Origin of the sequence: Sphingosinicella terrae (assembly GCF_003347635.1) — a bacterium.
In the GTDB taxonomy this organism is placed as follows: domain Bacteria; phylum Pseudomonadota; class Alphaproteobacteria; order Sphingomonadales; family Sphingomonadaceae; genus Allosphingosinicella; species Allosphingosinicella terrae.
Window position 1 is genome coordinate 504,493 of sequence record NZ_QDFY01000002.1, and the last position, 55,617, is coordinate 560,109.

At 68.5% G+C, this 55,617-nt stretch carries 53 protein-coding genes and 1 pseudogene (2 of these 54 cut by a window edge); 33 read left to right on the forward strand and 21 right to left on the reverse strand.

Annotated elements, in window-relative coordinates; genetic code table 11:
* Nucleotides 1-272, reverse strand: the beginning of a protein-coding gene (locus DDE10_RS07795; RefSeq protein ID WP_114952159.1) for a hypothetical protein. It extends 463 nt beyond the left edge of the window; only the first 272 of its 735 coding nucleotides appear in the window; its start codon is at nt 270-272; its stop codon lies off the left edge, out of view.
* A 121-nt stretch (nt 273-393) separates the two neighbouring features.
* On the opposite strand from DDE10_RS07795, the gene DDE10_RS07800 reads away from it, so the two are divergent.
* Nucleotides 394-3,129, forward strand: coding sequence for a protein kinase domain-containing protein (locus DDE10_RS07800; RefSeq protein ID WP_114952160.1), 2,736 nt, complete (start codon nt 394-396; stop codon nt 3,127-3,129).
* 21 nt (nt 3,130-3,150) lie between these two features.
* Here DDE10_RS07800 and DDE10_RS07805 read toward each other — a convergent pair whose 3' ends face one another.
* Entirely contained in the window at nt 3,151-4,656 is a 1,506-nt protein-coding gene (locus DDE10_RS07805) for a LytTR family DNA-binding domain-containing protein (protein WP_162806460.1), read from the reverse strand.
* Nucleotides 4,657-4,790: 134 nt separating this feature from the next.
* Between DDE10_RS07805 and DDE10_RS07810 the strand changes: the two genes are divergently transcribed.
* Both DDE10_RS07810 and DDE10_RS07815 read left to right on the forward strand, forming a co-directional pair.
* Nucleotides 4,791-6,209, forward strand: coding sequence for an alpha/beta hydrolase (locus tag DDE10_RS07810; RefSeq protein WP_114952162.1), 1,419 nt, complete (start codon nt 4,791-4,793; stop codon nt 6,207-6,209).
* An 86-nt stretch (nt 6,210-6,295) separates the two neighbouring features.
* Nucleotides 6,296-6,493, forward strand: a complete 198-nt coding sequence (locus DDE10_RS07815) for a hypothetical protein (RefSeq protein WP_114952163.1) — start codon at nt 6,296-6,298, stop codon at nt 6,491-6,493.
* A gap of 46 nt (nt 6,494-6,539) precedes the next feature.
* Here the strand turns inward: DDE10_RS07815 and DDE10_RS07820 are convergent, their stop codons facing one another.
* Nucleotides 6,540-7,877 carry an MFS transporter gene (locus DDE10_RS07820; RefSeq protein ID WP_114952164.1) on the reverse strand — a complete coding sequence of 446 codons (1,338 nt, stop codon included), beginning with the start codon at nt 7,875-7,877 and terminating at the stop codon, nt 6,540-6,542.
* A 35-nt stretch (nt 7,878-7,912) separates the two neighbouring features.
* A complete protein-coding gene (locus tag DDE10_RS07825; RefSeq protein ID WP_114952165.1) occupies nt 7,913-9,469 on the reverse strand; it encodes a leucyl aminopeptidase in 1,557 nt (518 codons plus the stop codon).
* Nucleotides 9,470-9,639: 170 nt separating this feature from the next.
* Between DDE10_RS07825 and pgsA the strand changes: the two genes are divergently transcribed.
* The 3 genes from pgsA to DDE10_RS07840 are packed head-to-tail and all read left to right on the forward strand — an operon-like array spanning nt 9,640 to nt 10,905.
* Entirely contained in the window at nt 9,640-10,209 is a 570-nt protein-coding gene (gene pgsA / locus DDE10_RS07830; RefSeq protein WP_114952166.1) for a CDP-diacylglycerol--glycerol-3-phosphate 3-phosphatidyltransferase, read from the forward strand.
* A gap of 9 nt (nt 10,210-10,218) precedes the next feature.
* Nucleotides 10,219-10,479 carry a MoaD/ThiS family protein gene (locus DDE10_RS07835; RefSeq protein ID WP_114952167.1) on the forward strand — a complete coding sequence of 87 codons (261 nt, stop codon included), beginning with the start codon at nt 10,219-10,221 and terminating at the stop codon, nt 10,477-10,479.
* A gap of 6 nt (nt 10,480-10,485) precedes the next feature.
* Entirely contained in the window at nt 10,486-10,905 is a 420-nt protein-coding gene (locus tag DDE10_RS07840) for a molybdenum cofactor biosynthesis protein MoaE (protein ID WP_114952168.1), read from the forward strand.
* An 18-nt stretch (nt 10,906-10,923) separates the two neighbouring features.
* On the opposite strand, the gene DDE10_RS07845 is transcribed toward DDE10_RS07840, so the two are convergent.
* On the reverse strand, nt 10,924-11,826 hold the full coding sequence (locus DDE10_RS07845) for a hydrogen peroxide-inducible genes activator (RefSeq protein WP_114952169.1): 903 nt from the start codon (nt 11,824-11,826) through the stop codon (nt 10,924-10,926).
* Nucleotides 11,827-12,105: 279 nt separating this feature from the next.
* Here DDE10_RS07845 and DDE10_RS07850 point away from each other — a divergent pair, with 279 nt between their 5' ends.
* From DDE10_RS07850 to DDE10_RS07865, 4 genes are all read left to right on the forward strand, one after another.
* Nucleotides 12,106-12,648, forward strand: coding sequence for a peroxiredoxin (locus DDE10_RS07850; RefSeq protein ID WP_114952170.1), 543 nt, complete (start codon nt 12,106-12,108; stop codon nt 12,646-12,648).
* A gap of 134 nt (nt 12,649-12,782) precedes the next feature.
* A complete protein-coding gene (locus DDE10_RS07855; RefSeq protein ID WP_114952171.1) occupies nt 12,783-13,304 on the forward strand; it encodes a carboxymuconolactone decarboxylase family protein in 522 nt (173 codons plus the stop codon).
* A gap of 212 nt (nt 13,305-13,516) precedes the next feature.
* On the forward strand, nt 13,517-15,178 hold the full coding sequence (locus tag DDE10_RS07860) for an alpha-amylase family protein (protein ID WP_114952172.1): 1,662 nt from the start codon (nt 13,517-13,519) through the stop codon (nt 15,176-15,178).
* Nucleotides 15,179-15,242: 64 nt separating this feature from the next.
* Nucleotides 15,243-16,286, forward strand: a complete 1,044-nt coding sequence (locus tag DDE10_RS07865) for an aldo/keto reductase (protein ID WP_114952173.1) — start codon at nt 15,243-15,245, stop codon at nt 16,284-16,286.
* On the opposite strand, the gene DDE10_RS07870 is transcribed toward DDE10_RS07865, so the two are convergent.
* The 5 genes from DDE10_RS07870 to DDE10_RS07885 all read right to left on the reverse strand — a co-directional run bounded on the left by DDE10_RS07870 (nt 16,287) and on the right by DDE10_RS07885 (nt 19,622).
* Nucleotides 16,287-17,228 (reverse strand): transposase, encoded by a 942-nt coding sequence (locus DDE10_RS07870; RefSeq protein ID WP_162806461.1) that lies wholly within the window; start codon nt 17,226-17,228, stop codon nt 16,287-16,289.
* Nucleotide 17,229: 1 nt separating this feature from the next.
* Nucleotides 17,230-18,210 (reverse strand): HEAT repeat domain-containing protein, encoded by a 981-nt coding sequence (locus tag DDE10_RS07875; RefSeq protein WP_114952175.1) that lies wholly within the window; start codon nt 18,208-18,210, stop codon nt 17,230-17,232.
* Entirely contained in the window at nt 18,207-18,365 is a 159-nt protein-coding gene (locus tag DDE10_RS23390) for a hypothetical protein (protein WP_162806463.1), read from the reverse strand. The genes DDE10_RS07875 and DDE10_RS23390 overlap by 4 nt, the downstream gene beginning before the upstream one ends.
* A gap of 88 nt (nt 18,366-18,453) precedes the next feature.
* The gene (locus DDE10_RS07880; protein WP_114952176.1) at nt 18,454-19,056 is read right to left on the reverse strand and encodes a hypothetical protein; all 603 of its coding nucleotides are present in this window, start codon (nt 19,054-19,056) and stop codon (nt 18,454-18,456) included.
* Nucleotides 19,053-19,622, reverse strand: a complete 570-nt coding sequence (locus DDE10_RS07885; protein ID WP_284734505.1) for an RNA polymerase sigma factor — start codon at nt 19,620-19,622, stop codon at nt 19,053-19,055. The genes DDE10_RS07880 and DDE10_RS07885 overlap by 4 nt, the downstream gene beginning before the upstream one ends.
* Nucleotides 19,623-19,797: 175 nt before the next feature.
* On the opposite strand from DDE10_RS07885, the gene DDE10_RS07890 reads away from it, so the two are divergent.
* Complete coding sequence (locus tag DDE10_RS07890; RefSeq protein ID WP_162806465.1) at nt 19,798-20,583, forward strand: helix-turn-helix transcriptional regulator; 786 nt, start codon at nt 19,798-19,800, stop codon at nt 20,581-20,583.
* Here DDE10_RS07890 and DDE10_RS07895 read toward each other — a convergent pair.
* Nucleotides 20,522-21,910 (reverse strand): cytochrome P450, encoded by a 1,389-nt coding sequence (locus tag DDE10_RS07895; RefSeq protein WP_162806467.1) that lies wholly within the window; start codon nt 21,908-21,910, stop codon nt 20,522-20,524. The genes DDE10_RS07890 and DDE10_RS07895 overlap by 62 nt on opposite strands.
* Before the next feature lie 113 nt (nt 21,911-22,023).
* Between DDE10_RS07895 and DDE10_RS07900 the strand changes: the two genes are divergently transcribed.
* Genes DDE10_RS07900 through DDE10_RS07910 form a run of 3 tightly spaced genes read left to right on the forward strand, consistent with a single transcriptional unit; the run spans nt 22,024 to nt 24,153 of the window.
* Nucleotides 22,024-22,662: an acyl-homoserine-lactone synthase gene (locus DDE10_RS07900; protein ID WP_114952179.1), complete on the forward strand. Its 639-nt coding sequence runs from the start codon at nt 22,024-22,026 to the stop codon at nt 22,660-22,662.
* The gene (locus DDE10_RS07905) at nt 22,652-23,563 is read left to right on the forward strand and encodes a phytanoyl-CoA dioxygenase family protein (protein WP_114952180.1); all 912 of its coding nucleotides are present in this window, start codon (nt 22,652-22,654) and stop codon (nt 23,561-23,563) included. Before DDE10_RS07900 ends, DDE10_RS07905 begins: the two co-directional genes overlap by 11 nt.
* Before the next feature lie 2 nt (nt 23,564-23,565).
* Nucleotides 23,566-24,153, forward strand: coding sequence for a MarR family winged helix-turn-helix transcriptional regulator (locus DDE10_RS07910; RefSeq protein ID WP_114952181.1), 588 nt, complete (start codon nt 23,566-23,568; stop codon nt 24,151-24,153).
* A 150-nt stretch (nt 24,154-24,303) separates the two neighbouring features.
* Here DDE10_RS07910 and DDE10_RS07915 read toward each other — a convergent pair whose 3' ends face one another.
* Complete coding sequence (locus DDE10_RS07915) at nt 24,304-24,732, reverse strand: VOC family protein (RefSeq protein WP_114952182.1); 429 nt, start codon at nt 24,730-24,732, stop codon at nt 24,304-24,306.
* A gap of 116 nt (nt 24,733-24,848) precedes the next feature.
* On the opposite strand from DDE10_RS07915, the gene DDE10_RS07920 reads away from it, so the two are divergent.
* Both DDE10_RS07920 and DDE10_RS07925 read left to right on the forward strand, forming a co-directional pair.
* A complete protein-coding gene (locus DDE10_RS07920) occupies nt 24,849-25,643 on the forward strand; it encodes an acyl-CoA thioesterase (protein WP_114952183.1) in 795 nt (264 codons plus the stop codon).
* A 156-nt stretch (nt 25,644-25,799) separates the two neighbouring features.
* On the forward strand, nt 25,800-26,150 hold the full coding sequence (locus DDE10_RS07925; RefSeq protein ID WP_284734506.1) for an iron chaperone: 351 nt from the start codon (nt 25,800-25,802) through the stop codon (nt 26,148-26,150).
* 112 nt (nt 26,151-26,262) lie between these two features.
* Here the strand turns inward: DDE10_RS07925 and DDE10_RS07930 are convergent, their stop codons facing one another.
* Entirely contained in the window at nt 26,263-26,937 is a 675-nt protein-coding gene (locus DDE10_RS07930) for a M23 family metallopeptidase (RefSeq protein WP_284734507.1), read from the reverse strand.
* Between the two features lie 157 nt (nt 26,938-27,094).
* Between DDE10_RS07930 and DDE10_RS07935 the strand changes: the two genes are divergently transcribed.
* The 10 genes from DDE10_RS07935 to DDE10_RS07980 are packed head-to-tail and all read left to right on the forward strand — an operon-like array spanning nt 27,095 to nt 38,167.
* Nucleotides 27,095-27,907: an aldolase/citrate lyase family protein gene (locus DDE10_RS07935; protein ID WP_284734508.1), complete on the forward strand. Its 813-nt coding sequence runs from the start codon at nt 27,095-27,097 to the stop codon at nt 27,905-27,907.
* 5 nt (nt 27,908-27,912) lie between these two features.
* The gene (locus DDE10_RS07940) at nt 27,913-28,743 is read left to right on the forward strand and encodes an inositol monophosphatase family protein (RefSeq protein WP_114952317.1); all 831 of its coding nucleotides are present in this window, start codon (nt 27,913-27,915) and stop codon (nt 28,741-28,743) included.
* 2 nt (nt 28,744-28,745) lie between these two features.
* The gene (locus tag DDE10_RS07945) at nt 28,746-30,623 is read left to right on the forward strand and encodes an SLBB domain-containing protein (RefSeq protein ID WP_114952184.1); all 1,878 of its coding nucleotides are present in this window, start codon (nt 28,746-28,748) and stop codon (nt 30,621-30,623) included.
* Nucleotides 30,620-31,732, forward strand: a complete 1,113-nt coding sequence (locus DDE10_RS07950; protein ID WP_114952185.1) for a capsule biosynthesis protein — start codon at nt 30,620-30,622, stop codon at nt 31,730-31,732. The genes DDE10_RS07945 and DDE10_RS07950 overlap by 4 nt, the downstream gene beginning before the upstream one ends.
* Nucleotides 31,729-32,667: a glycosyltransferase family 2 protein gene (locus DDE10_RS07955; protein WP_114952186.1), complete on the forward strand. Its 939-nt coding sequence runs from the start codon at nt 31,729-31,731 to the stop codon at nt 32,665-32,667. The genes DDE10_RS07950 and DDE10_RS07955 overlap by 4 nt, the downstream gene beginning before the upstream one ends.
* Nucleotides 32,664-33,965, forward strand: coding sequence for a glycosyltransferase family protein (locus tag DDE10_RS07960; protein WP_114952187.1), 1,302 nt, complete (start codon nt 32,664-32,666; stop codon nt 33,963-33,965). Before DDE10_RS07955 ends, DDE10_RS07960 begins: the two co-directional genes overlap by 4 nt.
* On the forward strand, nt 33,962-34,984 hold the full coding sequence (locus tag DDE10_RS07965; protein WP_114952188.1) for an NAD-dependent epimerase/dehydratase family protein: 1,023 nt from the start codon (nt 33,962-33,964) through the stop codon (nt 34,982-34,984). The genes DDE10_RS07960 and DDE10_RS07965 overlap by 4 nt, the downstream gene beginning before the upstream one ends.
* On the forward strand, nt 34,972-36,795 hold the full coding sequence (locus tag DDE10_RS07970; RefSeq protein ID WP_114952189.1) for a thiamine pyrophosphate-binding protein: 1,824 nt from the start codon (nt 34,972-34,974) through the stop codon (nt 36,793-36,795). Before DDE10_RS07965 ends, DDE10_RS07970 begins: the two co-directional genes overlap by 13 nt.
* Before the next feature lie 14 nt (nt 36,796-36,809).
* Entirely contained in the window at nt 36,810-37,202 is a 393-nt protein-coding gene (locus tag DDE10_RS07975) for a GtrA family protein (protein ID WP_114952190.1), read from the forward strand.
* Nucleotides 37,199-38,167 (forward strand): class I SAM-dependent methyltransferase, encoded by a 969-nt coding sequence (locus tag DDE10_RS07980; protein WP_114952191.1) that lies wholly within the window; start codon nt 37,199-37,201, stop codon nt 38,165-38,167. Before DDE10_RS07975 ends, DDE10_RS07980 begins: the two co-directional genes overlap by 4 nt.
* Here the strand turns inward: DDE10_RS07980 and rfbG are convergent.
* Together rfbG and rfbF are read right to left on the reverse strand one after the other, a co-directional pair.
* Nucleotides 38,122-39,204: a CDP-glucose 4,6-dehydratase gene (gene rfbG, locus DDE10_RS07985; RefSeq protein WP_284734509.1), complete on the reverse strand. Its 1,083-nt coding sequence runs from the start codon at nt 39,202-39,204 to the stop codon at nt 38,122-38,124. The two genes, DDE10_RS07980 and rfbG, sit on opposite strands and share 46 nt — an antisense overlap.
* The gene (rfbF, locus tag DDE10_RS07990; protein ID WP_114952193.1) at nt 39,201-39,974 is read right to left on the reverse strand and encodes a glucose-1-phosphate cytidylyltransferase; all 774 of its coding nucleotides are present in this window, start codon (nt 39,972-39,974) and stop codon (nt 39,201-39,203) included. The genes rfbG and rfbF overlap by 4 nt, the downstream gene beginning before the upstream one ends.
* 29 nt (nt 39,975-40,003) lie before the next feature.
* Between rfbF and DDE10_RS07995 the strand changes: the two genes are divergently transcribed.
* From DDE10_RS07995 to DDE10_RS08010, 4 genes are all read left to right on the forward strand, one after another.
* A complete protein-coding gene (locus tag DDE10_RS07995) occupies nt 40,004-41,671 on the forward strand; it encodes an ArnT family glycosyltransferase (protein ID WP_114952194.1) in 1,668 nt (555 codons plus the stop codon).
* 189 nt (nt 41,672-41,860) lie between these two features.
* Entirely contained in the window at nt 41,861-42,304 is a 444-nt protein-coding gene (locus tag DDE10_RS08000; protein ID WP_114952318.1) for an SRPBCC family protein, read from the forward strand.
* Nucleotides 42,305-42,439: 135 nt separating this feature from the next.
* Nucleotides 42,440-42,646, forward strand: coding sequence for a hypothetical protein (locus tag DDE10_RS08005; protein WP_114952195.1), 207 nt, complete (start codon nt 42,440-42,442; stop codon nt 42,644-42,646).
* Between the two features lie 57 nt (nt 42,647-42,703).
* Nucleotides 42,704-44,989 carry a putative bifunctional diguanylate cyclase/phosphodiesterase gene (locus DDE10_RS08010; RefSeq protein WP_114952196.1) on the forward strand — a complete coding sequence of 762 codons (2,286 nt, stop codon included), beginning with the start codon at nt 42,704-42,706 and terminating at the stop codon, nt 44,987-44,989.
* Nucleotides 44,990-45,668: 679 nt separating this feature from the next.
* Here DDE10_RS08010 and DDE10_RS08015 read toward each other — a convergent pair.
* From DDE10_RS08015 to DDE10_RS08030, 4 genes are read right to left on the reverse strand one after another with little or no spacing between them, the layout of a single operon-like run.
* Nucleotides 45,669-46,934, reverse strand: a complete 1,266-nt coding sequence (locus DDE10_RS08015) for an arginine N-succinyltransferase (RefSeq protein WP_284734510.1) — start codon at nt 46,932-46,934, stop codon at nt 45,669-45,671.
* Nucleotides 46,882-47,877, reverse strand: coding sequence for an aspartate aminotransferase family protein (locus DDE10_RS08020; RefSeq protein ID WP_284734511.1), 996 nt, complete (start codon nt 47,875-47,877; stop codon nt 46,882-46,884). The genes DDE10_RS08015 and DDE10_RS08020 overlap by 53 nt, the downstream gene beginning before the upstream one ends.
* On the reverse strand, nt 47,874-49,289 hold the full coding sequence (locus DDE10_RS08025) for an FAD-binding oxidoreductase (protein WP_114952198.1): 1,416 nt from the start codon (nt 49,287-49,289) through the stop codon (nt 47,874-47,876). The genes DDE10_RS08020 and DDE10_RS08025 overlap by 4 nt, the downstream gene beginning before the upstream one ends.
* A complete protein-coding gene (locus DDE10_RS08030) occupies nt 49,286-50,305 on the reverse strand; it encodes a 2-oxoadipate dioxygenase/decarboxylase family protein (protein WP_114952199.1) in 1,020 nt (339 codons plus the stop codon). The genes DDE10_RS08025 and DDE10_RS08030 overlap by 4 nt, the downstream gene beginning before the upstream one ends.
* 98 nt (nt 50,306-50,403) lie before the next feature.
* Here DDE10_RS08030 and DDE10_RS23985 point away from each other — a divergent pair.
* A pseudogene (locus DDE10_RS23985) lies at nt 50,404-50,544 on the forward strand (LysR family transcriptional regulator); the annotation flags it as partial.
* A 179-nt stretch (nt 50,545-50,723) separates the two neighbouring features.
* The gene (locus DDE10_RS23990) at nt 50,724-51,296 is read left to right on the forward strand and encodes a LysR substrate-binding domain-containing protein (protein ID WP_349356533.1); all 573 of its coding nucleotides are present in this window, start codon (nt 50,724-50,726) and stop codon (nt 51,294-51,296) included.
* 66 nt (nt 51,297-51,362) lie between these two features.
* On the opposite strand, the gene DDE10_RS08040 is transcribed toward DDE10_RS23990, so the two are convergent.
* On the reverse strand, nt 51,363-52,973 hold the full coding sequence (locus DDE10_RS08040; RefSeq protein ID WP_114952200.1) for a phytoene desaturase family protein: 1,611 nt from the start codon (nt 52,971-52,973) through the stop codon (nt 51,363-51,365).
* 93 nt (nt 52,974-53,066) lie between these two features.
* Nucleotides 53,067-54,248 carry an aromatic ring-hydroxylating oxygenase subunit alpha gene (locus DDE10_RS08045; protein ID WP_114952319.1) on the reverse strand — a complete coding sequence of 394 codons (1,182 nt, stop codon included), beginning with the start codon at nt 54,246-54,248 and terminating at the stop codon, nt 53,067-53,069.
* Nucleotides 54,249-54,428: 180 nt separating this feature from the next.
* On the opposite strand from DDE10_RS08045, the gene DDE10_RS08050 reads away from it, so the two are divergent.
* On the forward strand, nt 54,429-55,617 hold the 5' portion of the coding sequence (locus DDE10_RS08050) for a Xaa-Pro dipeptidase (protein ID WP_114952201.1). It continues 107 nt past the right edge of the window; 1,189 of the gene's 1,296 nt are visible here — the first part of the coding sequence; the start codon lies at nt 54,429-54,431; the stop codon falls past the right edge of the window.

Sequence of the window (55,617 nt, forward strand, 5' to 3'; positions counted from 1 at the left end):
GAGCTCGTGAACAGCGCTCTTGCCTTGGCCACGGCCGGTGGTGGCGGCAGCAGCGTGCCCGGCGGCGCGGAGGAGTGGCGAGCCGGGGCCGGCCCGACCGCATAGATTTCCCGCGCGGCGCCGTCAGCCGTCTCGAAATCGACCTTCGCTCCCGCGGCCGGTCCCGCCCCGCTCTTCCAGTCGGCGCGGCTGAAGCGGTAGCGTGCGCCGTCGTCGGCCGAGATGGCGCCGGTACCTTCGCTCTCGTCATAGCCCAGGATCGTTCCCAACATGCCCGCCTCCCTCGCTGGCGCCCGGGCCGCTGCCGGTCGCACTCTGCCCCGGCTAAAGGGGCTTGCGACGGAAGTCCTGATCGGGGTCTAAAGGATTCCTCAAGGCGCGAGGGGGGACGGGATGGCGGACAAAACCGCATCGCGGCGGCGTCGCCGGCTGTGGCACTTTGCCGACGCCGTGTTCGACGAGGCCAGCTGGAACCTGCGCGTCCGCGGCGAGCCGGTCGCCCTCGAAGGAAAGCCGCTCGAGCTCCTCCACGAATTGCTGCTGCGGGCAGGCGAGGTCGTCACCAAGGACGAGCTGCTCGACGCGGTATGGCCCGGCGTGACCGTCGTCGACGGCTCCCTCGCGACCGCCGTGTCGAAGCTGCGCAAGGCCTTGGGGCCGCATTCGGAGACAGTGATCGCAACGGTCCCCCGGATCGGCTATCGGCTTGCCTCGCCGGTCCGGATCGAGCGGAACGATGCCCCGCTGGAGCCGCGGTTCGCGTTCGCCGCCGGCGAAGGCGTGCCGGGCCGCGCGCAATGGCGGCTGGCCGAGCCGCTCGGCGGCACCGGCGCCGACGATGTCTGGCTGGCGCGGCACATCAAGACCGGCGAGCCGCGCGTGTTCAAGTTCGCCGACACGCCGGCGCGGCTGCGGGCCCTGAAGCGGGAGGCGGCGCTGGCGCGCCTGCTCTCCGCCGGGCTGGGCAAGGCGGCGCCGCTGCCGGCCCTGCTCGAATGGAATTTCGAGCAATCGCCTTATTTCGTCGAATATGCCTATGGCGGCCGCGACCTGGTGACGTGGGCGGCGCAGGCGCACGGTCTGGACGCCATCCCGCTGCGCGAGCGTCTCCAGGTCGCGGCGCGGATCGCCCGTGCCGTCGAGGCGGTCCACGGCATGGGCGTGCTGCACAAGGATCTGAAGCCGGCCAACATCCTCGTCGACGAAGGCGAGGGCGCGGAAGGCCCGGTGGTGCGGCTGATCGATTTCGGCAGCGGGCAGCTGCTCGACGACGCCCTGCTCGACACTTTCGCGATCACCCGTATCGAGCCGCCGGCGGCCGAGGCCGGCAGCCATTCGCGGTCCGGCACCGTCGCCTATCGCGCTCCGGAGCTGACCGGCGAGGCGGTGCCGACCGTCAAGAGCGACGTGTTCGCGCTGGGCCTGGTCCTCTACCAGCTTGCCGCGGGGGACTTCGACCGGACGCTGGCGCCTGGGTGGGAAAGCGGGGTCGAGGATCCGCTGCTTCGCGAGGACATTGCGGCGGCCGCGGCGCTGGCCCCGGCGGACCGACTGCCGGGCGCCGGAGCGCTCGCCGACCGGCTGGAGGCGCTGGAACGCCGCCGCAGCGAGGCTGCCGCCGAAGCGGAGCGGATCGCCCGGCAGGCGGAGCGGCGACGCCTGCAGGAGCGGCGAGCGGCTCGGCGCCCCTGGGTCCGCGCCGCCGCGGCCAGCCTCGTCGCCGGCCTCGTCGGAACTTCGTCTTTGGCCGCCTACGCGATCCACCAGCGCAATCAGGCGGTCGAAGCGCGGCGCATGTCGGAGGCAAGCTATGGATTCCTCGCCGAGGACGTCCTCGCCAGCGTCGACCCGGCACGTGCCTCGGCCGCCGACGAGACGCTGGTCGAGGTGGTCGGGAGGGCCGGCGCCGGCATCGACCGGAGATTTGCGGACCAGCCAGTGGTTGCGGCCAATCTCCACGCGACTCTCGCCCGCGCGTTCGACTTGCGCTCGGATTACGGCGCGGCCTTCCGCCATTACGAGGCGGCGGAGCGCGCTTATTCTCGCGCAGGCGCCGCGCGAACGGCACCGGCGATCCATGCCCGGCTGCAGCATGCCGGTGCGTTGGCGCTGTCGACGCGGCCGGGCTCACTCGACCGAGCAGCTGCCCTTCTGACGGCGGCGCGGCAGGCATTGGCTGGCGGCGCGGAGCGTCGGCCCGAGACCGAAGTCTGGCTGGCAAGCGCCGAGGGCACGATCGCCCTGGCCGGGGAGGATGTCACGTCGGCACGCGCGGCTTATGGCCGAGCTCACGCGGCCGCCGACCGACTGCCCGAGCGTTTCACCGTCCGCCAGCGCCTGAATTTCGGTCAGCGCTACGCCTTCACCCTGCTGCGCCTGGGCGAGGGCGTCGAAGCCGAGCGCACGCTGCGCCCGCTGTTGATCGCCATGCGGCGCACGATGGGGCCGGAACATCCCGATACGCTGCTGCTGCGACTGAACCTCGCCCAGGCCCTCCTCGTCCAGCAGCGTTTCCCCGAAGTCGTCCGGGCACTCGATCCACTCTTGCCGATCATGGAGTCGCGACTGGGTGACGCGCATCGCCACACGCTCCTCCTGCTCTCGGTACGGCAGCAGGCGCTCGGCTCTCTCGGCCGCTATTCCGAGGCGGCGGCGGATGGCGAGCGGGTCTGGCGCGCGGCGTCGGCGCGGGACGGAGGGTCCTCCTTCACGGCGGTGGCGGCGCGGACGGACGTCGGGATCTCGCACTGCCGCGCCGGCAATCTCGCAGGCGGGACGGAGCACATACGTGCGGCGCTCGCCTCGCTGCGCACCGATCTGGCCGGACGGATGGCGCTCGAGGACGCGGTCGAGGCGGCGCTCGCCGACTGTCTGATACCCATGCGTCGCTTCGACGAGGCTGAAGCCCTCCTGCGCGACATCGACCGGGAGCCCGTCGCGCAGCTCGTCGGCGATCGTCATTGGGGCGCGCAGGTCGACCTGGCGTTGGCCGAGATTGCGCTCGCCAGGGGCCGGCCGGACGCGGCGCGGACGCTGCTCGACCGCGCGCGCGGTCCTCTCGCCGCAAACGAGGATCGCTATGTTCGCGGACGGATCGCGGCGCTCGGGCGGGCTCTCGGCACGAGCTGACGCGACGGGAACCGTCTCGCGCTACGGGAGCGCATCCGGGCCCGCCCGCCCGCGCGACGTCGTCTTCGACGCGGCTGCGGCTACCATTCCGGCCAGTCGCAAGGAATCGCGATAGCGGCGACCGACCGGGACCACTCTGCCGTCGGCGAGCTGCAGCTCCTGCCCGCCGCCCGGCCGCGAGGCGACGCGCGTGACATGGACCCGATTGACGGCGTAGCTCTTGTGGACGCGCAGGAAGCGATCGGAGAACTGGTCGAGCATCCGCGTCAAGTTCTGGGTGACGAGCAGGCGGCGGCCGTCGGCGAGCACGGCCTCGCAATAATCGTCGGCGGCCCTGACGTAGAGGATGTCGTGCTCCGGCGCGCGGTCGGTCCGCGCGCCGCTTCGGAGCTCGACGATATTCTCGCCCGCGGCCTGCGCTTCGGCGAGCCGGGAAGTCAGCGCCGCGGCGCGCGCCGCCGCGCCGTCGCGTTCCGTCCGCGCCCGCCGGAACGCAAGCACCTGCTCGGCGACGAGGGCGGCCAGGGTGGCGGCGATCCCGACATAATAGGCGCCGTCGAGGAAGCTCGCCTCGAGCCGGATCAGCAGCGCCGCGAGCAGGACGGCGCCGGCCATCGCCGCCCGCGCCCCGACGCGGCCGGACCTCCAGCCCCAGAAGCCCGCGACCAGTATGGCACCCAGGCCCGCCATCACGGCCGCAAGCGCCTTGAGGTCGTAGGCGCGCGGAAAGAGCAGGGCGGCGACGGCGGCCGCGGCGGTGACGAGGACCAGCGCCTTGGCGCGATTCGGAGCGAAGCGATGCGCGGCATAGCCGGAGGCGGCGACGGCGGTCGCCGCGGCGAGCAGGGCGATGGCGGCGACCCGCACCAGATGCCAGGGATAGGGATAAGGAATGAAGGCGCGTGCGACTTCGGCGCCGAGCTGCGCGGTCGCCAGCGCCGATGCCGCCGCCGCCCAGCGGGCCAGTCGGTCGGCTCGGTCGGTCATGGCCGCCGCACCGAAATAGAGGCCGGACGCAAGCAGCGCTCCAAGCGTGAGCAAAGCGGGGAGATAATAAGCGATCCCAGGCAAGCGGGGGGTCTCGTAGAGCGAGACGGCGACGAAATGGACCGGCTGCTGCACCGGCAGCCAGAGGTGATGCGACGTCATTCGCACCTGCAGGCGATTGGCCCCCGCCCGGACCAATGACGGCGGCACCGGAATGGCCGCGACGAACCGCCCCGGCCGCTCCCCGGCGGCGTCGGCGGCGGGGCGGCCGTTGAGGCCGATCAGCCGCCCGTTCCAGAAGATCTCGGCGCTCGCCATTGCGGTGATCCAGACCATCGGCGTGCGCTCGAGCGGCAGCGCCCGGGGGTCGACCTGGATGTCCTGCTCGATCCAGACTTCGCCCCGGTCGGGCCGCAGATCGGCGAAGTCGGTGGGGGTGCAGTCCCGGCCAGGCGCGGCGCAGGACAGGACAGGGCCCGACGCCAGCGGCGGCGCGGCCGCGATCAGGAGGAGCGCGAGGAGCGCGATCGCCAGTCTCATGGCGGAGTCATAAGCGCCCACCGACGACCTGTCTTTGTCGTTCACCGAGCCGGCCGGTCGTTCACCGATTGGCGGATGGACGCCGCGGCGGCCCGCCTCCAGCCGGTGCGAACCCGTCGAAAAGAGGATCGACCATGAAAACCTGGCTTCGCCTGCCCGCCGCCATCGGCCTGCTCCTGCTCTCGCCGCTGCCGGCCGCGGCGCAGTCCGATCTGCGGATGGAGCCGTACCGCTTCCGCCTGGCCGACGGGTCGGAGATCGACGCCGAGCGCGGCCGCTTCACGGTCCCGGAGGATCGCGCCGACCCGCGATCGCGGCGGATCGAGATCGGGTTCGTGCGCTTCCGCTCGACCAGCCCGGCGCCGGGGGCGCCGATCGTCTATCTCGCCGGCGGGCCGGGCGGGTCCGGCGCCGGCACCGCCCGCGGCCCGCGCCAGCCGATCTTCCTCGCCTTGCGTCAGGTGGCGGACGTCATCGCGCTCGACCAGCGCGGCGTCGGCCTGTCCGATGCCATCCCTCCCTGCGCCGCCGAGCGGCCGCTGGACCCGTCGCTGCCGCTCGGCGAGGCGACGCTGACCGCATATTATCGCGACACGCTGCGCAGCTGCCTCGAGCGCTGGCGCGCCGCCGGCGTCTCCCCGTCCGGCTATACGACCGAGCAGAGCGCCGAGGATATCGAGGATCTTCGGCGCGCGCTCGGCGCCGAGCGAATCGACCTGTGGGCCATCTCCTACGGCACCCATCTCGCGCTGGCGCTGATGCGGCGCCATCCCGGATCGGTCGGCCGCGCCGCCTTCGCGTCGGTGGAGGGGCTCGGCCAGACGGTGAAGCGCCCGGCGTCGGTCGACGCCGCCTTCACCCGGATCGAAGGAGCGGCCGCGCCCGGGCTCACCGCCTTGATGCGGCGCGTCCATGCGCGGTTCGATGCCGAGCCGCAGGCCTTCATCCTGCCCGCCGGCGAATCCGGTCCGGTGACGGTCCGCGCCGATTCCTTCGTTCTTCGCATGCTTGCCGGCTTCATGGCGAAGAATCCCGACGGGATCGACGGACTCGCCGCCGCCTATCGCGCGCTCGATGCGGGCAATCCCGATCCGCTGGCGCCGCTGATCCACCGCTTCGTCTATGCCGAGCCGCTGGAAATGAGCGGCATGGCCGAGCTGATGGACATCGCCTCGGGCATTTCGGACCCGCGGCTCGCCGAGTTTCGCGAGCAGGCCGGCACGGCTCTGCTCGGCTCGGCCCTGAACTTCCCGATGCCCCAGCTGCGCGGCGAGGTGACGGGGCTCGATCTCGGCGACGCCTTCCGGACCGAGCTGGCGGCGAGCCATCCGGTGTTGCTCTTCTCGGGCGATCTCGACGTCCGTACGCCGCTCGAGGACCAGGCCGAGGCGACGGCAGGACTGTCTGGCCTCCACCGGATCCTGGTTCGCAACGGCGGCCACGATCTGTTCGAGGCCCATCCCGACGTTCCCACCATCCTCGTCGACTTCTTCGCCGGACGGCCGGTGACGGTGACCGAGCTCAGCCTGCCCAGTCCCGCCGGCACGCCCTGAGCCGAGACTGTCCCGACGCGGCACGTCCGGCATGAAGCGTCGATCGGCGCTTGCAACCTTCTGGTAAATGAAATCTTAATGACGGCATGAACCGTCTGTCGCCCTGGATCGTGCGCCGCGATCCCGCTCCCCTCTCACCGCGCCGGGCCGCGCCGGCCGCCATGGCGCTCACCCGTTCGCAGCCCTTCGCTGGGTTCGAGGCCGGCTCGTCGCTCGAGGATCTCAAGCTCTTCGCGACCGGCTGGATCGGCGGCCTCATCTTCTTCGGCACCCTGTTCGGCTAGCGCCGCATTCCCGCCGACATAGATTCAAATATTTTAGTCGCACGGCTCACACCGTCGGCGGCAGACCTTCCGCATCGGCGCATTCATTGTCGCGGCAGGCCTTGTGGAGCTTCCAGGCCAGCCAGGCCGAGACCAGGCACATCGCTGCCGCGAGCAGCAGCTGGTCGGCGGTGGCGACGCCGGCCAAGGAGAGGCCGATGGCGAGCAGCGAGCCGACCACCATCGCGCCCGAATTGACGATGTTGTTGGCCGCGACCGTGCGCGCCGCCTCGGCCTTGCGCACCGTCGTCGTCAGGAAGGCGTAGAGGGGAACGACGAACATGCCGCCGGCGACGGCGATGCCGAGCAAGGAGGCGAGCAGCAGCCACACCCCGTCATGGGCCATGAACGCGCCGATATCGTAGAGCGTGTCGCCGGGCGCGCCGATCCAGCGCACTGCGCACAGGTGGAAGGCGACGACGAACAGGCCCATGAAGATCACCGAAGGTGCCGAATAGCGGGCGGAGACCTGGCCCTTGAGCAGTCGGTTGACCGCGACCGATCCGATCGCCACGCCGACCGAGAAGATGGCGAGGAACAGGCTGGCGACCGCGCGGTCGGCGGTCAGCACGTTCTTCACCAGCGGCGGGAACTGGATGAACAGCACCGAACCGATCGTCCAGAAGAAGCTGATCGAGACGATGGCCAGGAACAGGCGCGGGATATGCATCGTCGCGCCGACGAGCCGCACCGAGGAACGGATGACGTTGAGGTCGATCCGGTGCCCCTCCTCGAGCGCCGGCGCAGGCGGCACCTGTCGCCCCGCGACATAGCCGACCAGCGCGACCAGGATGACACCCACCGCCGAGGCCTCGACCGGGATGATGCCGGCGAGGATGGTGCCTCCGAGGATGGCGAGATAGGTGCCCGCCTCGACCAGGCCGGTGCCGCCGAGCACCTCGTCGGGTTTCAGATGCTGCGGCAGGATCGCATATTTGATCGGTCCGAAGAAGGTCGAGTGGATGCCCATCGCGAACAAGGCGAGCAGCATCAGCGGGATGGCGATCGTGCCGGTATCGATGCCCAGCCAGGCGAGGAACAATCCGGAGGCGCCGACGATCATGATCAGGATCTCGGCCAGCTTCACCAGCCGGATGATCTTCGCCTTGTCGCGCGCATCGGCAAGCTGCCCGGACAGCGCCGACAGCAGGAAGAAAGGGAGGATGAACAGGCCCGTCGCGATCGCGCTGAACCAGGTCTCCGACTTTTCGTCGTTATAGACCTGGTAGACGACGAACAGCACCATCGCGTTCTTGAACAGATTGTCGTTGAACGCGCCCAACAGCTGGGTGACGAACAGCGGCAGGAAGCGGCGCTGACCGAGCAGGTGAAGCGATGAAGTCATCGGAACGGCGAGCGCTGTCCGGTCGGCACGTCAGGTCAGCGGTCGCCGGCGGACGGCACGGCGCGGAAATCGCGCACGAAGCGGTCGAGCAGCCGGATGCCGAATCCCGCCATCCCCTCCGGCACGATCGGCGTGCCGCTGTTGCGCACGTCGACGCCGGCAATGTCGAGATGGGCCCAGGGCGTCCGATCGACGAAGCTGCCGATGAAATGGGCGCCAAGTCCCGCCCCCGGTCCGCCGCCCTCCACTACGTTCTGGATGTCGGCAACCCGCGATTCCATGTCCTCGGCATAATTGTCGTGGAGCGGCAGCCGCCAAAGCGGCTCGCCGGACGTACGGCCGGCCGCGATGAGCTGGTCGGCGAGCGCATCGCTGCGGCTGAACAGGCCGGCATATTCGTCGCCGAGCGCGGTGCTGACCGCGCCGGTCAGGGTGGCGACGTCGACGATCGCGGCGGGGCGGAATCGCTGCTCGGCGAGCGCGACCGCGTCGGCGAGGACCAGCCGCCCTTCCGCGTCGGTGTTGATGATCTCGATCGTCCGGCCGTTCATCGCGCGGACGACGTCGCCGGGGCGGGTGGCGCCGCCGCCCGGCATGTTCTCGGCCAAGGCGGCGATGGCGACGACGTTCACCGGCGCCCGCGAACGGGCGAGGCTGAGCACGGCGCCCACCACAGCGGCGGCGCCGCCCATGTCGCCCTTCATCGCCCACATGCCGTTGCCCGGCTTCAGCGAGATGCCGCCCGAATCGAAGGTGATGCCCTTGCCGGCCAGCACGACGGGCGCACCCTCGGCGCCGCGATACTCGACGATGAGCATGCGCGGCGGCCGCTCCGATCCGCGGCCGACCGCCAGGATCGCATTCATCCCCATCCGCTCCATCGCGGCGACGTCGAGCGCCTCGATGCGGACATTGGCGACGCCGCGAAAGGCTTCGCGCGTGCGGTCGACGAACGTTTCCGGATAGAGGATGTTGGCCGGCTCGGTGGCGAGGTCGCGCGCAAACAGGACGGCCTCGGCGAGCGCCGCGCCGCCGCGCTGCCATTCGGCCTCGGCCTCGCGGGCCTGCGGGGTCAGGATAGTCAGCGGCGCTTCCTCGCCGGCGCGGCGCGGCCGCTCGGGATCCGCCGATCGATAGCGATCGAAGCGATAGCCGCCGAGGTAGGCGCCGACGCCGATCTGGGCCGCGGCCGCCGGGCCGCCGATCCCGTCCGGCGCGACGATCGTCACAGGACCGTCCTCGCGCGCAGTCTCCTGCGCGGCGGTGCCGCCAATCTCCTGGAGCCGGACAGCGGGGTCGCCGTCGCCTTCGGTGCCGACGATCAGGATCTGCGACCAGGGGCCGAGGCCGCGCAGGCTGAGCTTGCTGTTCGCGCGGTAGCGGAAATCGGCCGCGGCGAGCGCCCGGGCGACCGCGTCCCGCGTCGCCGGGTCGAGCATCGATCCGCGCCGGGCAAGCTCGTCGGCGCTGCCGAGCGGGAGCACCAGCGCGCCCGCGTTCGGCGGGGTATCGGCGAAGCGTATCGGACGGGCGGCGTGGGCGGTCGAGAGGGCGGTGGCGGCGAGAAAGGCGAGGGCGATCAGGCGGCGCATAGATTCTCCAGGGCTGGCGACGAAACGGCGAACGCGGCCTGGCCGGGTGGCCTCGGACGCGCTCCTGCTGAGCCCAAGTGCTTCCTTGGCCGACCGTGGCGGACGGCACAAGCCGTCACGTCCGCGCGCCTCTCCCAATCCGGGAGCGAAGCCGCTAAGGCGGCGCACGGATGCTGACGCTGCCGAACCTGCTGACGCTCTCGCGAATCCTGGCTGTGCCGATTCTCGTCTTCCTGCTGTGGAAGCCGGGCTGGTACGATTATGCCGTCACCTTCGTGCTCTACTGCCTGGTCGGCATCACCGACTATTTCGACGGTTATCTGGCCCGGGCCCAGGGGACGGTCTCGCGGCTCGGCGTCTTCCTCGATCCCATTGCCGACAAGATCATGGTGGCGGCCGTGATTGTGATGCTGATCGCCCGGCCGCCGCTGCAGGGGGCAGCGCCGATCATCGCCGACTGGCATCTCATCCCCGCGCTCGTCATCCTGTTGCGGGAGATCATCGTCTCGGGCCTTCGCGAGTTCCTCGCGGGCCTGCGCATCTCGGTCCCGGTCAGCCAGCTCGCCAAATGGAAGACGACGCTCCAGCTCGTCGCGCTCGGCGCCCTGATCCTGTCCGGCGCGGTGCCGCATTGGGCCTGGGTCCATGTCGTCGGCCTAGCCAGCCTGTGGGCGGCGGCGGCGATCACCCTGTTGACCGGCTGGGACTATCTGCGCGTCGGCCTGCGGCATATGGACTGAAGGGGGGGCATGGCAGCGCTCGAAATCCTCTATTATGGCCGCTTCCGCGACGCCATCGGCCGCGACCGCGAGGAGGTCGACCTGCCCAGCCACGTGCTGACGGTCGACGACCTGATCGCCTGGCTGCGAGGCCGCGGCGATCCCCACAGCAGCGCGCTGCGTGAGGCCGAGGCGGTTCGTGCCGCGGTCGCCGGAGAATGGGCGGAGCGAAGCGACAGCGTCTTCGGTGCCGTCGAGGTCGCTCTCTTTCCCCCGGTCGGAGTTTTCTGAGCAGCCGTGATCGACATCAGGATCCAGTCGGCCGATTTCGACGCGGGCGCCCAGATAGAGCGCCTCGCGGAGCTGCGTCTTGCCGGCCTTGCCGCCTTCGTCGCCCGTCTCGAGGCGCGGGAGGATGTCGACGAGATCTGGATCGATCATCACGCCGTCCTCGCCCGCGCCGAGCTCGCCCGCATTGTCGAGGAAGCCGGGGCGAAATGGCGGCTGGGCGGGCTGGTCCTGATCCATCGCCACGGCCGGATCGCGCCTGGCGGACAGGCGCTGTTCGCCGGGGCGACGGGCTCTTCGGCGGGGGCGGCCCAGCAGGCCTGCGCCTGGATCGTCGACCAGGTCAGGGGCCGGGGCCCGTTCTGGCGCAAGGACGTGCTCGGCGACGGCGCGATCCGCTGGTGGGGTCCGCCGCCGGACGCCCGCTGAAGGGCATCCGCCGTCCGGTCAGGCGGCGGCCTCGAGCGCGTCCGCGAGCAGCCGGAATTCCTTTTCGCGTGGGCTGCCTCGGCGCCAGACCAACGCGATGAGCCGGCTGGGATGGTCGGCATCGAGCGGCCTCGCGACGACGCCCGTTCCCTCCAAGATCCCGGCCTTGAAGGCCATTTCCGGGATCAGGGTGATGCCCAGGCCATTGTCGACCATCTGCACCAAGGTGTGCAGCGACGTGCCGAGGATCGACGCCTCGGCGCGAAGCTCCGGCCGATTGCAGGCGGAAAGGGCATGGTCCTTGAGGCAGTGGCCGTCCTCGAGCAGCAGCAGCTTGTCCTCGTCGATCGCCGCAGGCGTGACGACGGAGGGGAGCTTTTCCGCCGCCGATCCCGGCGGGAAAGCGACCATCAGGCGGTCCTCGAACAGCTCGGCGGTCTCGACGTCGCCGCAGGCGAAGGGAAGGGCGAGCAGCACGCAGTCGAGCTGGCCCCGCCTCAGCGAATCGCAGGCGGCCTGGCTGGGCTCCTCGCGAAGGTAGAGCTTGAGGTCGGGCCATTGCCGGCGCAGCCGCGGCAGCATGGTCGGCAGCAGGAAGGGGGCTATGGTCGGAATCACTCCCATGCGCAGTTCGCCGGCGAGCGGCTTCCCGGATGCGCGCACCATGTCGGCGAGGTCCTCGGTCTCCCTGAGGATCCTCTGCGCCTTCTCCGCCACCCGCTCGCCCAGCGGAGTGAACCGCACGACGCGCCGCGTGCGCTCGACAAGAGTGACGCCGATCAAGGACTCGAGCTCCTTGATCCCGGCAGACAGGGTCGACTGGGTGACGAAGCAGGCATCGGCGGCGCGTCCGAAATGTCCGTGATTCCTGAGCGCGACCAAGTACTGGAGCTGCTTGAGCGTGGGGAGATAGGTGCTCATTCGGGGGCCTCCCGACGCGGGCCGTTACCCACAGCCGGGCGGGCGGCGCGCTCTTGAGGGGGAGGGCAGCGGCGGGGGTCCCGGCGGTGGCTCGACATTGGCGGCTCTTTCCCTAAATGCCCGAAGGTCCCTCTCGCGGGACGCTGCACGTATATCGGACGAATCGATCAATGAGTATCATCTAATCAATTTGTACGATTTGATCCACTCCCTATATTGCAGTGCAGCAAAGGTTCTCACCTATCCACAACCAAAGCAAAAACAGGAGCTAAAAGCACGATGCTTACCGTTGGCGACAAGATTCCCGGCCTGACCCTCCCGGTCCAGCAGGGCACCTCTGCCCTGCCCGCTGGCGAGGCGATCGACCTGGCCGAGACCAACGGCAAGTGGAAGATCCTCTTCTACTGGCCCAAGGACTTCACCTTCGTCTGCCCGACCGAGATCGTCGGCTATGGCGAGCTGAAGCAGGAGTTCGCGGACCGTGACGCCGTCCTGATCGGCGCGTCGACCGATACCGCCCACGTCCACTTCGCCTGGCGCCGCTCGGACGAGCAGCTCGCCAATGCGGACTTTCCGTGGATCGCGGACAACAAGAAGGAGCTGGCCGACGCGCTCGGCATCGTCGATCGCGGCGAGGGCGTCGCCTTCCGCGCCACCTTCATCATCGATCCGGACAATGTGATCCAGCATGTCACGGTCAACGGCCTCAATGTCGGCCGTAACCCGCAGGAGACGCTGCGCGTCCTCGACGCGCTGCAGACCGACGAGCTGTGCCCGTGCAACTGGACTGCCGGTGAAGAGGTCCTGAAGCCGGCCGCCTGAGCGGTTAGCCCCTGACGCTCAGGCTCGTCCCGAACCAGGCGTAAGGACCTCCAGGGAGGGGCGCGGCGACCCATGTTGCCGCGCCCCTTTTCTTTTCAGCCCCAATCCGACCCTTCCCTTCAAAAGGACAATTCATGACTTCCCTCAAGGAATTCGCCGACACCCTTCCCGATTATGCGAAGGACCTCCGGCTCAACGTCAGCTCGCTGCTCAACGACCAGATTCTCGGCGACAACCGCAAATACGGCCTGCTGCTCGCTTGCGCCCATGGCACCGGCTACCGGCCGCTCGTCGCCGCCGTCGAAGCCGAAGTCGAGGGCAAGATCGACAGCGCCTATGCCAATGCCGCCCGCGCGGCCGCCGCGATCATGGCGATGAACAACGTCTATTACCGCTTCGTCCATCTCGCCTCCAACCCCGTCTACGGCACGCTTCCGGCCAAGCTGCGCATGAATGTCATCGGCGCGCCGGGCATCGACAAGGCCGACTTCGAGCTGTTCAGCCTCGCCGTCAGCGCCCAGAATGGCTGCGGCATGTGCATCGACAGCCATGAGCGGATCCTGACCCAGCACAATGTCGGCTCCGAGGTCATCCAGGCCGCCGCCCGCGTCGCCGCGGTGCTGAAGGCCGTCGCGACGGTCCACGCCACGCTCTGAGCCGCCGGTCGGAACGTCGGCGCGCCCGGCGCCGTTAAGGCGCAGACAGGTCGCATCCACCGTAATCCCTCCCCCCGCGAGGGGGAGGGTAGGGTGGGAGCGTTCGGCGACGGCGGCTTCGCTCCGACGCCGAACCCTCTCTTCCCGGACCTCTCGAGCGTGAGAGGGAGAAGGGCGAGGCGGAAGCGATCGAGGCCGAGCGGAGTGGGCGGATGATCAGGAGCCTCTGGTACAAGAACAGCGTCATCTACTGCCTTGCCGTCGGCAGCTTCATGGACTCGAACGGCGACGGCATCGGCGATTTCCAGGGGCTCGCCCGCCGGCTCGACTATCTGCACGGCCTCGGCGTCACCGCCTTGTGGCTGATGCCGTTCCAGCCGTCGCCGCGGCAGGATCATGGCTACGACGTCACCGACCATTATTCGGTCGATCCGCGCTACGGCACGCTCGGCGACTTCGTCGAGTTCACCCATGGCTGCAAGGAACGCGGCATGCGGGTGATGATCGACCTCGTCATCAATCATACCTCCGATCGCCATCCGTGGTTCCGGTCCGCTCGCAGCGACCCCGCTTCGCCCTATCGCGACTGGTACATCTGGGCGAAGCGAAAGCCGAAAGATGCCCACAAGGGCATGGTCTTCCCCGGCGTCCAGCAGGCAACCTGGGATTATGACGACGTGGCGAAGGCCTGGTATTTCCACCGCTTCTTCAAGTTCCAGCCCGATCTCAACTACGCCAATGCCGAGCTGCGCGCCGAGATTTTCCGGATTCTCGGCTTCTGGATCGAGCTCGGCGTCTCCGGCTTCCGGCTGGACGCCGTGCCCTTCGTCATCGCCGCCGACGACGCCGAGGCGGGCGAGCCGAAGCTCGAATATGCGATGCTCCGCGACTTTCGCGAGTTCGCCCAGTGGCGCAGCGGCCAATGCGTCATGCTCGCCGAGGCGAACGTGCCGCCGAAGGAGAGCATCGAATATTTCGGGCGGGACGCCGACCGGCTGCACATGATGTTCAACTTCCCGGTCAACCGCACCCATTTCCATGCCCATGCCAGCGGCGACGTGCGTCCGCTCGAAAAGGCGCTGCGGGAGACGAGGGCACGTCCGGAGGCGGCGCAATGGTGCCATTTCCTGCGCAACCATGACGAGCTCGATCTCAGCCAGCTCGAGCCCGAGCAGATGGAGGCGACCTTCGCCGCCTTCGCACCGGACGAGGACATGCGCCTCTTCGGCCGCGGCATCCGTCGCCGGCTGGCGCCGATGTTCGGCGGAGACCGGCGGCGCATCGAGCTCGCCAACAGCCTGCTGCTGAGCCTGCCGGGTACGCCGGTGATCCGCTACGGCGACGAGATCGGCATGGGCGAGGACCTGTCGCTCGAGGGCCGCGATGCGGTCCGCACCGCGATGCAGTGGGACGATTCGCCGCACGGCGGTTTCACGACCAATGCGCGCAGCGACTGTCCGGTGATCGCCGACGGCCCGTATGGCTATCCCCATGTGAACGTCGCCGGGCAGCGCCGGGACCCGGGTTCGCTGCTCAACTGGACCGAGCGCCTGATCCGGCTTCGCCATGAGACGCCCGAGATCGGCTATGGCGCCTTCGATATCGTCAGGGCGCCGAAGGACATTCTTGCCTTGCGCCACGAATGGCGCGGCGCCGCAGTGCTCACCCTCCACAATTTCAGCGACGCGCCCCGCGAGATCGGCATCGGTCCCCCCGCCACCGGGGGTGCGCCGCGTCGGCTGGTCGATCTCCTGGACGGCGATCACAGCCTCCCCGACGAGAAGGGGCGCCACCGCATCCTGCTCCAGCCCTACGGTTATCGATGGTACCGAGTCGGCGGCCTCGATGAGGCGCTCGAGCGCGGCGAAGCCTGACCCGGCTTGCACCGGACCTTCATTTGCCGCTTTGGAAACGGCATCTCACGCGACGGAGATCTGCATGCGCTACAATCCTCTCGGCCGCACCGGCCTCTACGTCTCCGAGCTGTGCCTGGGGACGATGACCTTCGGCGGCGACGAAGGCGTCTGGGGCAGGATCGGCCGTGTGCAGCAGGAGGAGGCCGACGCCCTCATCCGCGCCTCGCTCGATGCCGGGATCAACTTCATCGATACCGCGAACGTCTATTCGGGCGGCCTTTCCGAGCGGATCCTCGGCCAGTCCCTCAAGAATCTCGGCGTCCCGCGCGACGAGGTGCTGATCGCGACCAAGGTCTACGGCCGGATGGGGCCAGGGCCGAACGGCGCCGGCGCCTCGCGCCACCACATCCTCGCCCAGATCGAGGCGAGCCTGGAACGGCTCCAGCTCGACCATGTCGATCTCTACCAGATCCACGGTTTCGACCCGACCACGCCGATCGAGGAGACTCTGGCGGCGCTCGACCAACTCGTCCGCCAGGGGCGGGTCCGTCATGTCGGCGTCTCCAACTGGGCGGCGTGGCAGGTGGCCAAGGCGGTCGGCATCGCCGAGCGGCGCGGGCTGGCGCCGGTCGCCTCGCTCCAGGCTTATTATGCGCTGGTCGGCCGCGACCTCGAGCGCGAGATCGTGCCGATGCTCCGGTCGGAAGGCGTCGGCCTGATGGTGTGGAGCCCGCTCGCCGGCGGCTTCCTGTCGGGCAAGTATCGCCGCGGCAGCGAGGGCGGCGCCGACGATCGCCGCACCGCCTTCGATTTCCCGCCGGTCGACCTCGAGCGCGGCTATGCGATCGTCGGGGCCCTCGACGGGATCGCCGCGGCCAAGGGCCGCAGCGTCGCGCAGATCGCGCTTGCCTGGTTGCTGCATCAGCCCACGGTCTCGACGGTCATCATCGGCGCCAAGCGCAAGGACCAGCTCGACGACAATCTGGCTTCGGTCGAGGTCGATCTGACCGCGGAGGAGATGACCCGGATCGACGAGGTCAGCCGCCTGTCTCCGGAATATCCGGGATGGATGCTCGACTTCCAACGCGGCTATCGCGGCATTCCGCCGCGCCGCGGAGAATCCTGATCACGCGCCGGCGCTGACCGGTCGCCCCTCGATCCAGTCGCGGCCGGCCTGCAGCCGGTTCATCTCCTGGCGGCTCATCTCGGCGACGAGGCGGACGGGGGAGCCGGTGCCGCGCGCCAAGATGTCGAGGCCGGTGTCGACGTCCGGGGCGGCGATCGCCATCTCGCGCAGCGCGGCGAACTGGATCCGGTCGCAGGGATGGTGCGCGGCGAAGCGCTCGAGGAGATCGCGGGCATTGCCGCCGCCCTGATGGGCGGCGAGCGCGAGCAGGGCCTCGGTCGCGCTGCGCGTGAGGATGCCGGCGATCTGGCAGCTCTTCACGTCGAAGCGGTACTGGCTGAGGAAGGGGAGGCGGTTGGAGGCCTCCATGATGTTGATCGAGACCGACAGCGAGTCCGCCGGCAGCTGGTTGTGGACATCGCGGTGGGCCCGGTAGAGCATCACCTTGCCCGGCTCGAGGCGCGACGTCTCGACATATCTGAGGCCGACCGGCTCGCCGGGGAAGCCGACGACCTTTTCATAATCATATTCGTAATATTCGCTCCAATAGCCAGGGCCGAGATAGCCGACGGTGAGGAACGAGAAATTGTGGTCGTGCGGCACGTGGTAGAAGAAGGGGGCGAGGCCACTGTTGCGCACGACGCTGTCCTGCGGCGAGGGCCAGAAGTTCGCCCTGATGAAATATTTCTCGCTGGCGCGGTGCAGCATGATCACCTGGGCACTGTAGCGATTCTCGAGACTCTGGCGCGCGCAGCGATCCTTGAGCTCGGCCACCGCCAGACCGGCGAGGAAATCGCGATTGCCCGCGAGGCGCCGCAGCAGCGGCGCCATCGCCGCGAAGCCCTCCTCGTCGCCGGGATCGAACGCGTCGTCGTTCAGCGCCTCGATCAGATCGGCGAGCTCGATCGGATCGCCGTCTTCGCAGGGGATCATACGGGCCATGTCAGGCTGCCGCCCGCGCCGGCGGCGGCGCCTGGAGCCGATCGAGCACATTGCGCGCCGCCCGCCGGGTCTCCGGATGGGGATCGTGCGCGGCCATCCGCTTGAGATGGGGCAACGATGCCTGAATATCGAGCCCGAGCAGCTCGCGCATCACGTGCCAGCGCACGAAGAAGCAATGATGGTCGAGGAACGGCACCATCGCCGGCACCGCCTCGGCCGTGCCGAGCGTTCGCAGCAGGCTGGTGATCATCTGGATCCGCGAGGCGCTGTCGTCGGCGGCGCTGCAGCCGAGATAGGATCGCGTCTCATGATCATATTCGACGCTGACCGGTGCCCGGTCCGGCTTGATGCTCGCCTGGAGCAGGAGGAGGCTCGAATGCGCCTGTTCGATCACGAAGCTCTCGCAGCGGCCGTCGATCTGCAGGATCTCGCCGTCGGCGATGTCCCGGGCTTCCCCCGGCTCGCACGAACCGGCCGTCGCGGCGCTGAAGCTCGGGCCGATCGGCGGGATCGACCAGAAGCGCAGGCGCGCCCGCCCAGCATCGAGGAATTTGAACAGCTCGACCTGTCCGGAAAAGTGGATCGAGGCCTTGCGGCCGCCGGCACTCCGCTTGGCGGCAAGCCCGCTTATGTCGACGGTTGCGCAGGCGAGCGAGACGAGATCGTCCTCGTAGACGAGGAGGCCGCTATTGACCTCGCCGGTGAGCTTGCGAAACGGCGGGACGAAATAGGGATCGACGAGGGCGGCCGCGGCCAGGGCGTCGATGACGTCGCCGATCCAGCCCGAATCGGCGAACAGACTTTGAATGGATCGCGCGACGGACGGCGCGCTCCGGTCCGGGAGATCCGCCATGGCGGATCGCAGGGCGCGGCTCACCGCGCCCTCGTTCCACGCTTCGGCAAAGGCGTCGGATGCGTCCCGGCTTCGCCGCTGGGCCTGCTTGTCGCCGGCCCAGCGGCGCAGTTCAGGGCCGACGATCATGCCGTGCCGTAATAGATCGCGATTCCGGCGGCGATGCCGATGCACACGGCGCTGCCGACTTCCTGCTGCTTGCTCGATCCGGAGACGGAGACCTGGGTGTCGAGCTCGGGGAGATCCTCGACCTTGAGCGGCTCATGTTCGCGAGTGGGGTACATGGTGCTGCCTTTCCTCGATGGTTACGCTTCGAGGGCCACGAGGCTCGCACCAAAGTATTTATACTTCCCTAAGGCCGATCTTCCGAAGTCAATCCAAAGTACTTGATTCGCTCTCGACGCGGTAAGCTTCGCGAAGGGCGAGCAACCGCTCGAGTTCCCGCTTCACCTGTCGGTAGCTCGCGGCGAGGGTCCAGGCGGTGGCCGCGAGCAGCGCAACGCCGCCGACCAGCAGGATCGTCCGCAGCTCGGGATCCGGCGCCGCCGCGGCAGCGAGGTTGGCGGTCCTCGCAAGCAGCCAGCCGACGAGCAAAGCAGGGCCGAGCGTGAGAGCCCCGTAACGGATACGCTTCAGCGACTGGCGCAGGCGCTCGATCGACTGGTCGAGCATTTCCTCGCTGGATCCGACAAGCCCCTCGAGCTCCGCCGCCCGAAGCTTGCGCTGCCGCATCTGGCTGAACAGGAGCAGCAGGATCGCTCCACTGCCGACGAGCATGGTGCTCGGCTCCGGATTGCGCAGCACGAACAGGAGAACCGCGCCGGCGATGAGGATGGCCGCGCTGACATCCGCCCGCTGCGCCCATCGCGCGCGGCGCCTGACCGTCTCAGCCGAGCGCTGCAGGTCCGCCATCTCGCTTGCACTGGGCTGCTGCCGCCAGACGTCGCCGAGCCGGTCGAGATCGAGATCGCTCATGACGCCGGCTCCAGCATCTTCTTCAGGGCAGCCTTCGCACGCGACAGCCGGAGCGCCAGCGCATTCGGCGCGATCTCCAGCATGTCCGCAATCTCGGAATAGCTAAATCCTTCAAGCACCAGGATGATCACCTGTCGCTGCGGCAAGGGCAAGCGACGAGTGGCGTCGAGCAGCCGCCGTCGTTCGCTGGCATCGATCGCCCTCTCCTCGGGGCTGGGCGCATCCGATTCCACTCGTTCCGGCATCTCCGCCAGGGGCGGCAGCCGCACCTGGCGGGCGACGAACGAGATCGCCCGGTTCTGCGCGATCCGGGCGATGAACGTCCGCAGCGAGGCGTCGCGACGATAGGTGGGCAGGGCCTGCCACACCGCCAGGAGGATCTGCTGGGTGAGGTCCTCGCGCAGCGCCGGATCGGCTTCGTAGGACATGGCGATGCGCGAGATGAGCGGGCCGTGCTCGGCCACGATCACCTCGAACGGGGGCGTCTCGCCGTTCAGGGTCTCAGCCGTCGCCGTCTTCAGCTCCCATCCCCGTGCGATCCCGAAAGGGTCGCATAGTCCCCGCACGAATCACAGGCCGACGACATGACTGTCCGGCCGATTCGCCTGCGCCTTCGCATCATAAAGGGGACGGGGTTAATGTCTCACCCGTGCCACGCCCGCCGCGCGCCGCCTTCCCCTGTCGCCGGGATTGACCTAAGCTTTTGCCGCGCAAAAAATTATTGTGGAAATGGGGGGCAGGATGCCGTCACGCCTCGAACGGGTACAGGCGTTCGCCGAAAGCGCGTCGACGATCGCTTCGGGTGCCGAGCTGCATCTGCTGTTGGACGAGACGGTCCGTGATTTCGGCGCCGACTATTTCCTGATGATCCATCATGCCGACTTCAGCACCGCTCCGGCCGGCCTCGTCCGAATCGGCAATTACCCGCTCGAGTTCATCAGCATCAGCCGGCAGGACGGGCGGCCGCTGCACGACCCGATCATGGACGCGTGCGAGCGGACGCTGGCAGGGTTCTTCTGGGACGAGGTCTGGTCGATCGTGACTCCGACCGAGCGCAATCGCCGTCGCGCCGCGGCGGTGGCGCAGTCCGGGCTCGGTGACGGTTTCGTGGTGCCGACCCACATTCCGGGCGAGCATCTCGGCTCCTGCCATTTCGCCGTCCGCGCCGGCCGGCACCTTCCGCGCGAGAACAGCGCCGCTCTCCAGGCGATCGCCGCCTTCGGATTCGAGGCGGCCCGGCGGCTCGCCGGCGAAGCCAAGGCGCCGCTCCGGCGCGGCGCGCCGCTCACCGATCGGCAGCGCGAGTGCATCATCCTGTGCGCGCAGGGGAAAAGCGACTCGGTGATCGCCCAATTGCTCGGCCTCAGCCACAAGACGGTGAACGCCTATGTCGAGGCGGCGAAGCGCCGCTACGGCGTGGCGACGCGTGGCCAGCTCATCGTCCGAGCCCTCTACGCCTCCGACATCACCTTTCACGACATCGTCGGTCCACCGTCAGCAGGAAGGGGCCCCGCGGCCTGCAATTAGGCCAATGGTACCAGCGCACCGGCGCCGCCTGTCCGGGGCGGGGATCGGCGCGGCGGAGCAGGGAGGCAAGGAAGACGCGCGCCTGCTGCCGCGCGAAATGGAGCCCCAGGCATTTGTGCACGCCGCCGCCGAACGGGGCGAAGGCGAAGCGGCCGCGGGCCTGCTCCCCGTCCGGCGAGAAGCGCAGCGGATCGAACCGCTCCGGTTCCGGCCACAGCTCCGGCAGGCGATGGGTGATCATCAGATTGGCGCCGGTCATCGTCCCGGCCGGGATCGCATGGCCGGCGATCGTGACGTCGCGCATCGCCCGGCGCCACACCACCGGCGCCGGTCCGTTGAGCCGCAGCGTCTCCTTGTAGAACATGTCGGTGAGCGGAAGCGCCGCGGTCGCCGCGGCTGCCGGATCGTCCGCAAAGGGCTCGAGCTCGGCGCGCAGCCGCTCCGCCCAGGCGGGCTCCACCGCGAGATAGTAGAGCAAGGAGGTTAGCGAGGAGGCGAGGGTGTCGTGGGCGGCGCTCAGCAGGAAGCTGAAGCTGTCGCAGATCCGGGATACTGGGAGCGGTCGGCCGGTCGCGTCGTCCAGTGCGGCCATTCGGGACAGGAAATCGGCGCCCGGAGCGGCCCGCTTCTCCGCGACCAACCGCGCAAGGATCGCATCGAGCCGGGCCTTGGCGGCGCGGCCGCGCGCACGGGCCAGGCTCGGCAGCGGGCTGGCGCCCATCGCCAGAAGGCTGCGGATCATCCGGCGCAGCGACTCGATCACCAGCTCGGCCTCGCCGTCGAGGGGGCGGTCGAGGAAGGTCGAAGCGGCGATCCGGAAGGTCAATCGTCTGATCTCGTCATACACGTCGATCCTCCGTCCGACCCAGCTTTCGACCGCCGCCTGGATGTCGCGCGTGAAGATCGCACGATAGCGGTCCAGCGCCGGCTGCCGGAACGCCTCGCCCATCAGCCGCCGGTCGGCGCGATGCTCGGGCCCGTCCAGGATCAGCAGCGCGCCCGGAAAGAGGGGCTCGATGAGCTGCGCCCAGCCTTGCGCAGCCGAGAAGGCGCCGGCCTCGTCGAACAGCAGCCGCTCGTTCGCTTCCGTGCCGGCAGCGTGGACATGCCAGTGGCCGAAGGCGCGGAAGCGGTAGACGGGGCCGTGCGCCGCCGTCATCCTCCGGGCGAAGCCGAGCGGATCGGCCAGCGCTTCCGGCATGACGCCGACGATCGGCAGGCCCGCCTTGCCGGGGATGCGCTCCAGGCTGGCGGTCTCCGGATGCGGCAGGTTGGCGGCGCCGAAGGGCCGCCAGCGGCGCGATCCGGCGGCGAGGGTTGCGGTCATGAAATGGCTCCCGCCCGTCTGATCGGGCGCCATGTGTCGGCAATCCATAGGGGTAGTTACCCGTATCGCGGCCGCTACGCGGCGCCGCCATCCTTCGCGGGAAGGGAAGCGCCATGCAGATCAAGCTCGTCGATGCGGGGGCGCGCCTCCGCTTCAGCAGGCACCTTGTCGAAATGCACCATGACCGCAAACGCGTGTTCGTCGACCGGCTCGGCTGGCAGTTGCCCACCTGCGGCAGCTGGCTCGAAGTCGATGCGTTCGACAACGACTATACCGTCTATCTGATCGCCTGCTCACCCGACGACGACCGCCATGTCGCCTCGGTGCGGCTGCTGCCGACGACGCGTCCGCACATGCTCGGCACGATCTTCTCGCACCTGCCCGACGGCGGACCGATCGTCGCCGACGATGTCTGGGAATCCTCGCGCTTCACCATCGCACCCACTGGAATGCGCGGCAGCGAGGTGATGCGACTCAGCCAGTATCTCGCGCTCGCCCACGTCGAGTTCGCCCTACTCAACGGCATCGGGCGCTACGTCATGATCGGCGAAAGCCACCGGGTCGCGACGGTGGTGGCGATGGGCTGGCGGGTGCGCCCGCTCTGCCTCCCGACCGACTGCGACGGCAGCAAGGTCGTCGCCATGGAAGTGTCGATCGACGAGAAGACGCTGCCGGCGATGCGCCGCCGCTTCGGCATCCATGCGCCGGTGCTGGAGGCCGTCCCGGGTCCGACGGGCCGCCATGCTTCCTGAGCGCTTTGCCCATCTCGATCCCGACGGGCTCCCACCTGCGGCCCGACATCTGCTGGAGCAGGGCTATTGCGTGCTTCCCGAGGCGATGCCGGCGGCGGAGATCGAGGCGATGAGCCGGAGCCTCGACGACCGGTTCCATCATACGCCCTTCTGCGTCGGCGACTTTCACGGCCGCCGGACCAAACGCTTCCACCGTCTGCTCGCCCGGCTCGCCGGCGCCGAGCGCCTGGTCATGCAGCCGGATCTGCTCGGCCTGGTGCGCCTGGCGCTCGGCCGCTGGTGCGACTTCCCGGAGATCAGCCTCACCCAGGGCCTCGAGGTGCATGCGGGCGCGCCCGCGCAGATCCCCCATGCCGATCAGAGCATGTGGCCGGCGGTGCCGAAGGGGATGATGGAGCTCAGCGTCAACGTCATCTGGCCGTTCGTCCCGTTCACCGCGGAGAATGGTGCCACCCGGGTGTGGCCCGCGAGCCACCTGCGCCCCCGCGCCGCCGACGCGTCAACGACGGAGCCGGCGGTTTGCGCGCTCGCGCCCGGAGACGCGCTCGTCCTGCTCGGCTCGACCGTCCATGCCGCCGGCGCGAACCGCTCGGCGGCGCCGCGGCGGGCGGTGATCGTCAGCTACTGCCTCGGCTGGCTCAAGGCCTACGAGAATCAGGCGCTGGCTTACCCGCCCGACGTCGCGCGGACCTTGTCTCCCGAGCTGGCGTCGATGCTCGGCTATCGCTGGCACCGGCCCAATCTCGGCACCTTTGACGGTCAGTGCCCGTCGGTGCTGCTCGCCGACGGCGAGGTGCCCGAATATCTTGCCACGATCGATGCGCTCGCGCCGGAGCACGAGGCGCTGGTCGCGGCGCATGCCGCGCGGCAGGCGGACAAGGAATCATGGGGGAGGGACTGAGGATGGCGACGAGAGTTCGAGCACGTCCGCAGCGTCGGTCGCTGGCGCGTCGGCGCGAGCGGCAGGCGGCGGCGGAATCCGGAAGCGAAGCCCCGGCGGGCAGCCTGGACGAGGCGCCGGTCGCCCTGCCGCGCCGCCAGTTCGAGCGGCTGCTCACGCTGGCGCGGGTGGCGGAACCCGGGCTCGAAATGGCGCCGGTCCCGCTTCGCTTCGTCCGCGAGGGCGATCTCGACCGGAATTCGATCCGTCTCGCCCGCGCCATCCACCAGCTTCGCCGTCGCCGCGAGCTCTATTTCGACGCCGGGCTCTTCTCCGATCCGGCCTGGGACCTGCTGCTTCATCTCCATGTGGCGAGCGGCGAGGAGAAATGGGTGCACGTCTCACGCGCCTGCCGCGCTGCCGCGGTGCCGACGACCACGGCCTTACGTTGGCTGGGGCGGCTCGAGGCACTCGGGCTCGTCCTCCGGGAAAGCGACCCGCGCGACCGGCGGCGGATGAAAGTGTGCCTGGCGCCGGAGGCGTCGCGGGCCATGCGCCGCCTGCTCCACGACATCAGGACCATGCTGGAGACCAATCCCGAGCCGCAATGAGCTTCGCCCTGAACGGCGGGGTCGGCGGGACGGGCCGGACGGTACGGACCGCCCGGCCCTCACCACTGGCCAAAAGTGGCTGGCGCCATAGTCTCGCGGCCGCCGGACGCCTGTCGGGAATGCTCGTCCGGCTGTGCTCCAGCGGCTGCCCTATCTCGCGAACAGCGAGTCGAAGCTGGCAAAGGCCTTGAATTCGAGCGCATTGCCGGCGGGATCGAGGAAGAACATCGTCGACTGCTCGCCCGGCTCGCCCTTGAAGCGCGTATAAGGCTCTATGACGAAGCCGATACCGTGCGCCTTCAGCCGTTCCGCGAGCTGCTGCCATTGCGGCGGGCGCAGGACGACTCCGAAATGCGGCACCGGCACCTGGTGACCGTCGACCGGATTCTCGCCGGCTCGCGGCGGTGCCGCGGCGCCCTCGACGCGATGGGCGACGATCTGATGGCCGAACAGATCGAAATCGATCCAATCGTCGCTGCTGCGGCCCTCAGGGCAGCCGAGCACCTCGCCGTAGAAATGGCGGGCCGCGTCGAGATCGTCGACCGGAAAGGCGATGTGGAAGGGGGTCAGCTCGGTCATGGTCTTCTTTCTCGGCCGCGCGCCGCAGGAGGCGCGATGGCCCGATAGTCGAGACGGCGCCGCCAGACCAGAGTGACGGCTGGCGCAACAGTCCGGCGTCCGACTACAGCAGCGCCATGAGCGATTCATCTCCTCCGGCCGAGACGCTGCCCGGCCTGATCGACGCACTCGGTGCTACCGCCGAGCCCTGCCGAATTGTGGTACCGGATCGCTGGATGCAGGGCCGCACCGTCTATGGCGGCCTTTCGGCGGCGCTCGCACTCGCGGCGACGCTGGGCCGTTGGGACGATCTGCCGCCGCTCCGCTCGGCGCAGATCGCCTTCGTCGGCCCCCTCGCCGGCGCGCTGGAGATCCGGACCGAGTTGCTGCGCCGCGGCCGCTCCGCGGCGTTCGTCCAGGCCGATGTGGCTTCGGCCGCCGGGCTCGGCGTGCGGGCGACCTTCCTGTTCGTCGCTGCGCGCGAATCCCATGTCGATCTTGCCGCGGATGCATCCGGTCCCGAGACTCCGCCGCCGATGACGGAGGCGTTCGAGCCGCCGCCGGGCGTCGCCTTCATCCGCAATTTCGAACTTCGCATGACCGCGGAGGAACGCGACGGGCAGGCCCACATCGCCCGCTGGGCGCGCCTCCTCGACCGCGACGGCCTTCATCCGATGGTCGAGCTGCTCGCCGTCGGCGACGTGCTTCCGCCGGCGGCGATGCGGCTCTTCACCCGGCCGGGGCCGATCAGCTCGATGAACTGGCATCTCAACCTGCTCGCGGATCCGCCTGCGACCACCGACGGCTGGTGGCTGCTGCGCAGCACCGCCGACCAGGCCCGCCACGGCTATAGCGGCCAGCAGATGAGCATCCGCGACGCCGCCGGCCGCCTCGTTGCCACCGCCACCCAGAGCGTCGCCTTGTTCGCTTGAGGCGAGGTTTCGCGCCGATATGGGCGGCGTCCTCCCCTGACTGAGGATCGATCCCAGAGCTTCCCCAGATCGGCTTGATCCAGTTATCCCGCTGCGTTTAGGCTGTGAGGGCGAGCATTGCCTCGCATGTCACGCCAGCGAAAGCCTGTCCTGACCATGAGCGCTGATCACGACGCCTACATAGCCGAGGCTCCCGAAGAGCTTCGCCCCGTGCTGGTTCGCTTGCGTGCCCAACTTGCGCGCGCTCTGCCCGACGCCGAGGAAGTCATCGCCTACAAGATGCCCGGCTTCAGGATCGGACGATCCATCGTCGCGGGCTATGCCGCGTTCAGCAGGCAATGCGGCCTTTATCTGTCGCCCTCCGCCATTGCGTCGCATGCCGAAGACATCGCGGCGGCCGGGCTCAAGTCCACCAAGACCGGCGTCACCTTCTCGCCGAGCCAGCCGATCCCCGACGCGCTCGTCGAGAAGCTCGCTCTGGCTTCCAGACGGAATCCATCTCTCTGAGAGGGTTAAGGGCGTGATCCGTTTGTCGTTGTTCGAATCGGTTCGGCAGCCATTTCCCCCGGGCAACGTCGTGGCCGCCCGTCATGCTACGCCCCATCGCCTCCAGCCGAGCTCAGTATCCGGCGCCTGAACTGGCCCCGGCCGCACCCCGGCCGCGCGCGAAAGCAGAAATATGGGGACGTCCGGCATCGAGCGGCGCTGTCTCGCCATGGAAACGCGCGCGTGATGGCCCGAGGTAATCGAGTGGATCGAGGATCGTCCCGCCCCGGCGAACCTCGAAATGGAGATGACTTCCGGTCGAACGACCGGTCGATCCCATAAGGCCGATCGTCTGGCCCTCGGCCACGCGCTCGCCAGGTCTCACGCCGATGCGGGACAGGTGCGCGTATCGGGTGCGGAAGCCGTTGCCATGATCGATCTCGATCATCCGGCCATAGTCCCCTGCATTGCCGGCACGGCGGACTTCGCCCGCTTGTGCCGCCCGCACCGGCGTGCCGAGCGGGCCGGGTATATCGATCCCCGCATGAAGCCTCGTCCTGCCGCCCAGCGGATCGCGGCGCAGTCCGAAGCGCGAGCTCAGCCGCGGCAGCGCTTCGGTGCGCACAATGTCCTGGCTCTGCGTCGTTGCGCGCTCGGCCGAAACGTCCCTCTGGGCCGACCATTCGAGCATTCGCGACCCGAACTCGAGCGCGGTCGGAAGCTCCGCCGGACCTTGTGCCCAAACCCCGTTCGCCTGCGAGCACAGGAGAATGGCGGACAGGTGCGGCAGGCCGAACCGAACAGGCATTACGCTTCAGACGAAGCCGGGCGGCCAATCCCGCAGCCCGAATGGCCGGAATTCCGCACGGCGCATGAGATTTTTCTCGCGCCCACATTTTTGCTGCGGGCCTGCGGCGGCTGCGCCGTCTCCCTTGGCGATACACCACCGGACCGGGAGGCCGACGATGAATGCAACCGAACGCAACATGCTCGACATGCTCAGGAAGGGCCGGGACGAATATGGTGTGGTGGCGGTCAAGGCCGAGTTCGAGGCCGAGGGCACGCGGCCCGACGAATTGCTCCGTCTGCTCGAACTGGCGCATCGTGCCGATCTGGGCGTCGCGCTCAAGATCGGCGGCTGCGAGGCGATCAGCGATCTGCTGTCCGCGAAGCTTTATGGCGCGGACTATCTGATCGCGCCGATGATCGAGACCACCTACGCGCTCACCAAATATGTCGAAGCGCGAAGCAAGGCGTGGGGCGAAGAGGCCGCGGACGCGAAGTTCCTCTACAACCTGGAGACGGTGACCGGGCTGGCCAACCTGCCCGAGATGCTGCCCATCGCAGCGGAGCATCTGGACGGCATCGTCTTCGGCCGCGTGGACTTCACGCTTTCGAGCGGTCTGTCGCGGGCCGAGATCGATTCGCGCCAGGTCTGCGACGCGGTGCTGCGCGTGGCCGAGGCTTGCGCCGATCAGGATCTCGAACTGGTGGTCGGCGGCGGCGTCTCCCCCGAAGCCGGCTTTGCCTTGCGCGAATTCCGCGCGATCCGACTGGACCGGTTCGAGACGCGCAAGGTCGTCTTCGACGGCTCTGCGGCGGAGAGCCGGGATTTCGAGCAGGGCATCGCGGTTGCCGTGGCGTTCGAGCTCGCCTGGCTGGAAAACAAGCGCGACTATTACGGCGCCATCGCCGGGGAAGACGCGAAGCGGATCGCCATGATCCGCGATCGCAGCGCATCGGCCGCTGCCAGGCGCGTCGCAAGCATGGCCGCGTGATCGCCATGGCGCTCTACGACGGCGTTTCGGCCCTGATGTACGACGTCGCGGCCAACGTCCTGATGCCGCGCTACCGCCGCCTCGCGCAAGGCGACATCGCCGAGAAGAGCCCGGGCGAGATCGTCACCAGCGTCGACCTGGCCGCGGAGCGCAGGCTCGCCTCCGGCCTTGCGGCGCTGCTGCCCCAGGCCCGCATCGTCGGCGAGGAGGCCACGGCGGCGAATCCCGAATTGCTCGACGCGGCGGGGCACGGCCTCGTCTGGCTGGTCGACCCGCTCGATGGAACCGCCAATTACGCCAGCGGGCGCGGACCCTTCGGAATCATGGTCGCCCTGGTCGAAGATGGCGTGCCGCACATGGGCTGGATCCTCGACGGGCTCGAAGGCCGGATGTGCTTCGCGGAGCGTGGAAAGGGCGCGTGGCGGGGCCATGAGCGGGTCAGGTGCAGCCCGACATCACTCCGCCGGCCGATCGCGGCGCTCGGCACGCACTTCCTCTCGCCCGCCCGCCGCGAACGCGTGCACGCCGCCGCGGCTCGCCATCTGGATCGCGTGCCCGTGCCGATGTGCGCCGCAGCGAGCTATGCGCGCCTGCTGCTGGGGCAGGACGACATGGCCCTGTTTCAACGGTCGCTGCCTTGGGATCATGCCGCCGGAGCGCTGATCGTGGAAGAGGCGGGGGGCCGCGTCACGCACTGGGATCGCTCGGACTACCGGGTCGGCGGACATGGGAGCGGCATACTCGCCGCGGCCAGCCCCGCACTTTGGGAGCGGGCGGCCGGCATCCTGCTCGGTCCCGCGGCGGGGCTTGCCCCCGCTCTGGTCCAGGCGGCCTGACGATGCGCCTTCGGGTCCTCACGGCCAGCCTTGCCGCTGGCACCGCCCTGACATTCGCTGCGCCCGGTTCGGCGCAGCTTTCCTTTCCCGTCTCTCCCGCCCAGCAGCAGGCGGGGGAAGCCGGCAGGAACATCGACACGGCCACCACCGCCCAGGTCCCGGCGCCGGCCCCGGTCTCGCCGTTCGAGCCCGTGAGCATCGATGCCCCGACCCAGGGCTCGGCGGACGGTGCAGCGAACCGAATGGGCGCGGGGGAAACGAGGCTCACGCAAGCCGCGCCTCCCGGCGAGTTCGAGAGCTTCGTCTCCACCATCGCGGGCAAGCCCTTGCGGCGCTTCGGCAGCGAATTGCTGGTGCCGGGCGGACGCGACTTCTCCGCCCCGCCGACAGCGGCGATTCCGCCCGACTATCGGCTCAATCCCGGCGACCGGATCAGGCTGGCCCTGACGGGAGCGGTCCAGGCGACCGACCTCGAGCGCACGATCGATTCCGAAGGGCGAATATTCATCCCGCGCATCGGCCCGGTCATGGTCGGCGGCGTGCGCTATGCCGATCTGCGGGAAGTGATCGGCCGGGAAGTCTCGCGACAATATAGCAGCTTCGAGCTGCAGGTGACGGTGGCCCGGCTTGGCGGCGTCACCGTCTATGTCACGGGTTTCGTCGCTTCGCCCGGCTCGTTCACGGTGGGCAGCCTGTCGACGCTGGTGAACGCCGTTCTGGCGGCGGGCGGGCCGGCGCCCGGAGGCAGCTTCCGTTCGATCCAGCTGCGGCGGGGCGGGGAGCTCGTCTCCGATTTCGACCTCTACGACCTGTTGCTCAGAGGCGACCGCAGCGGGGACGCCGTGCTGCAGAACGGCGACGTGATCTTCGTCGCGCCCGCCGGCGAGCAGGTGGCGGTGACGGGAAGCGTCAATCGGGAGGCGATCTACGAGCTCGCGCCCGGCGAGACGCTGGCCGACGCGCTGCTCTACGCCGGCGGCGTGAGCACGCTCGCCGACCGCGGCCGGCTGATGGTGCTCGACTCGCTCGGCGAAGACGGTGCCGGCTGGGCGGAGATCTCCGCCGCCGAGGCGCGCACGCGGCCGGTACGCCGGGGCGACATCATCCGCGTGCTGAGCAACGCCGGCATCGCTCGGCCGCTGCAGCAGCAATCCCTGCTCGTCACGATCAGCGGCGAAGTGGCGCGGCCGGGGCGATATTTCTTCGAGCCCGGCACGCGCCTCGCCGACGTGCTGGCGCGGGCAGGGGGGCTCACCGACCAGGCCTTTCCCTATGCGAGCGTCATCACGCGCGAGAGCGTGCGCGAACAGCAGCAGGCCAGCTTCGAGCGCGCGATAGAGGATGCGGAGTTGCTGCTCACCGCGCAGCCCCTCATCTCGGCGGAGCGATCGCAAATGGTCCAGCCCGCCAATATCGAGCTGATCCGATCGGTGGTCGCGCAGATGGGGCAGCGCGAGCCGACGGGGCGGCTGGTCTTCGATCTGCCCGTCGACGCGGTCGACCTGCCGAGCGAACTCGTGCTCGAGAATAACGACATGATCCACGTTCCCCCTCGCCCGGTGACGGTGGGGGTGTTCGGCGCGGTCCCCACGCCCGCCTCTTTCGCCTATCAGGAGGGGCGGCGCATCCGCGACTTCGTCGAGCTCGCCGGCGGTGTTCAGGACATGGGCGACGACGGCGAGATCTTCGTCGTGCGCGCGAACGGCACGGTGCTGGCTGACGGCGCGCGGACCCTGCGCGCTCCGGCGCTGCCCGGCGACCTCGTCTTCATCCCCATCGACGCCAATCGCGGCGAGTTCTGGGCACGACTGCGCGACATCATGGGCACCTTGTTCGGCGGCGTGGTGGGCGCCGCGTCGATCAAGTCGCTCGCCGAATGAGCCTGCGCAGGCGCATCGAGGCCACGCTGGGCCACCCGGGCAGGCGGCGCATTCTGTATGGGGTGCTCGCGACGCTTCTGGCGGTGCTGTGCCTGTTCCCGCAACCCTTCGTGGCGCGGTCCAAGGTTCTCCCGCAGGACCCCGGCAGCCTGGGACTCTCGACGATGGGAGGGATGGGCGGCGGTCTTCAGGGCTTTGCCGCCCTGCTGGGCGGGGCCAGGCAGCCGATCGACATGTACTTGGCGATCGCGCGGAGCGCCGAGGTGAGCGATGCGGTGATCGAGCGGCTCGAACTCGCCCGTCCCGAAGCCTATGGCAGCCCGCGCAATGCTCGCCTCGCTTTGTCGCGCCGGGTGGACGTCCATTCGCTTACCGGCGGGCTGATCGAGGTCGAGGTGCGCAGCCACGATCCCGAGGAGGCGGAGGCCCTCACCCGGGCCTATGGCCAAGCGATCAGCGACCGCATCGTGCTGCTTGGACAGCAAAGGACGGCGCGCAAGCGCGGCATCGTCGAGCAACGGTTGGCCGAGGCCGCAAGGCGCGTCGCGCGAACGGAAGCGGCACTGGACACCTTCCGGCGACAGAACAATCTTGCCGCGCCCGAGGCGCAGCTCGGCACCGAGATATCGCTCCGCGCAGGGCTGCAGGCGCAATTGCAGGCCAAGCGCGTCGAGCTTCGCACGCTGAGCGGCTTCCTCGGGCCGGAGAATCCGCGCCTCCTCGCCGTCCAGTCCGAGATCGTCTCGCTCCAGTCTCAAATCGCGCGGGCTTCCATCCCCGGTCGCGAGGCGTCCGGGCCGAACGTCGCCGGCCTGTCCGGCATTTCGAGCGACTATCTCAATCTCTATCGCGACTACCGCTTCGCCCAGGCGCTCTACGAGGTCTATGCCCGCGCGAACGAGGAGGTCGCCGTCGAGGCGCTCGCGGGAGAGACGGCCTCGGACGTGCAGGTGATCGAGGCCGCGCGGCTCGATACCGACCGCAAGGTCAACATCCCCGCCGTCGGCGCGCTCGCCTTCCTCCTGCTCCTCGCCGCCTTCACCGAAATCTACGCGCCTGCGACGGGCGTCCGCCTGCGGCTCCTGTCCCGGGGAGAGGGACCGGCATGACGCGTCCCGAACTTTCCATCGTCATCCCCTGCTACAACGAAGCGGAGAATGTCCGCCGCATCTGCGCGGCGGTGACCGCGGAGGCCGCGAAAGCGGCATCCTCTCACGAGATCGTCCTGATCGACAATTGCTCCACCGACGGAACACGCGAGCTCATCCGCGAACTGTGCCGCGAGGATCCTCGCATTCGGGCGATCTTCAACAATCGCAATTACGGCCAGATGCGCTCGCCCACCCACGGCGTCTACCAGTCGGGCGGCGCGGCGGTGATCGGGATGGGCGCCGACTTCCAGGACCCGCCGGAGATGATCGCCACGTTCGTGGAGCAATGGCGTTCCGGCGCGCAGGTCGTGCTCGGCCAGCGCCGCCGCGAGCGGGCGCCGCTGCTGCTGCGTGCGGTACGCAGGCTCGGCTATGCCGTTCTTTCGCGGGTGGCGGACTATCCGATCATCCCGGGCGCCACCGGCTTCGGCCTGTTCGACCGGAAGGTGGTGGAGGCGCTGGCACGCTGGAACGAGCCCGAGCCCTTCTTTCGCGGCATGCTGGTGGAATCCGGTTTCCGCATCGCGGTGGTGCCGTTCGACCGCCCCCAGCGCAGCGCCGGCGAGAGCAAGAATGGCGTGCGCAGCCTTTTCGCCTTTGCCATGTCCGCGCTGTCGGGATCCGCGCGTTCGCTGCTGCGGCTGCCGCTGCTCGTCGCGGCGCTGGTCGGGAGCGTCGCCGGAGGACTATCTCTGGCGGCGGTCATCGCCGTCTTTCTCGATGGCCCCGCCGCCGTCCTGGCCTGGCTCGCCCTTGCCGCCGCTTCGCTGGCCTTGATCCTGCTTTCCATCGGGCTGGTGGCCGAGCAGGTCCGCCTGCTGGTCGAGCGCAGCCGCAACGTGCCGCTGGTGATCGAGGAAGAGCGGATCAATTTCCCGTTGAGCCTCCGATGACGCGCGCTTCGCGCCGTATGGCGCTTTGTCTCGAGCTGGTCCTGGCGCTCGGCGTGATCGTGAGCCTCGCCGCGACCATCTTGTTCTTCCGCGCGCGCGGCTACCTGCCGCAGCCCTTCGTGTTCGACACGAACGACACCTTCATGGATTGGTTCAACACAGCCTATTGGGCGAACAATCGCGGCATCTACGACGTCTGGCGCAGCATCTATCCGCCGCTTTCCTTCCTGTTCCTCGACCTGTTCAGCCTGCCCGGCTGCTACCTCCAATCCTCCTTCCACGCGCGCGAATGCGACTGGCTGGGGCGGGCGGCGATGACCGGCTTTTACCTGGTGGACGTGGCCTTGCTGTGGCTGAGCTTCCGCCGTGCCGATCCGGCGACCGCCCCCATGCGGACGATCGCCATGGCGCTCGGCCTGCCGCTGTTGTTCACGCTCGAGCGCGGCAATCTGATCCTCGTCTGCCTGGCCGCCTTCATCCTGGCCCATGGCCCGCTGCTGCAATCGCGTCTTTGGCGGGGGATCGCGACCGCGATCACGATCAATTTCAAGCCCTATCTGGTGCTGCCGGTGCTTCACCTCGCGATCCGCCGCGAGTGGCGGATGCTGGAATTGGCCGGGATCGCGACGCTCGCGCTCTATTGCCTCACCTTGATCCTGGTGGGTTCGGGCACGCCGGCGGAGATCCTCTCCAACATGGCCAATTGGGTGGAATTCCAGAGCGGCCAGGTCTGGAACGAGATCAATTATTCGACCAGCTATGCGCCTTTCCTCAACATGCGCGAAGCCCAGGTGCCGCTGCTCGAATTCGTGTCCTCGCGCACGATCGAGAATGTCGAATTCGCCGTCCCCCTGGCGATCGGAACGACGCAGGCGCTGGCGCTGGCAGCCTTGCTCGCCGCCTGGTTGCAGCCGCACGCGCTCTCCGCGCCGCGCATCGCCGCGATCCTGCTGGGGACCTATCTCGTCACGCAATCGCCCGGCGGATATACCCAGACCTTCCTGCTGTTCCTCGTCTTCCTCGAGCCGCTCCGCAGGCTCGGTCCGGCCGTGGCGGTCATCTGCGCCTATTCGCTCTGCCTGGTCGGCGACGTTCCGCTGGCGACGGTGCTGGAGATCACGAGCGCGAGCTGGCTGGGCGAACGGACGGTGAGCCCGGCATTCGGGCTGACCTGGGGCCATTTCGTTCGGCCGGGCCTCATCATCCTCATGGTCTGGGCCTTGTCGCTCGACGCCATCGCCGAATCCGCCCGGGCGCATATGCGGCACCGGCCGAGGCTGGGGCTCGCGACGGCATGATCGTCGAGCGGGATATCGAGGCGGCCGTGGCCGCCCTCGCACCGGTCTGGCCGAGGCTCGATGGTGCGCGGATCTTCATGACCGGCGGCACCGGCTTCATCGGTCGATGGATGCTGGAAGTGGTCGCTCGCGCGCCTGCCGATGTGGAGATGGTGCTGCTGAGTCGCGATCCGCGCGCCTTCGAACGGCGCGCGCCGCACCTGGCGCGGCGCTTCACGCTCGTCGCAGGCGACATCGCCGATCTCGCCTCCTCCGGTGAGCGCTTCACCGGCGTGATCCACGGTGCCACCGACGCGAGCGCCGCTTTGACCGCAAGCGACCCGCGGCTCATGTTCGACACGATCACCACCGGAACCCGCCGGGCGCTCGATTTCGCGCTCGGCTGCGGCGCCCGGCGCTTCCTCTTCATGAGTTCGGGCGCGGTCTACGGCGTGCAGCCCGAAAGCCTTTCGCACGTCGACGAGGATTGGATGGGCGGCCCCGATCTGCGCGATCCCAAATCCGCTTATGCGGAAGGGAAGCGCGCCGCCGAGACGCTTTGCGCGATCTATGGGCACCAGTTCGGCCTCGACGTCGTGACCGCGCGCATTTTCGCGCTGCTCGGCCCCATGCTGCCGCTCGACACGCACTTTGCGGCAGGGAACTTCATCCGCGATGCGATGGCGGGCCGCCGCATCCGTATCGAGAGCAGCGGCCGCGCGGTGCGCTCCTACCTCTATGCCGCCGACCTCGCCGTCTGGCTGTGGACCATGCTCGCCGCCGCAGCCCCGGGCGCGGTGTACAATTGCGGCTCGGAGGAGGCCGTGTCGCTGGTCGCCTTGGCCGAGCGCATCTCGGCGCTTCTCGGCGGGCCCGGTGTCGACGTGATGGGCGGCGTCGATCCCGGTTGGAATCCCGGCCGGTTCGTCCCGTCGACCGAAGCGATCCGCCGAGAGCTCGGCGTCGTCCTCACCGTGCCGCTGGACGAGGCGATCCGGCGCACCGCTTTTGCCAGTGGAGAAAACAGATGCCCCGCGTGAAGCTTTCCGACTGGGTCGCCGATCAGCTCGTGGCGCACGGCATCCGCGACGTCTTCATGCTGACGGGCGGCGGGGCGATGCACCTCAACCACTCGCTCGGCACGCATGCGGCGCTCAAGACCACTTTCACGCACCATGAGCAGGCGCTCGCCATCGCGGCGGAGGCCTATTACCGGCTGACCAATCGCCTTGCCGTGGTCAATGTCACGTCGGGACCGGGCGGCACCAATGCGATCACCGGCGTCTATGGCGCGTTCGTCGATTCGATCGGCATGCTGGTCATCTCGGGCCAGGTGAAGCGCGAGACCACCGTGCGCAGCACCGGCCTTCCGCTGCGCCAATATGGCGACCAGGAGCTCGACATAGAGCCCATCGTGCGGCCGATCACTAAATATGCGGCCATGGTGAACGACCCGCTTTCGATCGGCTACCACCTCGGCAAGGCCCTCTATCTGGCGAAGAGCGGGCGCCCCGGGCCGGTCTGGCTCGACATCCCGCTCGACGTGCAGGCGGCGATGATCGACCCCGAGGACCTCCTGCCCGGATTCGATCCCGCCGAGCTCGCCGAGCCCTGGCGCCAGACCGATCTTGCGGGCACAGCACGCGCGATCGTGGCCAGGATCGCCGCCGCCCGGCGACCCGTCATCTTCGCCGGCAGCGGTGTCCGCCTCAGCGGGGCTCATGATGCCTTCCTCCGCCTCATTGCCAGGCTGGGCGTGCCCGTGGTCACCGGCTGGAACGCGCATGACGCACTGTGGACCGACCATCCGCTCAATTGCGGCAAGCCCGGCACCGTCGGCGATCGCGGCGGAAACATGGTGACCCAGAGCGCGGACCTGCTGCTCGTGCTCGGCAGCCGTCTCAACATCCGGCAGGTCAGCTACAATTGGAGCAGCTTCGCGCGAGCCGCCTACAAGATCTGGGTCGATATCGATCCGATGGAGCTGTCGAAGCCGAATGTCCGGCCGGAAATGCCCGTCCTTGCCGATCTTGCCGGGCTGATCCCCGCGCTGCTCGAGGCGCCCTATGATGGGCCCACGCCGCAGCACGGGGAATGGCTCGCATGGTCGCGCGAGCGTTCGCGGCACTTCCCGACGGTCTTGCCGGAATATGGCGACCACGGCCCGTTGGTTCATCCTTATGTCGCCATGGACGCGCTGTTCCGCAGCCTCGTGCCGGACGACGTCGTGGTGACGGGCAATGGCAGCGCCTGCGTGGTCGGCTTCCAGGCCGCACGCATCCGGCGGGGGCAGCGTCTCTGGACCAATTCGGGCTGCGCGACGATGGGCTACGACCTGCCGGCCGCAATCGGCGTCTGTGCGGCCCTGGGACCCGGCAAGCGCGTCATCTGCATCACGGGCGACGGCAGCATCATGATGAACCTGCAGGAATTGCAGACCATCGCCGGCAATCGCTTGCCGGTGAAGATCTTCCTCATCAACAATTCCGGCTATGCCTCGATCTTCCAGACGCACCGGAACTTCTTCGGCGGTGTGGAGGTCGGCGGAGGGCCGAAGAGCAACGTCACCTTCCCTGAATTTCGTCGCGTCGCCGCCGCCTTCGGCCTGGCCTATTCGGCGGCCCGTTCGCATGCCGAGCTGCCCGACGCGATAGCCGCGGCGATCGATGCCGACGGTCCGGCGATCTGCGAGATCTTCGTCGACGAGAATGTGTCGTTCGCCCCCAAGCTGGGGGCCAAGGCGCATCCCGACGGGCGGATCACCTCCCCCGCACTCGAAGATCTCTCGCCCTTCCTTCCGCGCGAGGTGCTGCAGGCGAATATGCGCATCCCGCTGATGGACGAGCCGTGACGGGCGGAAGGGTCATGGTCCGCCCGATCCGCTTCCTCGCCGCCGGTATGGTGAACACGGCCTTCGGTCTCGCCTTCTACCCGCTGCTGGTCTGGAACGTTCCCTTCCTGCACCGTCACTATCTGATGGCGCTGGCGATCGCCCAGGCCGTGTGCCTGGTCTTTGCCTATCTCACCCACAAGCTGGGCGTGTTCCGCACGCGCGGTCGCGTTGCGCAGGAATTCGGCGCCTTTTCGGCCTTCTACATCGTCAATTACGCCGCCAACTGGCTGACGTTGCCCGTGCTGGTCGAAGTCGCGGGCATCCAGCCGGTCGTCGCGCAGACGGCGTTCACCTGCGTGCTGATTGTCGGAAGCTGGTTCTGGCACAGCCGCGTGACCTTCCGCGTGGCGGGGGAGCGGCCATGACCGGCGCAGCCATCGACCATCGCAGTTGCCCCGCTTGCGGCGACGAGCGCGGGCGCACCGCGATAGCCAGCGATCCTGCGGCGGAGACCCTCGCGGCGGGTCAGCTCCACCCGTTCTGGTCGGGCCTCAAAAGGAACAAGGTCTTCTTTTCCTATCGCCGCTGCGATGGCTGCGGACTGCTTTACAATCCGCTCTATTTCTCCACTGCCATGCTTGCCGGGCTCTACGCCGATCTCGAGCCGAACATGGACATGGTGCCGCGCGCCATGGTGCAAGCGACGCAGCGCGGCTATTTCGAGGCCGCCGCCGCGGCGGGAGAGCTTTCGGGCGGCTATCTCGAGATCGGACCGGATGTCGGCCATGTGGTCGCAGAGGCTGCCGCGCGCGGCGACTTCGAGCATTTCTGGCTCTATGAGCCCAACCGAGGCGTGCACCACCTGCTGGCCGAGGCCGTAGGGGGCAGGCCCGCGACGATCACCTGCGAGATGCAGGATCTGTCCGGCGTCCCCGACGGATCGGTCGGGCTGGCGATGATGATCCATGTGCTGGATCACATGATCGATCCGCTCGCCACGGCCCGGCAGATCGTCCGCAAGCTTCGTCCCGGCGGGATGCTGGTGATCGTGACCCACAACGAGGCATCGTTCCTGCGCCGGTTGCTGGGGAAACGATGGCCGCCTTTCTGCCTGCAGCACCCTCAGCTCTTCAATCCTCGGACCATGCGCAGCCTGCTCGGCTGGGCGGGCTATGAGAGGATCGAGGTCGCCGCGTGCCGGAATGTCTTTCCGAGCGACTTCCTGATTCGCCAGGCGGCCCAGGCGGCGGGGCTGAGGCTCGACGCCCTGCCGCTTCCTTCGATCCCGCTGCGTCTGCGCCTCGGCAACATGCTGACGCTGGCCCGCTCGCCCCTCGTCTCGAGCTACGCTGCGATCGAAGCGCGGGAGCGCGCGCTGGAGCGCGCCTGATATTCGCCGATCTGCCCAAGCGTCACCGCCCGCGCATCCTGTCCGGCGGCGACCGCCTTGTGCCAGGCGACGATCCAGTCGAGCGCTTCAGCGAGCGGCACGACCGGGCGCCAGCGAAGCGCCGTCCGGGCCTTGGAGCAATCGAGCCGCAGCAGCCCTGCCTCGTGCGGTTGTGGTGCGTTGTCGCCGACCGCCTCGGGCGCGCCGCCCCAGGCCGCGCGCATGCGCTCCAGGATCCACGAAACCGGGCGGGCGTCTTCGTCCGAGGGACCGAAATTCCAGCCGTCGGCAAAGCCGCGCTCCCCCGCCAGCAGCCGCTCGGCGAGCAACACATAGCCGCCCAGTGCCTCGAGCACGTGCTGCCAGGGGCGCACCGAAGCGGGCGAGCGGATGAGCGGCGACTCGCCCTGTTCGAAGGCCCGGACGAGATCGGGCACGAGACGGTCCGTCGCCCAGTCGCCGCCGCCGATCACATTGCCGGCACGCACCGACGCGAGCAGCGGTCCGGCCTCGGCGAAATAGGACCGGCGCCAGGCCGCAATGACGAGCTCGGCGCAGCCCTTGCTGCTCGAATAGGGATCGTGCCCGCCCATCGGATCGATCTCGCGATAGGGCCAGTCCCATTCGCGATTTTCGTAGCATTTGTCGCTGGTGACCGCGACGATCGCCTTGATGCCGGGCACGCGGCGCGCGGCTTCCAGCACATGCACCGTCCCCAGCACGTTCGTGGCGTAGGTCTCCACCGGCTCGCTGTAGGAGTGGCGCACCAGCGGTTGCGCGGCCAGATGGAAGACGATGTCCGGGCGGGCCTGTTCGAAGGCCGCAACAACCGCGTCGAGATCGCGCACATCGCCTTCGATATGATGGAGTCCTTGTTCGACGCGCGCCGCCTCGAACAGGCTCGGCTGCGTCGGCGGGGGGAGCGCGAAGCCGGTCACCCTTGCGCCCCTCGAGGCCAGCCACAGGGACAGCCAGCTACCCTTGAAGCCGGTATGGCCGGTGATGAGGACGCGGCGGTCCGCCCAGGACGCGATCACCAGCACTTCCACGGCGCATTGCCGGAGTTCCACAGATCCTCGAGATGCTGCTTGTCGCGCAGCGTATCCATGGGCTGCCAGAAGCCGTCATGCCGATAGGCCCTGAGGTCGCCGCTGCTGGCGAGGTGTTCGAGCGGCTGCGCTTCCCACGGCGTCTCGGGGCCATCGACCAGGTCGAGCACCGAAGGATCGGCGACGAAGAAGCCGCCATTGATCCGGCCGCCGTCCTGATCGGGCTTTTCGCGAAACCCCGTCACCCGGTCGTTCTGCGTGGTGAGCGCGCCGAACCGCCCCGGCGGCGAAACGGAAGTGATCGTGGCGCGCGCGCCATGGGTCCTGTGGAAGGCGACCAGATCGGCGACGTCGATGTCGGCGACGCCGTCGCCATAGGTGAAGCAGAAGGGCTCGTCCGGATCCAGATAGGGCCTTACCGCGGCCAGCCTTCCGCCGGTCATGGTAAGCGCCCCGGTTTCCACCAGCGTAATCCGCCATGGCTCGCTGCGCGCCCGATGAATTTCCATGCCGTTGCCATTGCGAAGGTCGATCGTGACGTCGGAGGTCTGAAGATAGTAGTTCGCGAAGAACTCCTTGATGACATAGCCCTTGTAACCGAGGCAGATGACGAAGTCATTGTATCCGCTGGCGGAATAGATCTTCATGATGTGCCAGAGGATCGGCATCCCGCCGATCTCCACCATCGGCTTCGGGCGCAGGGCGGTTTCCTCGCCGATTCGCGTGCCGAGCCCGCCCGCCAGGATTACGGTTTTCATGGATCCTCCACGTCTAGGCATTCAAGCCCATGACGAAACCGTCCGACCGATCCCGTAAGCCGATTTCGTCATTTTTCGGCGAGCATGGCCCGATCCTGGGCCTGCTGTGCCTCGCCGCTTTGCTGCGGCTCGACGGAATCGCGTTCGGCCTGCCCGCGCTCAACGACCCGGACGAGCCGCTCTTCATGATGCTGGCTTATGGGATGCTCGAAAGAGGGTCGCCGGACCCGCAATGGTTCGGTCATCCCGGGACGGTCACGCTCTATTGCCTGGCGCTGATCATGGGCGCCGTGGCCGTCCTTGGGATCGCCAGCGGACGCTTCAGCGGAATCGAGGATTTCGCGCAGGCCGTCTATCTGGATCCAGCTATCGTCATCCTGCCGGCGCGGCTGTTCGTCGCCGCCAACGGCGTCGCCTGCGTCTTCCTGACCTATCTCGTCGCCAGGCGATTATGGGGCAGAGGGGCAGGCCTGGTTGCCGCTTCGGTGCTGGCCGTGAATGCGGTTCATATCGGCTGGTCGCAGGTGATCCGCACCGATGTCCAGGCGAGCCTGTTCATGCAATTGTGCGTGCTCGCGGCGATCCGGATTCATGGCAGTGGGGGCGTGCGCAGCCATGTCCTGGCGGGAATCTTCGCCGGGCTCGCCTGCGCGACCAAGTGGCCGGCGGCGATCATCTTTCTGAACCCGCTTGCCGCCTCTCTCGACCGCCTGAGACAGGGCCGCGGCGAACGGAAGGGCCTGGTGCTCCTGCTGCTCATGCCGGGAGTGTCGCTGCTTGCCGCATCTCCCTTCCTGCTGATCAGCTACGATGTCGTGCTCGGCGATCTCGCGGGGGAAGCGCGGCCCGTTCACCCCGGCTCGACCGGGTTCGGTCTCGTCGGCAATCTCGGCTGGTATCTGGCTGGCCCCCTGTTGCTGTCCTTCGGTTGGCTCGGACTGCCCCTGGCCCTTGCGGGCGCTCTGGGCGCGGCGGTCAGGTCGAGGCCGTTCCTAGTTGCCGTCTGCCCCGCCTTCCTCGCCTTCCTGCTGTCGATTTCGATGCAGAGCCTGGTCTGGGAGCGGTGGCTCGTGCCCTTGCTTCCCTTCCTGGCGCTTGGCTTCGCGTGGGCGGCGGTCACGATCGTGGGGCTCACGGTCGCGCGATGGCGATTGATCGTCTCGCTCGGCCTTGCCGCGGCGCTGGCACTTCCCATGCTCCAGGCCACCCACGCGCGAAGCATCGAGCGCCGCAACGACACTCGTCAGATCGCCAGCGCGTGGATCCGCGCGAACGTGCCTCCCGGATCGACGATCCTCGTCGAGCATGCCGCCCTCGATCTGCTGCAGGGGCCGTGGAAGATCATCTTCCCCCTCGGCTCGGCCGGTTGCGTCGACGCACGGGAAATGCTCGGCAGCCAGATCTCCGCGGGCGATGTCCAGGAACGTCGACGGGGGACACCGATCGTCGATCTCGCCCATGTCGATTCCGAGAAGCTCGCGACCTGCCGCGCCGACTTCGCCGTCCTGACGCGCTTCGATCGCTATCAGGCCGAACGACGGCGCTTCCCGACGGAACATGCCCGCTACGTGTCGTTGACGCAGGCGGGGCGGTTGCTGTGGATGGCCGCAGCGCGAGAAGGCGTCGCCGGCGGGCCCGAGGTGAGGATCCTGGCGCTTGGCCCGAGGGCGACCGGCCCGTCTCGCTCCAGCCGCTAGCACCGGCAACGGTGCGCGAGCGCGATCGCGACGGCGCACGACGTCGTCGCGCGATGCCGCTCGGCAACGGCTGCACAACGCTTGGCGACAACGGACGCGACGCATGCGGGAAAGCCGTCTCTGGCTCGTCCTTCCAGTGAGGAATGCGCCGCGCCGCCGCGGCGACATTCCCGAAAGGAGGAGATGATCATGCCAGGCATCGTCAAGCTGCACCGCGTTATCGCCGCCGCCCCGGAGAAGGTCTTCCGGGCCTTCGTCGAAGCGGACGCCGTTGCGAGCTGGCTCCCGCCCAACGGGTTCACCTGCACCGTCCACGAGCTCGACGCCAAGGCAGGTGGCATGCACCGCATGTCGTTCCGCAACTTCACGACCGGCGGCAGCCACGGTTTCGGCGGCACCTACACGGAATTCGTTCCGGGCGAGCGGCTGGTTTACACCGACCGGTTCGACGGCGACGGATTGCCCGGCGAGATGACGACGGCGGTGAGCCTCAAGGCGGTGTCGGTCGGCACGGAAATGACGATCGAGCAGCAGGGGATACCGGACGCGATCCCTCCGGAAGCCTGCTATCTCGGCTGGCAGGATTCCCTTCGCAAGCTCGCCAAGCTCGTGGAGCCGGACATCGATCAATAAGGTCTCGCGTCGGCAATAGGCAGGAGGCGCCGGATCGATCGCAGGGGCGTGGCCGCTCGTCGTGCGTGGGTCCGTCGCCGACTGCGCGCGCACATCCGCGGCCCGCCGGGAGTCGGCGAGGCTGCCTCTGCGCCGATGTGCGGGCGAAGCCGGGCTGCCGGTCTGCGCCGGGAGCGGATCACCCTGTGGCTGCTGCTCGCCGATCGTGCCCGTCTCACGCACGTGGCGCCGGTGGGGACCGAGCAGGCGCCGGAGTCGCCGGACGTCGGGACGCACGTGCTCCGCGAGAAGGTAGTGCGGCTCGATCCGGGCAGCCGGACTTGTCCGGAGGCGCTCCGGTGAATTCCTGAGGCGGCGGGTGACCTCTCATTAGGCAATCCCCGCCTAGGGGCTTCGAAGATGGGCGTGGAGCATGTCAGAAGGGGCGGGCGCGAGGCGGCCGCAGCCGGCGGGCGGTTTTCGGGCGCGGTCGCGCGCACCGTCGCCGCGATCGTGCTCGGCGCGCTCGTGATTGCCGGCCTCGCGCTTCACTGGGCGACGCGCGAGAGCGACCGGGTCTCGGTCGAGCGCCAGGCCCAGGGCGCCCTCCACGCCATCCACACCAGCATCGACGAGCTCGCCCTGCAGCAGGAGACGGTCGCGGTGTGGGACGACGCGGCCAGCTATCTCCTCGCCGAGCGGCGGGACATGCAGTGGATCCATGACAATATGGGCAGCTGGCTGCACCGCATCTTCAGGCACGACGCCGCCTATATCCTCGATGGGGAGGATCGCCTGATCTACGCGACCGCCGGCGGCGAGCGCGTGCCCCTGGCGCGGCTCGAAACGGCCGCTCGCTCGCTCGCCCCCCTGGTCCGCCTCGTCCGCGACCCGAGGGGTGTCGCGGCCGGCCGTCATGACCGGCTCGCTGGCCCGCTGAGGCCGGGCAGCACGGTGCGGACCACCGGGCGCACGGTCCACGCCTCCCGGATTGCCCTCCTTGGCGGCAGGCCTGCCGCGGTGAGCGTGATCCAGGTCAAGGAATCCACCGAGGGCTATGTTTCTCGGCGGGGGCGTTGGCCGGTGCTGGTCAGCATCCGCTATCTCGACCGTGACTTCCTCGCCGATCTCAGCGAGCGCCAGCTCATCGCCTCCCCGCGATTCTCGCGGGTCGAGGATGTCCGTGGCGGCGAGGCCGCGACTCCGCTGGACGACGAGCGGGGACAGCGTCTCGGCTTCCTGATCTGGCGGCCCGAGCTCCCGGGCACGCGCATCCTGTGGAAGCTGCTTCCGGCGATCCTGCTGGTGGTGTCGATTCTCGCGGCGCTGGCGACCCTGCTGGGTCGCCGCCTCAGCCACAGCGTCGCGCAGGTCGAAAGCGCCGAGGCGGAGGCCAAGCGCCTGGCTTATCACGATCCCCTCACCGGATTGCCCAACCGCACGCTGTTCCAGCAGTGGCTCGTCGCGCTCGCCGCCGAGCGGCAGCGCTCGCCCGGCGGCTTCGCTGTGCTCCTGCTCGACCTCGACGAGTTCAAGCTGGTGAACGACACGCTCGGCCACGCCGCCGGCGATGCCTTGCTCGTCGAGGTCGCCCGGCGGCTCGAGGCGGCGATGGACGGCGCCGGCCGGGTCGCTCGCCTGGGCGGAGACGAGTTCGCCCTGCTCCTGGAGGACGCTTGCTCTGCCGTCGAGGTTGACCGCCATGCCGGTCGCCTGATCCGGCTGCTCGACGCGCCGTTCGCGTATGACGGCAAATGGCTTGAATGCCGCGCCAGCCTGGGCGCCTGCCTCGATCTCGGCGACACGTCCGCGCCCGACATCCTCAAGTGCGCCGACATGGCCATGTATGCCGCCAAGGCGGAGGGGCGTGGCACCTACCGGCTTTATGCGCCGGAAATGAGCGCCAGCCTCGAGGAGCGCAGCGCGATGCTGGCCGTGGCCAAGCGCGCGCTGGCGGATGAGCTGGTCACGCCCTTCTATCAGCCGAAGGTCGACCTCAGGACCGGCAACATCGTCGGATTCGAGGCGCTGCTTCGATGCTGTCCGCCGGGGGAGGCGCCGTTCGGGCCGGACCGGCTGGCGGCGGCATTCGACCATTCCGCGCTCGCGGCCGAGCTGAGCGACAGGATGATCGCGGCGGTGGTCGACGATGTTGCCGGCTGGCGCGCGCTCGGTCTTGCCTTCGGCCATGTCGCGATCAACGCTTCGGCCGCCGAGCTGCGCGACCCCGCATTTGCGGGCCGGCTGATCGCCAGGCTCGCCGCGGCAGGGCTGCCGGCCTCTTGCGTCCAGCTTGAGGTCACCGAAAGCGTGCTGCTCGGCCGGAGCTCGGAAAGCGCTGAACGCTGCTTCGCGGCCCTGGCTGCTGCGGGAGTGAAGCTGGCGCTCGACGACTTCGGCACCGGCTTTGCGTCGCTGTCGCACCTCAAGGCCTATCCCGTCGACGTGATCAAGATCGATCGCAGCTTCATCCAGGACCTCGACGCCTGCCCCGAGGACGGAGCGATCGTGCGCGCCTTGATCGGCCTCGCCGAGGCGCTCGGGCTCGAGGTGGTGGCCGAAGGCATAGAGACGCGGCGCCAGCGGGATCTCCTCGCCGGGCTTGGATGCGGTTTCGGGCAAGGCTATCTTTTCGGGCGCGCCATGACGGCAGCCGATGCCGCGGCGCTGCTCGCCGCCCCGGGGCCTGCGCGCGCCGCGGCCTAGCCGACGCGAGAGGAGCGGCCGGGCGGACCACTCGGGTCGGGCTGGAGACTGCGGCGCCGGGCCGGGAGGCGCGACCGGTCTTTGCCCCTCCGACGCCGCCGTCGACGCGGCGCACCGTCGGACTGGTAGGATCGGAGTGGGAATTCAGGGACAGATGCGCTTCCTAAACGGCAGGAAAGCCGGGTTCTCCGCACAAAATCCGAAGCGTCTGGAACAACGAACCCTGCAAACCCTCGACAACCCGTTCGGGCCGAGCTTGTCACCTATGTCTTAGGTACGTTGTGTCACCCATGTGTCCAGACTGGACAAAATGGCCGATGGTGCCGGGTGTCGGACTCGAATTGCTCTCCTAAGCTACTCCAAGTTCGGCAGTTTTCCCCTCTGCCTGGACGCCGTGGCCCCGTCGTGGCCCCGCGAGAATTTTCGTGATTCTGGCATCGAACCGGCGCCCTTGACCGCCCATCGCAAGCGCTTGATCTAAAGTGATTCGGCTGAGACGTGCTATCGAAAGCTTGTAAGGCCCTAGCATGTGCGATTTGCGTTGCTAGGAGGCGCGGGGGCTTCTCCGGCATCCGGGTGGACGTGGGCGCATCGTTCCCGGCTGTGGCTCCTGAAAAGGGAATATGAGCTCGCTGCCATAGACCGAACGCGGTGACCCGGTCGACGGAGCCGTGCGATCTCACGCTGAGCCACGAACCAGGAGGACGTCGCCGTTACGGATCTTCAGCAATTCGGCGGCTTCACCTTTGATGAGCAGATGGTCACCCTCTGAGGCGACGTCGGCCCGGAGCGCTCGGAATTCCCGGATGGCGGCACTGGAAAGGCAATGGGCGATGCCGGTGCGTGCATCGGGATCGATACAGGCTCGCATCCGCCGGGCTCCGACGACCGTGGCAATGCGATCGCGCGGACAGAGGAGGGTAGGGCCGCCGTCGAAGACGTCGACCAGCCCTGACCGCGCGAAGCCTTCCTTTTCCAGCATCGCGAGTGCCGCCTCACCGTCGCGGTGGCAGCGGCCGATGACCGCAGCCGTGTCCGCTGCGAGCAGCTCGACGTAGATGGGGTGACGAGGGGCAAGGTCGGCGATGAACTGGCCGTCGGTGCTCATCACCATCCGGTCGGCCTGGGTGAATGGAAGGCGGAAGAACTTGCTCGAGACGCCGTCCCAGAATGGCGAGCTCCCGTCGGTCCCGATCCAGCCGCGTAGCTCCGCCATTACCATTGGCGAAAAGCGCCCCGGGTCGGCAGCAATCAGCAAGTAGCGCGCCCGTGCCAGCAGCGCGCCGGCTCCTCCCGACCGCGCCTCCGGCCTCAGGAACAACGAGCCAACTTCCGTGCAGCCTCCGCATTCGTTGACGAGCACCAGGATGCGATGGTCGAAGCGCGTCTGCGTCGCGGGAGAATGTTGGGCGACCGTCATGACGCGAAACGAGAAATGCGGCCGCTCGACGCCTATCGCCGCGCGAACGCTCGCGACCCCGTCGACACGACCGCTGTCCGCATCCTCGAGCATGAGCGTGTACCAGGCTTTGCCCGGAGGACAGTGCCCGGCGAAGCTGTCGGCGGAGAGCTTCAGCCGAGCGCTCAGCGCCGCTTCGTTCAGCGGCAGGCTGGTGAAACCCGGTCCCGACAGTGTGGCTAGTTCGACCAGCGCTTCAAGGTCGCCCGGCTGGGCCGGCCGGATGAAGCGCATCAGGCGGCTTTCGCGGACGTCCGGCGGACGGCCAGGCAGGCTGCTTCGAACCGCGAAAGCGCCTCGATCGCTTCGGCTGCGCTCAGGTTCAGCGGCGGCAGCAAGCGCACGCAATTCTCGCCGCCGCCCGCAACGAGCAGTCGCTGATCGCGAGCGACGGCCATGAATGCGCGATTGTTCGGCACCAGCTTGACGCCGATCAGCAGGCTTTGCCCCGTATGTCGATGATGACGTCCGAGAAGCGCTCAGCAATGTCGTCCAACCCGTTGCGGAGTGTGCCGGCGATCCTGCGCACGTGCCGCATCAGGCCTTCGTCGGCAATGAGGTCGAAGGCCGCTTTCGCCACAGCCATGGCGAGCGGATTGCCGCCGAAGGTCGAGCCGTGGGTCGCGAACGTCATCGCTGCAGCCGCCTCGCGCGTCGCGACGCAGGCACCCACCGGAAATCCGCCGCCCAGCGCCTTGGCGATGGTCATGATGTCGGGCTCGCACCCGTCGAACCATTGGTGCGCGAAGAGCTTGCCTGTGCGCCCCATGCCACTCTGGATTTCGTCATAGATGAGCAGGGTGCCGGCCTCTGTGCACCAATCCCGCACTTGCCGCAGCCATTCGCCGGGAAGCGGACGGGCGCCGCCTTCGCCTTGAACCGGCTCCACGATCAACGCCGCGGTGGTCGGCGCATGGATAGCCTCGCGGATAAGATCGAGCTCCTCGGTCCGCAGCTGCAGATATCCCGGCAAGCGTGGGCCGAACCCTTCCAGATAGGCCGGATTGCCTGAAGCGTTTACGGCCGCATAGCTCCGGCCGTGGAAGGAGCCGGCGAAGCCGACGATGTCGACGCGCTCCGCCGCGCCGCGGACGGCATGATGGCGGCGCGCCGTCTTGATCGCGCATTCGACGGCCTCCGTCCCCGAATTGGCGAAGAAGACCACGTCGGCAAAGGTGGACTGGACGAGACGCGCCGCAAGTATCTCCTGGTCCGGGATCCGAAAGAGGTTGGAGACGTGCCAGAGCTTGGCGGCCTGCGCGGCGAGCGCTTCGACGAGCGCCGGATGGGCATGGCCCAGCGCGTTGGTCGCGATCCCGGAAACGCAGTCAAGGTAGGCATTTCCGTCTGCATCGAACAACCAGGCACCCTCGCCGCGGTGGACGGCGACAGGGGCACGATTGTATACGCTCATGAGATGCTCGGTCATCGAGGGTTCCCCAAAAAATCGACCCGTCCGATCGGAATGGGTGCGAACTGGCGTTGGATGTGGCCGGAGAGCCGGCGGACGGGCTCTGCCACATAGCGTCGATAGAAGGCTTCGTTGCTGGGGCCGATGCCGTGCTCGGCGCTGAAGCTGCCGCCATAATCCTCGACCGCGGCCGCAAAGACGATCTCGCGGGCACGATCGGCGATGGCTGGGTCGAACGGGCCCGCCGTCCGAGGCCAGACCAGGTTGAAGTGCAGGCCGCCGTCGCCGATGTGGCCGAAGTCGTGCAGCCGGAGCGACGGCACAACCGCTTTCAGCCGCCCCGCCACGTCCGCGCGAAAGTGCATCAGCTCTCCGCGCCGGAGCGCGACGTCGCAGGCAATGACGGTGCCTTCCGCCCGCAGCGCTTCCGGGATGGCGTGGCGCACCGCCCACAGGGACCTGCCCCGGTCGAGCACGGCGTCCCGCACCACGCCGCGCTCGATCCAGGGAATCAGGGATCGGGAAAACATGTCCTCCAGAGCAGCCTCGTCGACCGCGGCTCCGGCGGAGAGCTCGACGAGCACCGCATAATCCACGGCCGCTCCGCGAAACGGATCCCTCAGCCTTGGAAAATGGCCGAGGGCGGCGGAGAGCGCCGCGCCCGATATCCCTTCAAAGGCGCTGAGCAGGCCCCCGAAGGCGTGTTCCAGCGCGACGAGCAGTTCCGGGGCTTGGCCGGCGTCGGCGAGCGACAGCATGGCGCACAACTGGCTGGCCGGCTTGGGGCTGAGCGCGAGGAACGCTCGCGTGACGATGCCGAAGCCGCCAGAGCTTCCGGCGACGAGTTGCTTGAGATCGATCTCGCTATTGTTCTTCCAGAGCGGACCGCCGAGCCGGACGATGGTCCCCTGGCCGTCGGACAGCACTAGTTCCAGCCCGAGCAGGTTGCGGCGAACGTCGCCATGACGAAGGAAGCGGGCGCCGCCGGCATTGGCCGCAATCAGCCCGCCTACGGAGGGGTCCGCCCCGAGATCGATCGGAAAGTAGAGGCCGTGCTCGGCCGCGGCTTCGTTGAGGGCCGAGAGACGCAGGCCCGCACCGGCCTCGGCGGTGCGATTGAGCGGATCGATGACGGGAGATTCGCTGAGGCGTTCAACGCTGAGGATGACGCTGGTTCTGCTCGAATCCGCCAATCCTGCGCCGACCAGCCCGGTCCCGCCGCCCTGAGCGATCACGTGAACTTGGTGGGCGGCGGCGCTTCGCAGCGTGTCGGCGACTTCGGCTGCGCAGCGCGGGCGGATGACGGCCGCGGCGCGGCCGGACGTCCGACGCCCATCCGTTTGGTACCGTTCCAGGTCGGCGCGCTCGGTGAGAACCGCGCCGTCTCCCAGGCGGGATCCGAGCTCGTGAACCAGGCCGACCAGGCTCATGCGGCGCGGGTCATGCCGAAGATGCCGGTGGCGTTCCCGCTGTCGAAGGAGAGGTCCGGTGCCCCGGTCGCGCCAGCCGGCGCGCGGGAGATGAACTCGCAGAACGAGCCCGGCACCGTCCGCCGCACGACCTTGCCGGCGCGGATGAAGCAGCGCTCTGCCGGGTCCGCCCTCAGGGCGGTCTGACGGACGCGGCCGCTGGCGGACACTTCGATGTCGGGCTTTGTCGACCAGCCTTCGGACCGCAGCTCCGCGGCAAGCGTCTCGACGTCGTCGACGAGATCCGCCGCATGATTGAAGGCATTGCCTTCGGTCGCGATCCACGCCGCCTCGGCCGAGCTGGCGAGGAGGCATTCATAGTCGCGCTCGAGCGGCATGTCGTGATGACAGCCGAACGCGGCGGCGAGTTCGGGCAATGCGGCTGCGGCGGCGCCGAACTCTTCCACGCCGATCAGCCTCACGCTCTCCAGGAACCGCTTCGTTGCCGGCGTGAGCGGGTCGCGGCTCGTGCCGAACACGCGGCGCGCGCTGTCCTGAAACTCCTTGTCGAAGCGCTCGACATGCAATTCGCTGACGAAGAATTGGGGAATGGTGTGCGGCAGGTCGCGGTGCCGAAAGGCGCGGCCGGTCATGTTGAGCCGCGGCAGCGCATAGGTGCCGGCAAGGACGTAGCCGAGCGGCTCCAGAATGCGCGCGAAGGCTTCGTGCCCGCCGGGAAGGGCACCCGTCGGTCCCTCCGCGAACCGGACGGTTCGCAGCGCGCCATGGTCGAACCGCAGTTTTTGACCGGCTGCCTGCTTCCGAGCCACATAGCGCGCGGCGCTGGGGGCGCGACGGGTCAGGTCGGCGAAGAGGACCACGTTCAGCGCCATCGCGACGACTTCGCGCGGGACGTCGTCATCTTCTTCCTCGAGCGCCGGATCGATCCAGAGCGGCTCGAGCGCACGCTGGGCGTCCTCGTCTCCCAGCACGCAGCCGAGCAATCGGCGCAGTGGGCTGTCATTCGGATCGCGCATGACGGATCTCCTGCCTCGCGGACGGATACTGCGCTTGACCGGTGGCAGGAGACAAACGACAATGAATCATCTCCTGATGAGGGAATGGAATAAGCGACATGAGGCGTCAGCTGCCGCCGATCGGGGCGCTCAACAGCTTCGTCGCGGCGGCCAGGCATGGGAACCTGTCACGAGCCGGCGATGAGGTAGGGCTGACCCAGAGCGCCGTCAGCCGCCAGGTGGCACTGCTCGAGGACTGGCTCCAGGCGCCGCTGTTCGATCGCAAGGGTCGGCGGGTCGTGCTCAATGCCGATGGCCGGGCCTATGCCGAGGCGGTGGGACCGGCGCTCGACCGTATCCGAGCGGCGACGGCCCGGCTCCTCGCCCGCCGCCCGGACCACGAACTTTCCATCGCCACGCTGCCCAGCTTCGGGATGCGATGGCTGGCGCCGCGCTTGCCTCACTTGGCCGCCGAGCACCCGTCCCTGGTGGTGAACTTTGCCGCCAGGACGGGCAGCTTCGTTTCGCGTCCGAGGACTTCGACGCGGCCATCCATTTCGGCCGGGCAGACTGGCCGCAGGCGAGGCATGATTTCCTGTTTCGCGAGGAGGCCGTGCCGGTCTGTGCGCCCGGCTGGCTCGCGGAGAACCCCATCGCGCAGGCAGTCGACCTGCGCGACAAGCCGCTGCTCGTCCTGACCTCCCGGCGGGATGCCTGGGCGCGCTGGTTTCAGGATGCAGGAGTGGCGCCGCCGGTGCGCGAGAGCGGCCCGACCTTCGAGCACTTCCTGATGCTGGCGCAGGCGGCGGCGGCCGGCGCCGGCGTGGCGCTGGTGCCTAAGTTCCTTGTCGAGCCGGAGCTCGAAGCCGGAATTCTCGTCGTGCCGATCGACCGCTCCATGGCGACCGACGAAGCCTATTACCTGGTCTATCCCGAGGCGAGGCTGGCGCGCCCGATGTTCCCCGCCTTCCGGGACTGGATCTTGCGCGAGGCGCGGGGCGGGACGCGCTGAACATCGCTGATCCGCGCTCTCAGCCGCCCGTGCGAAAGGCGGCCTGCAAGGGCGGCCTCGGGTCGCCTAAGCGCGCCGCAGCACGCGGCCCAGCAGCGATCTGTCTGCGAGCATTTCGCGGGCGGCGTTGTGGCCTGGCCCCCCGGTCACTCCGCCCCCGGGATGGGTGCCCGCGCCGCACATATAGAGTCCCTTGATCGGCCCCCGATAGGCGCCATGGCCAAGCATTGGTCGTGCCGACCAGAGCTGATCCAAGGTCATGTTGCCGTGCATGATGTCGCCGCCTGAAAGGCCGAAGCGACGCTCGAGGTCGAGCGGCGAATGGATCTGCCGCGCAATGACCGAGGCGGCGAAACCCGGCGCATGCCGGTCCACGGTGGCGACGATCAGGTCCGCGGCTTCCTCGCGCGCGTCGTCCCAGCTTCGGCCGCCCGGCAGCTCCGGCGCGAATTGCTGGCAGAAGAGGCTGGCAACATGCTTGCCCGGAGGCGCGAGGCTGTCATCGACAATCGAGGGAATCAGCATCTCCACGATCGGCTCCCTGGACATGCCCAGTTGCTTCGCGTCGGTAAAGGCGCGGTCCATATAGTCCAGGGTGGGTGCGATGATGATGCCGCTCTGGAGATGCTCGCCTGGCGCCGGCAGCGCGGTGAACCGGGGCAGGTGCGAGAGCGCGACGTTCATCCTGAAGGTGCCGGACCCGACCTTGAAGGCTCTGATCCGCCGCCGGAATTCCGGCGACAGGTCGTCCGGGGAGACAATCCGCTCGTAGAGCAGGCGTGGTCCGACATTGGCGGCGACCGCGCGCGCCGGTATCTCCTCGCCGCTTTCCAGTGCGACGCCCACCGTCTTCCCGCCCTCGACCAGCAGCCGGGCGACGGGCGCTTCGAGGCTGATCTCGACGCCTGCCGCCTGGCAAGCCCTGGCCATGGCCTGAGTGATCGCACCCATGCCGCCCACGGCGTGGCCCCAGGCACCCTTCTTGCCGTTCACCTCGCCGAAAACGTGGTGGAGGAGGACGTAGGCCGAGCCGGGCGTGTCCGGGCTGGCGAAATTGCCGACCACCGCGTCGAACCCGAAGGCCGCCTTCACCGGCTCGCTTTCGAACCAGCCGTCCAGGAAGGTCCGCGCCGACTTGACGAAGAGGTCGAGGACGTTGCGCTGGTGCTCGAGCGGAAGCTTGGCCAGCTGGCGACCCTGCCGCGCTGCGTCGATCAGGGTCCTGACACCGTCCCCGAGGTTCGGCGGCGTCTTGAGCGACAGGTCCCGCAGCACGTCCGCGACGGCTTCGAGCGCCTCGTAATAGGCGGGAAGAATCTCGGCGTCCCGTTTCGAGAATTTGCGGAACTCGGCCTGGGTCTGCGCGAGCCCGCCTCCGAGCTTGAGATAGCCGCCATCCGGTTGCGGGAGGAAGTTCGAGATCGGCCGCTCGATCACACGATAGCCATGATCGGCGAGGCGCATGTCCGCGATGATCTTCGGCTGGAGCAGGCTGACCGTGTAGCTCGCCACCGAGTTGCGGAAGCCAGGGTGGAATTCCTCCGTGACCGCGGCGCCGCCGACGACCGCATGCCGCTCCAGGACGCGCACCTTGAGCCCTGCTCGCGCCAGGTAGAAAGCGCAGACGAGGCCGTTATGGCCGCCGCCGATGATGAGGGCATCGTACTGGCTGGTCATCCTTGCTCCTGACGTCTCTGGGCGGTGCGTTTCGGCCTCGAATGGTGCGCGCCGGCGGGATCTTCCTCGGAGAGCGCCCGCGATGGCGGACGGTCAGGAGACCGCGTGCGGTCGGCGGCTCCACCCCGGCAATGGCGGCGCGTGCAGGCGCGCCTCCGGGATCAGGCGCCGCAGTCTGGAGCAGAAATTCCGCAGCGCCACCTCCTTCTCGCTCAGCGGCCCGACCGAGAAGCTCGAGGACGCCATGCCATGCTGGACCCGCGCGATCAGCTCGGTGTCCTCGGCATTGACCTGGCGGTTGATACGCCAGTTCAGATAGCGGGCGGCACGCATCTCGCGCCGGTCATCGGGAATGGCATAGGCGATCTCGCGGATGACCGTCTCGGTCGGCGAGATGGGCAGCCACTGCATGAAGTCGATCTGGTCGGGGTAGATGTCGAAGGCGATGTTCGGCCACAGCTTGAAATAGGTCCAGAGCCGCTGCCGCTCCTGCGGAAGATGGGGCACGGCGGGAAGGATCTTCTGATAGGCGCGTTCGGACGGCGCCGTGGATTCGCGCTCGAGGATCGGCCCCCACATCTTGTCGACGTGCGGCTGCGCCTCCACCCCATAGCCGTTGCCCATCAGCCGCCGCAGCCCCGGATGCGCGACCTCGATATGAAGTCCGTCCGAGTAATTGTCGCCGACATTCTTCCAGTTGACCTTCCGAGGCCGCAGCGTGACCCGGCCGAACGCCCGCAGGTCCTCGAACCGATAAGCGTCGATCTCTTCGAGGTAGGGCGCGAGCATCTCGGCCACGCTCGGGCCGCCGTCATCCTCGAGACGCACGAAGATGAAGCCCTTGAAGATGTCGAGGGCGACGGACACGAGGCCGAAACGGTCCGCTTCGAGCTCCGGATAGGTACGCTTCAGGGGGACGCCGAGCAGCCTTCCCCGAAGATCATAGGTCCAGGCGTGATAGGGGCATTGCAGCCGCTTGGCGCAGCCCGACGGACCGTCGACGAGGCGCGCGCCGCGGTGACGGCAGACATTGGTGAAGGCGCGGATTTCGCCGTCGTCACCGCGGATGACGATGATGCTCTCGCCGACATATTCCAGGGTGCGATAGTCGCCGGCCGCCGGAATTTCGCTGACATGGCAGACGATCTGCCACGACGGCCGGATCACGCGCTTGATCTCGACGTCCAGAAATTCCGCGTCCTGGTAGGTCCAGGCTGGTAGGCTCCAGCCTTCATCCGGATCCCGCACGCTTGCCGGGGCAGCCGCGCTAGCCATCATCTGCGCCTCCTCTTGTTAGACAAGTGTATAGTAGCGATGCCATCCCATCAAGATGGATTTCTCGGGGAGCCTGCCGGACGGGTGCCATTGGCCGATGCAGGTGCGGCCAAGCTGATTTGACGACCGTCCAATAGTTGCGCAGGATCGGCCCGACCGTCGAAGCGGAGGAGAGCGGCCATGAAAGAGAGGCTCGTCGCAACCATCGTGAGGCTCGGGGCGGCGGCTGCGATGCTGCTCGTCGCGCCGGCCGCTCTTGCTGAGACCAGCTATGTCCGCGCCGGGCGACTCGTCGATACCTTGAACGGGACGGTCCTGACCGACCGGCTGATCCGGATCGAAGATGGGCGCATTGCCGAGGTCGCGGCCTATTCGCCGCCTCCCCAGGGCGCGACGATCGTCGACTGGTCGGCCTTCACCGTGCTTCCGGGCCTGATAGACGCACACACGCACCTCGCCGACACCGAGCAGACCAGCAATCCCGCCGAACCGCTGCTGCACAGCGCGGCGGACATCGCTCTCCTGGGCGCGAGCCATGCGCGATCGACCTTGATGGCCGGGTTCACGAGCGTGCGGGACGTCGGCACATTCCGGGCCTTCGGAGACGTCGCCCTGCGCGATGCGATCAATGCGGGCCGCGTCCAGGGGCCCCGGATGTGGGTCGCCGGAGCCTACCTGACCGTGCCCGGCGGCGGCGGCGAGGTCACCGGCTTCGCCCCCGATGTCGTCGTTCCGGCGCAGATGCGGGTCGGCGTGGTGACGGGCGCAGAGGATATGAGGGCGAAGGCGCGCCAACTTTTTCAGCGGGGCGCCGACTTCCTGAAGCTCATCGCCACCGGCGCCGTGCTCGCGGCCGGCACCGAGCCGGGCGCGCTCGAATTGACGGAGGAGGAGATTCGGGCGGCGGTTGCCGAAGCGTCCCGCAACGGCAGCTATGCGACGGCTCATGCGCATGGCGCGGACGGAATCAGGACGGCGCTGCGCGCCGGCGTTCGCTCGATCGAGCATGCCTCGCTGATCGACGACGAGGGGATCGCACTCGCCAGGCGGCAGGGCGCCTGGCTGGTCATGGACATCTACAACGGCGACTATATCGAGGAGATCGGGACCCGCGACGGGTGGTCCGAGGAGATCCTGCGGAAGAATCGCGAGACCACCGACGCCCAGCGGGACGGGTTCCGCCGAGCGGTGCGGGCCGGCGTCCGCATCGCCTACGGAACCGATGCGGGCGTCTACCCGCATGGCCAGAACGCCCGGCAGTTCGCCTACATGGTCCGCTACGGCATGACCCCGATGCAGGCGATACAGTCCGCCACCTCCAGCGCGGCGGCGCTTATGGGACAGTCGGAGCATATCGGTGCGGTTGCGC

Coding starts and splice junctions, on each gene's coding strand:
- DDE10_RS07820 (WP_114952164.1), bottom strand. CDS start 7,877: ATGACTTCATCGCTTCACCTGCTCGGTCAGCGCCGCTTCCTGCCGCTG.
- DDE10_RS07900 (WP_114952179.1), top strand. CDS start 22,024: ATGCAGATCAAGCTCGTCGATGCGGGGGCGCGCCTCCGCTTCAGCAGG.
- DDE10_RS07915 (WP_114952182.1), bottom strand. CDS start 24,732: ATGACCGAGCTGACCCCCTTCCACATCGCCTTTCCGGTCGACGATCTC.
- DDE10_RS07860 (WP_114952172.1), top strand. CDS start 13,517: ATGATCAGGAGCCTCTGGTACAAGAACAGCGTCATCTACTGCCTTGCC.
- DDE10_RS07910 (WP_114952181.1), top strand. CDS start 23,566: ATGGCGACGAGAGTTCGAGCACGTCCGCAGCGTCGGTCGCTGGCGCGT.
- DDE10_RS07835 (WP_114952167.1), top strand. CDS start 10,219: ATGGCAGCGCTCGAAATCCTCTATTATGGCCGCTTCCGCGACGCCATC.
- DDE10_RS08020 (WP_284734511.1), bottom strand. CDS start 47,877: ATGACCGAGCATCTCATGAGCGTATACAATCGTGCCCCTGTCGCCGTC.
- DDE10_RS07850 (WP_114952170.1), top strand. CDS start 12,106: ATGCTTACCGTTGGCGACAAGATTCCCGGCCTGACCCTCCCGGTCCAG.
- DDE10_RS07895 (WP_162806467.1), bottom strand. CDS start 21,910: ATGACCGCAACCCTCGCCGCCGGATCGCGCCGCTGGCGGCCCTTCGGC.
- DDE10_RS07995 (WP_114952194.1), top strand. CDS start 40,004: ATGACGAAACCGTCCGACCGATCCCGTAAGCCGATTTCGTCATTTTTC.
- DDE10_RS07905 (WP_114952180.1), top strand. CDS start 22,652: ATGCTTCCTGAGCGCTTTGCCCATCTCGATCCCGACGGGCTCCCACCT.
- DDE10_RS07800 (WP_114952160.1), top strand. CDS start 394: ATGGCGGACAAAACCGCATCGCGGCGGCGTCGCCGGCTGTGGCACTTT.
- DDE10_RS07950 (WP_114952185.1), top strand. CDS start 30,620: ATGAGCCTGCGCAGGCGCATCGAGGCCACGCTGGGCCACCCGGGCAGG.
- DDE10_RS23990 (WP_349356533.1), top strand. CDS start 50,724: ATGGCTGGCGCCGCGCTTGCCTCACTTGGCCGCCGAGCACCCGTCCCT.
- DDE10_RS07940 (WP_114952317.1), top strand. CDS start 27,913: ATGGCGCTCTACGACGGCGTTTCGGCCCTGATGTACGACGTCGCGGCC.
- DDE10_RS07810 (WP_114952162.1), top strand. CDS start 4,791: ATGAAAACCTGGCTTCGCCTGCCCGCCGCCATCGGCCTGCTCCTGCTC.
- DDE10_RS07920 (WP_114952183.1), top strand. CDS start 24,849: ATGAGCGATTCATCTCCTCCGGCCGAGACGCTGCCCGGCCTGATCGAC.
- DDE10_RS07815 (WP_114952163.1), top strand. CDS start 6,296: ATGAACCGTCTGTCGCCCTGGATCGTGCGCCGCGATCCCGCTCCCCTC.
- DDE10_RS07970 (WP_114952189.1), top strand. CDS start 34,972: ATGCCCCGCGTGAAGCTTTCCGACTGGGTCGCCGATCAGCTCGTGGCG.
- DDE10_RS08025 (WP_114952198.1), bottom strand. CDS start 49,289: ATGAGCCTGGTCGGCCTGGTTCACGAGCTCGGATCCCGCCTGGGAGAC.
- DDE10_RS07955 (WP_114952186.1), top strand. CDS start 31,729: ATGACGCGTCCCGAACTTTCCATCGTCATCCCCTGCTACAACGAAGCG.
- DDE10_RS23390 (WP_162806463.1), bottom strand. CDS start 18,365: ATGTACCCCACTCGCGAACATGAGCCGCTCAAGGTCGAGGATCTCCCC.
- DDE10_RS07845 (WP_114952169.1), bottom strand. CDS start 11,826: ATGAGCACCTATCTCCCCACGCTCAAGCAGCTCCAGTACTTGGTCGCG.
- DDE10_RS08040 (WP_114952200.1), bottom strand. CDS start 52,973: ATGACCAGCCAGTACGATGCCCTCATCATCGGCGGCGGCCATAACGGC.
- DDE10_RS07875 (WP_114952175.1), bottom strand. CDS start 18,210: ATGATCGTCGGCCCTGAACTGCGCCGCTGGGCCGGCGACAAGCAGGCC.
- DDE10_RS07980 (WP_114952191.1), top strand. CDS start 37,199: ATGACCGGCGCAGCCATCGACCATCGCAGTTGCCCCGCTTGCGGCGAC.
- DDE10_RS08005 (WP_114952195.1), top strand. CDS start 42,440: ATGTGCGGGCGAAGCCGGGCTGCCGGTCTGCGCCGGGAGCGGATCACC.
- DDE10_RS07965 (WP_114952188.1), top strand. CDS start 33,962: ATGATCGTCGAGCGGGATATCGAGGCGGCCGTGGCCGCCCTCGCACCG.
- DDE10_RS08000 (WP_114952318.1), top strand. CDS start 41,861: ATGCCAGGCATCGTCAAGCTGCACCGCGTTATCGCCGCCGCCCCGGAG.
- pgsA (WP_114952166.1), top strand. CDS start 9,640: ATGCTGACGCTGCCGAACCTGCTGACGCTCTCGCGAATCCTGGCTGTG.
- DDE10_RS07865 (WP_114952173.1), top strand. CDS start 15,243: ATGCGCTACAATCCTCTCGGCCGCACCGGCCTCTACGTCTCCGAGCTG.
- DDE10_RS08010 (WP_114952196.1), top strand. CDS start 42,704: ATGGGCGTGGAGCATGTCAGAAGGGGCGGGCGCGAGGCGGCCGCAGCC.
- DDE10_RS07935 (WP_284734508.1), top strand. CDS start 27,095: ATGAATGCAACCGAACGCAACATGCTCGACATGCTCAGGAAGGGCCGG.
- DDE10_RS07930 (WP_284734507.1), bottom strand. CDS start 26,937: ATGCCTGTTCGGTTCGGCCTGCCGCACCTGTCCGCCATTCTCCTGTGC.
- DDE10_RS07890 (WP_162806465.1), top strand. CDS start 19,798: ATGCCGTCACGCCTCGAACGGGTACAGGCGTTCGCCGAAAGCGCGTCG.
- DDE10_RS07925 (WP_284734506.1), top strand. CDS start 25,800: ATGAGCGCTGATCACGACGCCTACATAGCCGAGGCTCCCGAAGAGCTT.
- DDE10_RS07805 (WP_162806460.1), bottom strand. CDS start 4,656: ATGAGACTGGCGATCGCGCTCCTCGCGCTCCTCCTGATCGCGGCCGCG.
- DDE10_RS07870 (WP_162806461.1), bottom strand. CDS start 17,228: ATGGCCCGTATGATCCCCTGCGAAGACGGCGATCCGATCGAGCTCGCC.
- rfbF (WP_114952193.1), bottom strand. CDS start 39,974: ATGAAAACCGTAATCCTGGCGGGCGGGCTCGGCACGCGAATCGGCGAG.
- DDE10_RS07975 (WP_114952190.1), top strand. CDS start 36,810: ATGGTCCGCCCGATCCGCTTCCTCGCCGCCGGTATGGTGAACACGGCC.
- DDE10_RS07855 (WP_114952171.1), top strand. CDS start 12,783: ATGACTTCCCTCAAGGAATTCGCCGACACCCTTCCCGATTATGCGAAG.
- DDE10_RS07945 (WP_114952184.1), top strand. CDS start 28,746: ATGCGCCTTCGGGTCCTCACGGCCAGCCTTGCCGCTGGCACCGCCCTG.
- DDE10_RS08045 (WP_114952319.1), bottom strand. CDS start 54,248: ATGGCTAGCGCGGCTGCCCCGGCAAGCGTGCGGGATCCGGATGAAGGC.
- DDE10_RS08030 (WP_114952199.1), bottom strand. CDS start 50,305: ATGCGCGATCCGAATGACAGCCCACTGCGCCGATTGCTCGGCTGCGTG.
- DDE10_RS07880 (WP_114952176.1), bottom strand. CDS start 19,056: ATGAGCGATCTCGATCTCGACCGGCTCGGCGACGTCTGGCGGCAGCAG.
- DDE10_RS07825 (WP_114952165.1), bottom strand. CDS start 9,469: ATGCGCCGCCTGATCGCCCTCGCCTTTCTCGCCGCCACCGCCCTCTCG.
- DDE10_RS07960 (WP_114952187.1), top strand. CDS start 32,664: ATGACGCGCGCTTCGCGCCGTATGGCGCTTTGTCTCGAGCTGGTCCTG.